The sequence below is a fragment of the Variovorax sp. GW821-FHT06D12 genome (assembly GCF_059419205.1).
Map to the genome: position 1 here is coordinate 386,897 of NZ_JBWKRI010000006.1, position 53,981 is coordinate 440,877.

Consider the following 53,981-nt stretch of genomic DNA (forward strand, 5'->3'; position numbering starts at 1 on the left):
TCACCTTCCTGGGCACCTACGCGATCTACTTTCCCATGCACTACCTGGGTGTGCTGGGCATGCCGCGGCGCTACTACAACTTCGACGGCTACAAGTTCATCCCGCCGTCGGCCTTCAGCCTGAATGAATTCATCACCGTGGTGGCGCTGGTGGTCGGCGCGGCGCAGCTGCTCTTCATCGTCAACCTGGCCTGGAGCGCCTGGCGCGGCCGGCCGGCCGGCGCCAACCCGTGGCGCGCCGCCTCGCTCGAATGGCAGACGCCCGAGACGCCGCCCGGCCACGGCAACTGGGGGTCGCGGCTGCCCGTGGCCTACCGCTGGGCTTACGCCTACGGCGTGCCGGGCGCGGCGGAAGACTTCATCGCGCAGAACGCACCGCCGCAGGCCAGCGACGACAAGGACGACGTGCCGGTGAGCGGCGCGCGCGGAGCCCCGGCATGAACGCGGACGCCGCCCTGCGCCTGCGCGGCCTGCCCCGCGACGTGCGGCTGCGCGACGCGCACGCCAGCGCGGCGGGCATCGGCCTGTGGGTCTTCATGGGCGTGGTCACCGCGCTGTTCTCCCTGTTCACCGTGGCCTACGTGATGCGCATGAGCAGTGGCGACGCGGTCGCGCTCGCGCTGCCGTGGCAGCTGTGGCTCAGCTCGGCGCTGCTGGCGGCGGGCAGCGTGGCGCTGGAAGCCGCTTCGCGCCGCGTGGACCCGGCGCGCATGCGCCGCGTGGACCCGGCGCGCATGCGCCGCCTGCTGTTGGCCGGCGGCCTGTGCGCCGTGGGCTTCCTCGGCGTGCAGCTGTGGGCCTGGGCCGCGATGGCGCACGCGCAGGTGCTGCCGGCCGGCAACCCGTCGGGCAGCTTCTTCTACCTGCTGACCGCCATGCACGGGCTGCACCTGGCGGGCGGGCTGGTCGGGTGGGCGATGGCGGCGCGCGTCGCGTGGGCCGATCCCGCCCGCGCCGGATGGCGCATCGCGCTGTGCGCGCGCTACTGGCACTTCATGCTGGCCGTGTGGCTGGCGCTGTTCGCGCTGCTGGGGTGGGTGACGCCGGAGGTGGCGCGCGTCCTTTGCGGCACGGCGTGAGGAGGTTTCGCATGAACTCCAGCACTGCAGCAACCCTCACCGGCTCCGCCGTCGCCATGAGCGGCTGGCGTGGGCTGGTGGCCGACTGGTCGTCCGACCGCCAGGCCTTCCACGTCTCGTGGGGCAAGGCCATGATGTGGATCTTCCTGCTGAGCGACATCTTCATCTTCAGCTGCTTCCTCACGGGCTACATGACGGTGCGCGTCTCGACCACCGTGGCCTGGCCGAATCCGAGCGAGGTGTTCGCGCTGCACGTGGGTGGGGCCGACGTGCCGCTCTTGCTGATCGCGATCATGACTTTCGTGCTCATCAGCAGCAGCGGCACGATGGCGATGGCGGTCAACTTCGCCTACCGCGGCGACCGCGTGAACGCCGCCACGCTGATGCTCGTGACCGCCACCTTCGGCGAGCTCTTCGTGGGCATGCAGGCCTTCGAGTGGTCCAAGCTGATCCTCGAGGAGGGCGTGCGGCCCTGGGGCAACCCGATGGGCGCGGCGCAGTTCGGCGCGGCCTTCTTCATGATCACGGGCTTCCACGGGCTGCACGTGTCGGCCGGCGTGGTGCTGCTGTTCGCGGTGGCCTTCAAGCTCATTCGCGGCGACTACGACAAGGCCGGCAACTACCAGGTGGTCGAGATCGTGGGCCTGTACTGGCACTTCGTCGACCTGGTGTGGGTCTTCATCTTCGCGCTGTTCTATCTCTGGTGAGGACCATCATCATGAACACCACCCACGCCACCCACGCCACCACCGGCCAGCAGCACCCGATCGGCCTGTACCTGAAGATCTGGGGGCTCCTGTTCGTGCTCAGCGCGATGTCGTACATGGTCGACTACTTCCATGTGCAGAGCTACCTGCGCTGGGGCCTGATCATCGTCTTCATGCTGCTCAAGGCCGGGCTCATCGTCGCGGTCTTCATGCACATGGCGTGGGAGCGGATGGCGCTGGTCTACGCGATCCTGCTGCCGCCGCTGTGCCTTTTGGTGCTGGTCGGGCTGATGGCGGCGGAGGCCGACCACACCTTCCTCGCGCGGCTGGCGTTCTTCCGCTGACGGCCCGGCTCAGCGCCGCACCACGAAGCGCGTGATCACCGGCGGCGATTCGCCCAGGTGGAAGGCCAGCCGGCGTTCGCGCAGCGCCATGTCGGCGGCGGTGGCGCGGTTGAAGCGGCGCAGGTGGTCGGTCCACGACTCGTCCACGATCTGCTCCACGTAGCGCTCGGGCTGCGCGATGTCGTGCAGCAGCTCCCAGCCGATGGCGCCCTGGCCCAGGCGCGCGCGCCGGGTCTGCTGCATCACGAGGTGGAAGGCCGCGGCGCGCGACGGGTCGATGAGGTACTCGACCGTGATCACCACGCGGCCGTCTTCCTGCGGCGCCTCGGCCGGCGGGCCGGTGGCCCAACCGGCTTGGGCGGGGCGCACGTCGTCCTCGCCGCTCACGTCGGTCACCCAGCGCATGGCCGCCAGCATCAGCAGCGTGCCGCTCACGGCGGCGATGGCCAGGCTCAGCTTGAGCGACGTGACGGTGGCCACCTGGCCCCACAGCGCCGCGCCGATCGCGCTCGCGCCCATGATCGCCATCTGGTAGGTCGACATGCCGCGCGCGCGCACCCAGTCGGGCAGCGCCAGCTGGGCCGACACCGACAGCGAGTTGGCCACCGTGATCCACGCCATGCCGCCGAAGAACATCGCCGGCACCGCGACCCAGGCGTTGGGCGCCACGGCCATCACGGCCGTGGCGGCCGACTGCAGCATGGCGCCACGCAGCACCAGCTGGTCGCGCCCGAGCGCCTGGCGCAGCCGCGGCAGGAACAGCACCGCGATGATCGCGCCCGTGCCCATGGCGGCCAGCAGCAGCGTGAAGGTGCCGGCACCGCCGCCCTGGAGGTTGCGTGCCAGCAGCGGCAGCAGCGCCAGCAGCGCCGTCGAGTGGAAGAAGAAGAGCGACACGCGCGTGAGCACCGCCCGCATGCGCTGCGACTGGCGCACGAACTGCACGCCCACGCGCATCGCGCTGATGAGCTTCTCGCGCCCCAGCGGGTTGGGCGTGTGCTCGCGGCGCCAGCGCAGCACCACGAAGCCCGAGGCCACCGACAGCACCGCGTTGAGCGCGAACACCCACACGCTGCCCGCGCTCGCGATCAGCATGCCGGCCGTGAGCGGGCCGACGATGCGCGAGGCGTTCATGGCGATGCCGTTCAGGCCCAGGGCCGCCGGCAGCTGTTGGCGCGGCACGAGCTCGGGCACGATGGCCGAGAACACCGGCCAGCGCAGCGCCAGCCCGATGCCGTTGGCGAAGGTGAGCGCCAGCAGCAGCGGCGCGGTCATCACGTCGAGCGCGATGGCGGCGCACAGCACCACGGCGGTGCCGGCCAGCCAGAACTGCGTGGCCACCAGCCAGCGCCGGCGATCGAGGATGTCGGCCAGCGCGCCGCTCGGAAGACCGAGCAGGAACACCGGCAGGGTGGAGGCCGACTGCACCAGCGCGACCCAGATCGGCGAGGTGGTCAGCGAGGTCATCATCCACGCCGCCGCCACGTCGTTCATCCACATGCAGATGTTGGCGATGAGCCAGGTGCTCCACAGCATGCGGAACACGGGGAGCTTCAGGGGCTCGAGCGCCGCGAGGTTCGAGGGCTGCGGCCGGGCCGGCGGGAGGGGTGTCTCTTCGGGGGATATGGGCGGCATGTCGCGCTATTGTGGCGCGACGTGGCGCGCCTAGCCCCGGTCGCTGCGCGCGAGACGGTGTTCCAGCCGGCGCAGCAAGGTCGTGAGGACGAGCGTCATCACCCAGTACACCACCGAGATCGCCAGGTACGGCTCCCAGTAGCGCGCATAGGCGCCGGCCACGGTGCGCGCGGCGTAGGCCAGCTCGGCCAGGCCGATGGCCGACACCAGCGAGGTGTCCTTGAGCAGCGCGATCGCGTTGTTGCCCAGCGGCGGCAGCATGCGGCGAAAGGCCTGCGGCAGCACCACGTAGCGCATCACCTGCGCCGGGCTCAGGCCCAGCGAGCGGCCGGCGTCGAACTGCCCGCGCGAGATCGACTGGATGCCGGCGCGGAACACTTCGGAGATGTAGGCCGCCGAGTTCAGCGTGAGCGCGACCACGCCGGAGATGAGGGCGCCGTGCTCCTGCTTGAGCGTGCGCGCCAGCTCGCCGTCGATCAGGATGCCCGTGCTCGGGTGGATGAACACCGGCATCACCGCGAAGTGGATGAGCAGGATCTGCACGAACAGCGGCGTGCCCCGGAAGAAGCTCACGTACACCGTGGCCGGCCAGCGCAGCAGCAGGCGCGTGACCCAGGTCCATGGTGCGTGGCGCGCCTGCGCCAGCCGCGCCAGCGCCAGGCACAGGCCCCAGCTGGCGCCCAGCAGCACGCAGACCACGGTCATGCGCAGCGTCATCCAGGCGCCCTGCCAGAACAGGTCCTTGTATTCCACGAGGATGTCCCAGCGGAACCATCCGAAAAGCAGCACTGGTTGTTCCATGCTTGCGTCCTCAACTCTCTGTCTATCTGTCGGTCAGCGGAAAAACGAAACGGCCGCGTGAGGGCGGCCGTGTTCAGGAAAATGCCGTGCGGCTCAGCGCACGTTGGGGTCCTTGTTGAACCATTTCTTGTAGATCGTCACGTAGCTGCCGTCGGCGCGGATGGCCGCCAGGCCGGCCGACAGCTTGTCGAGCAGCGCCTTGTCGCCCTTCTTCACGACGATGCCGAAGCCTTCTTCGGGGAAGGACTTGTCGTCCAGCGTCTTCAGCTCGGGGTGCTGCGCCACGCGGTAGGCGATCACGCCGTTGTCGCCCATGGCGGCATCGACGCCGCCGCCGGCCAGCTCGGAAATGATGAGCGGCGTGCTCTCGAAGCGGCGGATGTTGGGGCTGGTCTTGCCGAACTCGCGCGAGGCGATGTCGTCGGCGGTGGAGGCGCTGACCACGGCGATCTTCTTGCCCGTGAGGTCCTTCAGCGAGGCCACGGTGCTGTTCTTCGGCAGCGCGATGAGCTGGCGGGCCGCGAAGTACGGCGGCGTGAAGTCGTAGCTCTGCTTGCGCTTCTCGTTGATGGTGACGCCCGAGATCACCAGGTCGACGTCGCCGTTGTTCAGCGCGCCGAAGATGCCGGTGAAGGGCGTGTTGACGATCTTGATCTTCAGGCCCTGCTGCTTGGCGATGGCGTTGATGATGTCGATGTCGAAGCCGACGATCTGCTTGTCCTTGTTCTCGAAGGCAAACGGCGCGTAGGTGGCGCTGGAGGCCACGGTGAGTTCGCGGTTCTGGGCCTGGGCACCGAAGGCGAGCGTGGCGGCAGCGAGGCCGAGGGCCAGGGCGCGGCGTAGAGAGTTCATTCGGGGTCCTTGTGTCTTTGCCGCCCGGCGGGAAGCGGTGGGCGAGCATTTTAGGCGGTCGCTATCGGGACCCCCTTGCCGCCTACCGGGCGAACAGGAGGTAGAGCGCGACGGCCACCACGGCCACGACAGCGATCACCTTGCCGGCGCGGGGCGAGCCGGAGGCGCCAGTGGAACTCCACGTCACGCTGTGGGTGCGCACGGTCTTCGTGCGCCCGCCGCTGCTGCGTTCCGTGCGGGCGAGCGCATCGGCCACGACCTGCCGGCCCTCCGGCGAGACCGCGGACATCGGCGTGGCAAGCATCTGCAGCTGCGCGGGCGTCAGCACGCCGGTGCGCACGGCCCAGGCCAGCGTGGCGGCCGGCGAGGCGGGCGCCGCCCACTCGGGGTCCTGTGCGGGCAGCAGGCTGAGGGCCTGTGCGTGCTGCGCAGGATCGATCAACTGCAGCGCCTGCAGTTGATCGAGGGCGCTCTCGGTCACGCCGTCTTCCAGGCGGTTCGCCATGAGGCTGATCTCGAGCAGCACCCAGGCCGGCGCCTGGCCGCTGACCATGGCCACCGCATTCGCCACGGTGCGGTGCGCCTCGTCTTGCGCGCCGGGGGCGGCGCGGGCGCGCAGGCCGGGCAGCGACTCCGGCGCGACGATGCCCTTGGCGGCCGCCCAGCCCAGCGCTTCGCTCGGGGTGCGCAGCGGCGTGTCCGGCAGGTCGGGGTGCGCGAGCGCCTGCGCGTGTTCGGCGTCGGTCAGCAGGCCCAGGGTGTGCAGGTGCGACAGGGCCCGTGGGCCAGCTTCTTCAGAATTCATGGGCCCCAGTGTCCCAGAGGTCTCGCGAAGGGCCGCGCCGCCGGCCCGGCGCTCCAAGCGTGTGCGTTACTTCTCGGTGCGCGTCCAAATTTGGGCATCGACTCGATACACAACGCATCAATTAGTTAACACATATAACAATAAGGAACTATTAAAAGCAATTGCTCAGGGAAGAAGGTATGCCATTGGTTTTGGGCGTCATGGGGCTCCCTCAGGTCGAGGTCGAGCTCCTGCGGATCATCGTTCGCCTCAGCTCCAATCTCCGGTCGTTGTGGACGGTCAGCGAGTCGCAACCGTGCGACCTGTTGCTGGTGGACGGCGATGCGCCGGCCGCCGAGCGGCAGACGCCGGCCGCGCGCTTCGTGGTGCCGATGGTGGCGCGCGGCGAGGCCGTGGCCGCCGCGCCCGCGCGCCGCACGCTGGCGCGTCCCATCTACGCGGAAGAGCTGGTCGCGCTGCTCAACCAGGTCGCGCCCAGCGGGGCCTCGGGCGACGCGGCGCGCGCCATGGTGCGCTCGATCCGCGCGCGCGCCTCGCTGATCCGCTGGCCCTCGCAGGTGACCCTGCAGCGCCATCCGATCTACGTGCGGCTGGCGGCCGCCCTGTCCAAGAGCGCGCAATCGGCCGAAAGCCTGAGCGTGCTGGGCCGCATCGACGTGCAGGAGTGCAGCACCTTCCTCGGCCTGCTGGAGGAAGAAGGCGCGCTGACCTGGTCGGAGGAAGCCCGCGCGCCGCGCCCCTCGGGGGTCGGTGCCGGCGGCGAGGCCGCGCAGCACAAGCGGGGCCTGCTCTCGCGCATCCGCCGACGCCTCGGGCTGGCCTGAACAGGGCGCCGGCATGAGGGACTTCAAGCTCGTCTTCACGGGCCCGATGGGCGTGGGCAAGACCACGGCCATCGCGGCCATCAGCGAAACCGCACCGATCGCCACCGAGGTCGCCAACGCCGACACCTCGGTCGCCAAGGCCACCACCACGGTGGGGCTCGACTTCGGCCAGGTGACGCTGGACAACGGCGACCGGCTGCGCCTGTACGGCACGCCGGGCCAGAGCCGCTTCGACTTCATGTGGAAGATCCTGGTGCGCGACGCGCTGGGCCTGGCGATCCTGCTGGACAACAGCCGCCCCGACCCGATGGCCGACCTGGCCCAGTACCTGGACGGCTTCGCCGGCGCGCTCGAGCGCATGCCCTGCGCCGTGGGCGTGAGCCGCCTGCCCTCGCACCCCACCCCCACGCTGGACGACTACGCGCAGGCGCTGGCGGCGCGCGGGCTGGTGCTGCCGCTGCTGGCGGTCGACCCGCGTCGCAAGGACGACGTGGTCGCGCTGATCGAGACGCTGCTGATGCAGATCGAAGTGCTCGACGAGGAGGCCGCGCCATGAAGATTCCCCACGCCCTGAAGCTGCGCGCCGCGGTCGAGGCCCGCCGCGTGCTCGACGAAGTGAGCGGCGTCGCCTCGGTGGTGGTGGCCACGCCCGACGGCTTCGAGATCGCCAGCGTCGCGCGGCGCGACGTCGAGCCCGCGCGCATCGCCGCCATGGCCAGCTCGATCGCCGCCATCGGCGCCGTGGTGTCGCAGGAGGCGCGCCTGGGCCGCTGCACCTGCATCACGGTCGCGACCGACAACGGCTTTGCGCTCGTCAGCCCGGTGCACAGCGGCGAGACCTCGCTGGTGGTGAACGTCATCGCCGACGCCGACGCGGTGCTCGCGCAGGCGATGTACCGCACGGCGGCCTGCGTGCGGGCGCTCGAGGCGCCGCAGTTCTAGACCGCATCCAACACGAATTCACGGGCGGGGACGGATTGGCATGCGACGTCCCCACCCTCTTTTTTCAGTCGCATGAATTTCACTCACAGGACTTACTGACATGGCCTCGATCCAGACCAGCCTCGACACCCTCCTGACCGCCGACGGCGCCCTGTGCGCTGCCGTGGTCGACTCCGCCAGCGGCATGATGCTGGGCGCCGCCGGCTCCGGCGTGGACCTTGAAGTGGCCGCCGCCGGCAACACCGAAGTGATGCGCGCCAAGCTCAAGACGATGCGCGCGCTGGGCCTGAGCGACACCATCGAAGACATCCTCATCACGCTGGGCAAGCAGTACCACCTGCTGCGCCCGATGGCGCAGAAGGAAGGCGTGTTCATCTATTTCGTGCTCGACAAGGCGAAGTCGAACCTGGCGCTGGCCCGCCGCAAGCTGCAGGACGTCGAGAAGGACATCACCTTCTAACCAGATAGAAGGTGCACCGCCCTCGGGCGGATGGTCGGGCCGGCTCCCTCGCGGGAGGCGGCCCTTTTCTTTTTGGAGGGGCGGTTACTTCGCCAGGTGCCCCAGCGGCAGCGCGCTGTTGGCCTTCACCTCGCCCAGCGAGAAGCTGGTGTGCAGGTCTTTCACGTTCGGCAGGTTCATGAGGTTCTGCCGCGCGAAGGCCGAGAAGCCGTTCAGGTCCTGCGCCACCACCTGCAGCTCGAAGGTGCCGGTGCCGCTGATGTAGTGGCAGGCCACCACCTCGGGCATCTTGCGGATCGCGTCTTCCAGCTTGCGCGTGGCCTCGTGGGTGACGCGCTCGGTGTCCACGCGCACGAAGGCCAGCACGCCCAGCCCGATCTTGTGGCGGTCGATCTCGGCGCGGTAGCCCTTGATGAAGCCGGCGTCTTCCAGCGCGCGCACGCGGCGCCAGCAGGGCGCCGCCGACAGGCCAACGCGCTGCGCCAACTCGGCGTTCGTGAGGCGGCCATCGGTCTGCAGTTCTTGCAGGATAGCGAGGTCGAACTTGTCAATGCTTTCCATGGGGGTGGATGTTAAGCAAGATTCTTTCTGAAAGTCGTTTTTTCGAAGCAAAAAACGCAAACACCTGTCGCAGACCCCGGCATACACTTTGCGTCACCATGGGCTTGCGCCCTACCGGGCACAGACCCACACCCCTCAGCCAGGCCCACAAAGCCCTGCCAATACGGAGACAGAGAACATGAACGCCCCGCTGCCCGAGCACATTCGCCGCGCGCTAGAAACCGTCACGCTCGACGACAAATACAGCCTCGATTACGGGCGCGCCTTCATGAGCGGGGTGCAGGCCCTGGTCAAGCTGCCGATGCTGCAACGCCTGCGCGACAAGCAGGTCGGCAAGAACACCGCCGGCTTCATCAGCGGCTACCGCGGCTCCCCGCTCGGCGGCTACGACCAGGCGCTGTGGAAGGCCAGCAAGTTCCTCAAGGAACAGAACATCGTCTTCCAGCCCGGCGTGAACGAAGAGCTCGCGGCCACGGCGCTGTGGGGCACGCAGCAGCTGGGCTTTTCGCCCCAGGGCACCAACAAGTTCGACGGCGTCTTCGGCATCTGGTACGGCAAGGGCCCGGGCGTGGACCGCTGCTCCGACGTCTTCAAGCACGCCAACATGGCCGGCACCACCGCCTGGGGCGGCGTGATCGCGGTGGCCGGCGACGACCACATCTCCAAGAGCAGCACGGCCGCGCACCAGAGCGACCACATCTTCAAGGCCTGCGGCACGCCGGTGTTCTTCCCGGCCAACGTGCAGGAAATCCTCGACCTGGGCATCCACGCCTTCGCGCTGAGCCGCTTCTCGGGCGTGTGGTCGGGCATGAAGACGATCCAGGAGATCGTCGAGTCCAGCGCCACGGCCATGATCGACCCCGAGCGCGTCGACATCGTCATTCCCACCGACTTCGAGATGCCGCCCGGCGGCCTGCACATCCGCTGGCCCGACCATGCGCTGGAGCAGGAAGCCCGGCTCATGCACTACAAGTGGTACGCCGCGCTGGCCTACATCCGCGCCAACCGCCTGAACCACAACGTGATCGAAGGCCCGAACGACCGCTTCGGCATCATGGCCAGCGGCAAGGCCTACAACGACACGCGCCAGGCGCTCATCGACCTGGGCCTGGACGACGCGGCCTGCCGCCAGCTGGGCATCCGCCTGCACAAGGTGGGCGTGGTGTGGCCGCTGGAGGCGCAGCTCACGCGCGAATTCGCCACCGGCCTGCAGGAAATCCTGGTGGTCGAGGAGAAGCGCCAGGTCATCGAATACCAGCTCAAGGAAGAGCTCTACAACTGGCGCTCCGACGTGCGCCCCAACGTGGTCGGCAAGTTCGACGAAGGCGCCAGCTCCACGGACGACGGCTACTCCGGCGGCGAATGGTCGATGCCCAACCCGACCTCGCACACGCTGCTGCGCGCCAACGCCGACCTGAACCCGGCCCTCATCGCCAAGGCCATCGCCGCGCGCCTGAAGAAGACGGGCCTGCTGGCCGCCGCTGGCGCCGACATGGCCGCGCGCATCGACGCGCAGCTGGCCATCCTGGAGGCCAAGGAGCGCGCGATGGTGGTGCAGCAGGCCTCCACCAGCGTGGCCGACGCCACGCGCCAGCCCTGGTTCTGCTCGGGCTGCCCGCACAACACCAGCACCGTCGTGCCCGAAGGCTCGCGCGCGATGGGCGGCATCGGCTGCCACTTCATGGCGACCTGGATGGACCGCTCCACCATCGGCTTCACGCAGATGGGCGGCGAGGGCGTGCCATGGGTCGGCCAGCAGCCCTTCACGACCGACCAGCACATCTTCGCGAACCTGGGCGACGGTACGTACTTCCACAGCGGCCTGCTGGCGATTCGCCAGAGCATCGCGGCGGGCGTGAACATCACCTACAAGATCCTCTACAACGACGCGGTCGCCATGACCGGCGGCCAGACCGTGGGCGAGCGCCCCGAGGGCCATTCGGTGCTGCAGATTGCAGAAAGCCTGCATGCCGAGGGCACGAAGAAGGTCGTCATCGTCACCGACGAGCCCGAGAAGTACGAGGGCGTGAACATTCCGGGCGACCACGTGCAGGTGAAGCACCGCGACCTGCTGGACGACATCCAGCGCGAGTTCCGCGCCATCGCCGGCACCACGGCCATCATCTACGACCAGACCTGCGCCACCGAGAAGCGCCGCCGCCGCAAGCGCGGCACGGCCGTCGATCCGGCCAAGCGTGTGGTCATCAACGAGCTGGTCTGCGAAGGCTGCGGCGACTGCAGCGTGCAGAGCAACTGCCTCTCGGTGGAGCCGCTGGAAACCGAATTCGGCCGCAAGCGCACCATCAACCAGAGCAGCTGCAACAAGGACATGAGCTGCCTGAAGGGCTTCTGCCCGAGCTTCGTGACCGTCGAGGGCGGTCAGCTCAAGAAGAAGGGCAAGAACAAGGCGGCCACGCCGGCCGAGTTCGGCCTGCTGGCCGAGCCCGCCATTCCATCGCTCGCGGGCGGCAAGGTCTGGGGCGTGGTGGTGGCCGGCGTCGGCGGCACCGGCGTGATCACCATCGGCCAGTTGCTGGGCATGGCTGCGCACATCGAGGCCAAGGGCATCGTCACGCAGGACGCGGCGGGCCTGGCGCAAAAGGGCGGCGCCACCTGGAGCCACGTGCTCATCGGCGACACGCAGGACGACATCCGCACCACCCGCGTGGGCACCGCGGCGGCCGACCTGATCCTGGCCTGCGACCCGCTGGTGACGATCAACGCCGAGACCATGGCGCGCATGCGCGAAGGGCGCACGCACGTGGCGCTCAACAGCCACAGCGCGCCCACGGCCGCCTTCGTGCGCAACGCCAACTGGCAGAACCCCGAAGACGCCTGCGCTGCTGAAATTGCGCGCGCCGTGGGCATCGACGGCCTGGGCACCTTCGACGCCGATGCCGCCGCCACCGCGCTGATGGGCGACACCATCTACGTCAACCCGATGATCCTGGGCTACGCCTGGCAAAAGGGCTGGGTGCCGCTGGCGCACGAGTCGCTGATGCGCGCCATCGAGCTGAACGCCGTGGCCATCGAGAACAACAAGACCGCCTTCGAGTGGGGCCGCCAGGCCGCCGTGCGCCCGGACGAGCTGCAAAAGCGCGTGCGCCCGGGCCAGGTCATCGAGTTCAAGAAGCGCGAGACGGTCGAGGCGCTCGTCGCTCGCCGCGCCGAGTTCCTGACCGGCTACCAGAACGCCGCCTACGCCGAGGAATACAAGGCTTTCGTCGGCCGCGTGCAGCAGGTCGAGTCGGCCGTCGGCAAGAGCACGGGCCTGGCCGAAACGGTGGCGCGCTACCTGTTCAAGCTCATGGCCTACAAGGACGAGTACGAAGTCGCCCGCCTGCACACCGACCGCACCTTCCTGGACCGCGTCGAGGGCATGTTCGAGGGCGACTACAAGCTCAACTACCACCTGGCGCCGCCGCTCATGGCCAAGAAGAACACCAAGGGCCAGCTGCAGAAGCAGAAGTTCGGCCCCTGGATGCTCACGGGCTTCCGCTTCCTGGCGAAGCTCAAGGGCCTGCGCGGCACGGCGCTCGATGTCTTCGGCCGCACCGAAGAGCGCAAGACCGAGCGCGCCCTCATCGGCGAGTACCGCGCCAGCATCGAGGAAGTGCTCAAGGGCCTGCGCGCCGACAACCACGCGCTGGCGCTGGAGATCGCGAGCCTGCCCGAGCAGATCCGCGGCTACGGCCACGTCAAGGAGCGCAACCTCGCGGCGGCCCGCACCCGCTGGACCGAGCTGATGGGCAAGTGGCGCAACCCCCAGGCGCAGCGCGCAGCGGCCTGATCCGCCAGGCCCGTTTCCCCTGACAAAGAGCGCCCCTGCGGCGCTCTTTGCTATTTAAACCATAGCTGAAAGCCCTCGGGGGTGCGCCGGATAAGGGCGCGAAACGGCCATCCGCGCCGAATACAATGCCCGACTGCGCGCGGCCTCCCCCGCCGAGCCTTTGACTTGCGGCCCGCATCCCTCGTGGGCGCGGAACCGCGGGCCCGGCCCGCGCATCTGAAGTCTTTTTCTTCTCTCTTCCCTCTGCTGGAGACTCTCTTGTTCATTTCCTCTGCTTTCGCTCAAACCGCGCCCGCAGCCGCCGGTGGTGGCGACATGTTGTCTTCGCTGGGCAGCATGCTGCCGCTGGTGTTGATGTTCGTGGTGCTGTATTTCGTCATGATCCGCCCGCAAATGAAGCGCCAGAAAGAGGCCCGCGCCATGATCGAAGCCCTGGCCAAGGGTGACGAAGTCGCCACGGCCGGCGGCGTGCTCGGCAAGATCACCTCGCTGAACGACCAGTACCTCGGCCTGGAAATCGCCAACGGCGTCGAGATCAAGATCCAGCGCAGCGCGGTGGTCCAGGTGCTGCCCAAGGGCGCCGTCAAGCAATAAAAGCGTGAGCTGAACCTTGCGCTTCAGGGCGCAGGGCCCCAAGTCACGCCGTGTTCCATTTCTGAAACGCTTGTGAAAAGCGCCTTCTCATGAACCGTTACCCGGTCTGGAAGTACACGATCATCGTGATCGTGCTGCTCGTGGGGCTCATCTACGCCCTGCCCAATTTCTTCGGCGAGGCACCCGCGGTGCAGGTGTCCGCGGCCAAGACGACCGTCAAGGTCGATGCCGCCACCCAGACCCGGGTCGAGGAGGCGCTGAAGGCGGCCGGCCTGACGCCCGACCTGGTGACGCTGGACGCCGGCTCGCTGCGCGCCCGCTTCACCACCACCGACGACCAGCTCAAGGCGCGCGACGTCGTGCAGCGCGCCCTGGTGCCCGACGCCAGCGACCCGCCCTACACGGTGGCGCTGAACCTGCTGTCGCGTTCGCCCAAGTGGCTCACGTCGCTGCATGCGTTCCCGATGTACCTGGGCCTGGACCTGCGCGGCGGCGTCGACTTCCTGCTGCAGGTCGACATGAAGGGCGCCATCGACAAGAAGGCCGAATCGTTCGCGAGCGACCTGCGCACCACCTTCCGCGACAAGAGCATCCGCGGCACCCAGGTCAGCCGCAACGGCCAGACCGTCGAGGTGACCTTCCGCGACGCGGCCTCGCTGGAGACCGCCAAGCGCCTGATCGTGGACCAGTTCCCCGACCTCAGCACCACCGACACGCAGGACGGCACCAACTGGCGCCTGACCGCCACCATCAAGCCCGAGGCGGCCCGCCGCCTGCAGGACGCCGCGCTCAAGCAGAACATCACGACCCTGCACAACCGGATCAACGAACTCGGCGTGGCCGAGCCGGTGATCCAGCAGCAGGGCCTGGACCGCATCGTCGTGCAGCTGCCCGGCGTGCAGGACACGGCCAAGGCCAAGGAAATCCTGGGCCGCACCGCCACGCTCGAAATGCGCATGGTCGACGAAAGCGCCGAAGGCCGCGCGGCCGAGCTGAGCGGCGCGCCCGTGCCCTTCGGCTCCGAGAAATTCCTCGACCGCGGTGGCCGCCCGGTGATCGTGAAGAAGCAGGTGCTCGTCACCGGCGAGAACCTCACCGACGCCCAGCCCGGCTTCGACCAGCAGAGCAACCAGCCCAAGGTCGACCTGACCATGGACGCCAAGGGCGGTCGCATCATGCGCGACGTCAGCCGCGAGAACTACAAGAAGCGCATGGCCATGTTGATCTTCGAGAAGGGCAAGGGCGAAGTGCTCACGGCCCCGTCGATCAACGGCGAACTGGGCAACCGCTTCCAGGTCTCGGGCTCGATGACGGTGGCCGAAGCGAGCGACCTCGCGCTGCTGCTGCGCGCCGGCTCGCTGGCCGCGCCCATGGAGATCATCCAGGAGCGCACGATCGGCCCGACGCTCGGCGCCGACAACATCGAAAAAGGCTTCAAGAGCGTGATGTACGGCTTCCTGGCCATCATGGTCTTCATGTGTGCCTACTACGCGCTGTTCGGCCTGTTCTCGTCGATCGCGCTGGCCGTGAACCTGATGCTGCTGGTCGCCATCCTGTCGATGCTGCAGGCCACGCTCACGCTGCCCGGCATCGCGGCCATGGCGCTGGCCATCGGCGTGGCCATCGACTCCAACGTGCTGATCAACGAGCGCGTGCGCGAAGAGCTGCGCAACGGGGCCTCGCCGCAGGCCGCCATCCACGCGGGCTACGACCGCGCCTGGGGCACGATTCTCGACTCCAACGTGACCACGCTGATTGCCGGTATTGCGCTGCTGGCCTTCGGCTCGGGCCCGGTGCGCGGCTTCGCGGTGGTGCACTGCATCGGCATCGTCACCTCGATGTTCTCCGCCGTGTTCTTCTCGCGTGGCCTCGTGAACTTCTGGTACGGCCAGAAGAAGAAGCTCAAGTCTGTGTCGATCGGCACCGTCTGGCGGCCCAAGACCGACGGCACGGCCGTGGTCGACACCAAGTAACGGCCGAGGACCATCGCCATGGAATTCTTCCGCATCCACAAGACCATCCCGTTCATGCGCCATGCCCTGGTGCTGAACATCATCTCCTTCGCAACCTTTGCGCTGGCGCTGTTCTTCCTGTTCCACCGCGGGCTGCACCTGTCGGTGGAGTTCACCGGCGGCACGGTGATGGAAGTGGCCTACGAGCAATCGGCCGACATCGGCAAGGTGCGCGAGGCCGTCACCAAGCTCGGCTATCCCGAAGTGCAGGTGCAGAACTACGGCACCTCGCGCGACGTGCAGATCCGCCTGCCCACCCAGAAGGGCATGAGCTCCGACCAGCAGAGCGCGCAGGTCATGCAGGCGCTGAAGTCGGTCGACCCGTCGGCCACGCAGCGCGGCATCGAGGTCGTCGGCCCGCAGGTCGGCGACGAGCTGACCTCCAACGGCATCAAGGCGCTGGCCATGGTGGTGATCGGCATCATGATCTACCTGGCGTTCCGTTTCGAATGGAAGTTCGCGCTGTCCACCGTGCTGGCCAACCTGCACGACGTGGTGATCATCCTGGGCTTCTTCGCCTTCTTCCAGTGGGAGTTCTCGCTGGCGGTGCTGGCGGCCGTGCTCGCGGTGCTGGGCTACTCGGTGAACGAGTCGGTCGTGATCTTCGACCGCGTGCGCGAGAACTTCCGTCGTTACCGCAAGATGACGACCACCGAAGTCATCGACAACGCGATCACCTCGACCATCAGCCGCACGATCATCACCCACGGCTCCACGCAGCTCGTGGTGCTGTCGATGTTCTTCTTCGGCGGCCCCACGCTGCATTACTTTGCGCTGGCGCTGACCATCGGCATCTGCTTCGGCATCTACTCGTCGTGCTTCGTGGCCGCCGCGATCGCGATGTGGCTGGGCGTGAAGCGCGAGGACCTGATCAAGGGTCCGCCGGTCAAGCGCGACGGCGATTCGGGCGGCGACGACCCGAACGCCGGCGCCGTCGTCTGAGGGATACTTCGGCGCCAGCTTCGCGTCACCCGCACTTGTGCGGTGGCGCATCCCGATGCAAGCTCGGGGCTGTCGCCGATGAACCGTTCTCTCCGGCCTTTCCGATCCATCAATGAGCACTGCGCGGTCCGCTTCTTCCCTGCAGCTCGCACGCGAGGCGCGTGAGCGTTTCGTGGCGGCCACGGAAGGTGCGATCGCTCCGCTGGCTCAGGCCATTCGCGACCGGCTGACCGCGGTGGCCTCCGATGTCGGCAGCGCGCGCACCATGCAGGAAAGCCGCGACGACCTCGTGGCGTTCCAGGGCCATGCCTCGCAGTGGGTGTCGCTGGCGCAGACCGGCTGGCGCAAGGCGCTGGGCACGGGCCCGGCGGGCGGCACCTCGTCGGCCCCCGCGGCGCTGCGGCTGGAGCTCATCGGCGACGAGGTGGTCGAGAGCAACATCCTCGCCTCGCGCCTGGCACAGACCATCCACGACAAGGCCAGTTTCGAACTCAGCGACCTGCGCCTGCGCATCCAGCACCTCGAAGGCACGCACGAGCTCGATGCCCGGGACGTGCTCAAGCCCGAAACGCTGGCCAAGCTGCTGGTGGAACAGTGGCTGGCCGCCGGCCTGAGCCGCGAGGCCTGGGGTCGCGTGCAGGGCACGGTGCAGCAGGCGCTGGCGGACGTGGTCGTGAAGGCCTACGAAAGCGCCAACGCCTTCCTGATCGCGCAGGGCGTGATGCCCGAAATCGACCTCAAGAGCTTCGTGCGCCGCACGGGCGATTCGGGCGGCGGCCCGTCGTCCATGGGCATGCCGGTGTCGTCGAGCATGCCGATGGGGCAGGGCGCGCCGGCAGGTGCGGCCGTGCCGCACGGCCAGCAACAGCCATCGCAGCAGCAGCGTCCAGGCTTCGCTTTCCAGGCCTCGCATGCGGCGTCCGTGCCGTCGTCGGGGCCGGCTTCCAGCTCGATGATGGGCAGCTCGCCGCTCGCCTTCGCGCGGCAGCGCGCGCAGACCGCGCTGCTGAGCCTCAAGCGCTTTGTCGCCGCGCGCATCGGCGGCGAGGCCGGCGCCTCGCAACCGGGCGGAGGCACGACCGGCACCGGCGGCGGCGTGGCCGCGCCCCGCGTGTTTTCACGCACCTTTGCCGGCGCCATCGCCGATGCCGAGGTCGCCTACCGCATGGCGGCCACGCAGTACATCGACGGCGGCGGCGAGCAGGCCACGCTGATCCAGCAGACCGCCGTCGACCTGCGCCGGCGCACCGCCGAGCTCAAGAAGCGCGCGCCCACCACGGCCGACAAGGCCACGGTCGAGATCGTGGCGCTGATGTTCCAGGCCATCCTCGCGGAAGAACGCATTCCGTTCTCCGCCCGCGTGTGGTTCGCGCGGCTGCAGATGCCCGTGCTGCGCGTGGCCATCGCCGAGCCCGAGTTCTTCGGCACCCTGCAGCACCCCGCGCGCATGCTGATCGACCGCATGGGCTCCTGTGTGATGGGCTTCGACGCCGCCGCCATCACCGGCAGCGCGCTCGAGAACGAGATCAAGCGCGTGGTGCAGGTGATCGAGCAGTACCCCGAGACCGGCCAGCGCGTATTCAAGCTGGTGTTCGACGAGTTCGTCGCTTTCCTCAGCCGCTACCTCACGCAGAGCGACGCCACGCAGCGCGTCATGAGCGTGGCGCAGCAGGTCGAGCAGAAGGAGACGATGGCGATCCAGTACACCATCGAGTTGCGCAAGATGCTCAACGACATGCCGGTGCGCGACGAGATCCGCGAGTTCCTGTTCAAGGTCTGGGCCGAGGTGCTGGCCATCGCCGCGCTGCGCTACGGCGCACAGGGCGAGCACACCGTGATGCTCAAGCGCGTGGCCTCCGAGCTGGTCTGGGCCGCCAGCGCCAAGCCCAACCGCGCCGACCGCGCCCGCGTGATCCAGGACCTGCCGCAGCTGCTGCAGCGACTGCGCCAGGGCATGGACCTGCTGGGCATCGTCGGCGAGCCGCAGGAAGGCCACATCAAGACCATCGGCGCCACGCTCACCGACGCCTTCATGTCGAAGACCGAGGCCATTCCGCAGGCCAAGATCGAAGCCATGGCCGAGCGGCTGGCGCACCTGGAAGACTTCGTGACCGACGACGGCAGCGCCTCCAGCCTGCCGCTGGACGCGCAGAGCATCGAGCTGCTGCTCGGCGTGGACGCGACCGCCATCGAGGTCATTTCCGACACCGCCGGCGTCAAGGTCGCAGAAGACATGCTCGCGTGGACCCACGAGCTGCAGGTCGGCAACTGGTTCATGCTGGACCACAACGACCGCGTGACGCAGGTCCAGTTCGTCTGGCGCAGCGACCGCAAGCAGCTGCACCTGTTCGCCTCGGCCGACGGCCGCAGCTTCCTCATCCAGGCAGGACGGCTGGCGATGTACCTGCAGGCCGGCCTGCTGGTGCCGGCCGAGGAAGAAACGCTCACCGCGCGCGCCACGCGAGAGGCGCTGGCGAAGCTCGATGCGAATCCCGAGCGGCTGCTGAACTAGTCAGCCGCGCGGCGGTTCTCGTCTGTGGGGAAGTGCGCGCAGCTTGGAGGCGAGCTCAGTGTGCCGTACGGCCTTCGCGGCTCTCGCAGAGCTCATCGAGCACGAGGGCATCGGGCTCGATGCCGGTGCTCCAGTGCACCATCAGCACGATGATCTTGAGTTCGTCCAATGCCACCGGGTCACCCGGTGCGGCCATCGCGCGCTCGACGACGATCTCGCGCAGGCCGCAGGGCAGCACGTTCGACAGTTCGAGAAAGCGGATGAAGCCGAGGCACTCGGCGCCGAGGTGTTCCTGCTCCGACGGCGAGTACACGCGCATCGACTGGCTCGACTGGGGCAGCGCCGCATCGGGCGCGCCGCCCAGCGTGACGCGGGCAGTGGTGATGGCGTTGTCGTCATCGCCTTCACTGGCCTGGTGTTCAAACTGCAGGCCTTGCGTGGCAAGGCTCAGGCCGTCGAGCCACTGCAGGGCGTCGCGAATTTCTTCCGCCTCGAAGCCGTGCGCACTGAGCTTGCGGCCCAGCTGTTCGGGTTCGGGGCAGGCATCGCCGCGCCAGTAGTTTTCATACACAAACACGAGCACTTCGAACATGGGCCCAATATAGCCGAGGAATCTGTCGTGTGTCCCCAGGCTTTCGTGCACTTCGTGCGTCAGCCGACGGCTGCTCTTTGAAACAGGCCGCCGGGCAAACGCGAGACATGCCCGTCGAGTTCAAGCTCGAGCATCTTCGCCTGCAGCTGGGCCGCGCTCCAGCCGGTGCGTGCGCTCAGCGCATCGAGGCTCACCGGGTCGAAGCCGAGGGCATCGAGCAGCGGATGCTCCGGGGCCGGCGAAGGCGTGTCGGTGGAAGGCGTGCGAGCGGGCGCCGCCAGCGGCGGCAGTTCTTCGAGGATGTCGTTCACCGACTCGACCAGCTTCGCGCCTTGGCGGATCAGCGCGTGGCAGCCGCGCGATTGCGGCGAGTGGATCGAGCCCGGGATCGCGAACACTTCCTTGCCCTGCTCTGACGTGAGGCGCGCGGTGATGAGCGAGCCCGATGCCAGCGCCGCCTCGACCACCAGCGTGCCGCGCGCCAGGCCCGCGATGAGGCGGTTGCGCTTGGGAAAGTTCTGTGTGAGCGGCGGCGTGCCAAGCGGCAGCTCGCTCACGATCAGCCCCTGGAGCGTGATGCGGTGCGCCAGGTCGCGGTGCCGCGCGGGGTACACGCGGTCCAGGCCGGTGCCGACCACCGCCACCGTGGCGAGCACCGGTGCGTCGCCGGCCGCGTCGAGCGCGCCCAGGTGCGCCGCGCCGTCGATGCCGAGCGCCAGCCCCGAGACCACGGGCAGGCCCGCTTCGCCCAGCGCCCGTGCGAAGGCGCGCGCATGGCTGGCGCCCTGCGGCGTCGGGTTGCGGCTACCGACCACGGCAAGGCTGCGGCCGAGTTGCGTGAGGTCGAAGGCGGCGGCGCCGAGCACGTAGAGCATCAGCGGCGGGTCGACCATTTCGAGCAGCGAGCCCGGGTAGCCGGCGTCGCCGAGCGTCACGACGCGGCGCGTGATAGCGCCGCCGGTGGGGTCGTCCGCGGGGTGCAGCCATTGCCAGGTCTGGTCGACCTGCGCCTGCAGGCCGGAGGGCGGCTGCTTCAGCGCGGCGGCCTGGGCGGTGCTGACGACTTCGCCCAGCGTCGCCTCCGCCTGCGCGAAGATCGCGTCAGGCAGCCCGAAGGCCGCGAGCAGGCGGCGTGCGGCGCCGTCGCCGACGCCTGGGGTCAGTGAAAGTCGCAGCCAGCCTGCGAGTTCTGCGCGTTCCAAACGAGTGTGCGAGAAAGAAGCCTCAGGCGCGTGTCAGGGATTGACGAGGAAGTCGCCGGCGCGGGGAGTGTCGTTGATTTCGAGCACGAGTGCGTACGAGACTTTCTCGAAGGTGCGGAACACCATCAGCAGGCCGATGCGTTCGTTCGGCAGCTTGATGGTTTCCTTGCGGGCGCCGGTGCGGTCGAGGATGGTCTCGCCGTTCTTCAAAATGGCCAGCACGTGGCCGTTGTCGACGCCGTCGCGTGTGCCCTTGTTGATGGCCACGACCTGGTTCTGCGCGGCGTACTGCACGGCATTGCCGTAGACCGACACGATGCGGCCGTCCACCTGGGTGGAGGGCGCGCGCGGTGCGTAGCTCAGCAGCTGGCGTGGCGGCTCGGGCAGCAGGCGGTCGCCGGCGCGCATTTCCTCGCGCGACGCAATGATGTCGATGCTGGCCGGCACGACGGTGATGACGTCCTTGTCGCCGGTCGTCTCGATGGTGGTCGATTCGCCGCGCTGCAGCTGCGCCTTGCCCAGGTACTGCGCCTCGTAGCCGAGGATTTCGCCGGTGCCGGGGTCTTTCAGCGGCGTGGCGCTGCGGAAGATGCGGTAGTGCTGCACCGGGCCCGGCTTCTCGACCAGCGGCGATTCGGCGTTGCCGCGGGCATAGGCGCGGTCGCCGCGCGACAGCAGCACGCGGCTGTCGTTGCCGGCCACGATGCGCGGCGCGGCGTCCAGCGTGTTGGCGTCGACCACGATGGGTTCGCTGAGGAAGGGCTCGATCAGGCTCGGGTTGAGCGTGGGCAGGGCCATGCCGGCGAGCGAGTCGAAGCGCGTGCGCGGCGACAGCTTGATGGTGCCGCCGTCGCCGCCAGAGACGCCGCGGCGCGTGGTCAGGCGGGCGCGGCCGCCGCTCTTGTCCAGGTACAGCACCTGCCCCGGGTAGATGCGGTGCGGGTCCTGGATCTCGTTGATGTTCATGCCCCACAGCTCCGGCCAGCGCCAGGGGCGCAGCAGGTACAGGCGCGAGATGGCCCAGAGCGTGTCGCCGGGCTTGACGGTGTACTCGTCGGGCGCCTTCGGCGACAGCTCGCTCAACGGCACGCCGGCCTGGGCGGTCTGCTGGGCGGTGGCGCGCTGCTGGGGCGTGACGGGGTAGGTCGTCTGCGCCCAGGCCGCCGTGGCGCCGCAACTGCCGGCCACCGCCAGGGCGGCCGTCCAGAAGGCAAAGAAGGTCGGGCGCTGGTGTTCGGTGGAGCTGGGCTGTGTCATGTCTGGATGGGTGAGCGCACGAAGTATCGTGGCGCATACGAATCTCACAATTTGCTACGAATTCTGCGCCCGAAGCCCTTGCAAGGGCAACGTTTTCGCGCCAATGCGCCGCGACGCGTCGCGGAATTGGCGAAAATAGCCACAACTTCCCCCCGATTTCATGGCCAAACGAATCATTCTGAGTTACCCCGACAAGCGCCTGCACACGGTGGCCAAGCCGGTGCAGGGCGTGGACGCGCGCATCAAGACGCTGGTTGCCGACATGCTGGAAACCATGTACGACGCGAGCGGCATCGGCTTGGCCGCGACCCAGATCGACGTGCACGAGCGCGTGGTCGTGATCGACGTCTCCGAAGAGCGCAACGAGCCGATCGTGCTCATCAACCCCGAAATCACCTGGGCCAGCGACGAAAAGGTGCTGAATGAAGAGGGCTGCCTCTCGGTGCCCGGCATCTACGACGGCGTGATGCGCTCCACCTCGGTGAAGGTCCAGGCGCTCGACGCCGACGGCAACACCCACACCATCGAGGCCGACGGCCTGCTGGCCGTGTGCATCCAGCACGAGCTGGACCACCTCATGGGCAAGGTGTTCGTCGAATACCTGTCGCCGCTCAAGCGCAATCGCATCAAGAGCAAGCTCCTCAAGCAGCAGCGCGAGGACATGAAAGAAGCACGGGCATGAACCGTCGGGCTGCGTGGTCCTTGCTGGCCGCCGCGGGACTGCTGTTCCTGGCGGGCTGCGTCAGCGAACCCACGCGCATCCAGCCCGGCACCTCCGCCGCCGAGACCCTGCAGCGCCTGGGCGCGCCCACCGGCCGCTACCCGCTCAACGGCGGCGGCGAGCGCCTGCAGTATTCGCGCATGCCGGCCGGCTTCGAGGTGGTCGACATCGACCTCGACGCGTCCGGCAAGGTCGTCTCGGTGACCCAGGTGCTCACCGAGGCGCGCTTCGACCACGACATCCAGGTCGACCGCTGGCGCCAGAACGAGGTGCTGGCCTTCTACGGCAAGCCCTACGAAATCAGCCGCGTCAGCTCCTTCGACGGCACCGTCTGGACCTGGCGCTACAAGGCCATCAACGAGCGCCGCATGCTCTATATCTACATCGACCCCACCGGCGTGGTGCGCCGGTACCACACGGGGGATGACCTCGAATTCGAACGGATCCGGGATTGAGCGCGTTGAAAGTCGTTTTTGCGGGCACGCCCGAGTTCGCGCGCGTCGCCCTGGAGGCCATTGCCGCCGCCGGCCATGACATCGTCGGCGTGATGAGCCAGCCCGACCGGCCCGCCGGCCGCGGCATGAAGCTGCAGGCCTCGCCCGTCAAGCAGTGCGCCGTGACCCACAACTGGCCCGTGGCGCAGCCGCGCAGCCTGCGGCTGGACGGCAAGTACCCCGACGAGGCCACCGCCGCGCGCGACACGCTGCTGGCGTGGCAGCCCGACGTGATGGTGGTCGCGGCCTACGGGCTGATCCTGCCGCAGTGGGTGCTCGACCTGCCGGCGCACGGCTGCCTCAACATCCACGCCAGCCTGCTGCCGCGCTGGCGCGGCGCGGCGCCGATCCACCGCGCCATCGAGGCCGGCGACGCACAGACCGGCATCACCATCATGCAGATGGACGCGGGCCTGGACACCGGCGACATGCTGCTGCGCGAGGCGCTCGACATCGCGCCCGGCGAGAACACCGCCCGCCTGCACGACCGCCTGGCCGCGCTCGGCGGGCGCATGGTGGTCGAAGCGCTGGCGCAGATCGGGCAACTCACCCGCACGCCGCAGCCCACCGAAGGCATCACCTACGCCCACAAGGTCGAGAAGCACGAAGCGCTGATCGACTGGACGCAGCCGGCCGCCGCCATCGTGCGCCGCGTGCTGGCCTTCGATCCGTTCCCCGGCGCCAACAGCCCGCTCGGCGGCGAGACCGTCAAGCTCTGGGCCGCGCACGTGGCGCCCGGCCCTGCAGGCGCCGCGCCCGGCACCGTCGTCTCGGCCGACGCTACCGGTGTCGCCGTGGCGGCCGCCGATGCGACCGTGGTGCTCACCGAACTGCAACGCCCGGGCGGCAAGCGCCTGCCCGCGGCCGATTTCCTGCGCGGCTTCGACCTGAAGGCCGGCCAGGTCTTCGGCTGATGTTCCTCTCGCCCACGCTGCGCCGCCAGCCCGAGTTCCGCGCCGGCATGCGCGACATGGCCTCGGCCGCGCTCGGCATCGGCGCCTGGGGCCTGATGACCGGCGTGGCCATGGTCAAGTCGGACATGAGCGTGCTCGAGGCCGTGGCGATGACCCTGTTCGTCTACGCCGGCAGCTCGCAGCTGGCCGCCATCCCGCTGCTGGCCGCGGGCGCGCCGGCCTGGGTGATTTTGGCGACGGGCTTCTGTGTCAACCTGCGCTTCGTGGTGTTCAGCCTGCACCTGCGGCCCTACCTCATGCACATGCCGCGCTGGCGCCGCCTGCTGCACGGCTACCTGACGGCCGACCTGAGCTACGCGCTCTTCACGAAGCAGTACACAGCCCCGCCGACCACGCCCGCCGAGCGGCTGTCGCAAGAGGCCTACCTCACCGGCAACTACTTCGTGACCTGGTGCGCGTGGATGGGGATGAGCCTGCTGGGCATCGCGCTGGCCAACTTCATTCCGCAGACCTGGGGCCTGGGCTTTGCCGGCGTGCTGAGCCTGGTGGCCATCGTCTGCTCGATGGCGACGACGCGGCTGCGCGTGCTGGCCGCGCTCATCGCGGGCGCCACGGCGGTCGCGGCCTACGCGCTGCCGCTCAAGCTCAACATCGTGGTCGCGATCGGCGTGGCGGTGCTGCTGTGCTTCTGGCTCGAAAAGCAGTTCGGGCTCGACCCCGACGCGGAGGACGACAAGTGAGCGGCGGCGGCACCGACTGGTGGTCCCTGGCCGTGATCGCGGGCCTCGCCGGCGTCACCGTGCTCACGCGCTGCTTCTTCTTCATCCTCGACCGGCCCTGGGGCCTGCCCGAGTGGGCGCACCGCGCGCTGCACTACGCGCCGGCCGCCGCGCTGGCCGGCGTGATCGCGCCCGAGATCGTGATGACGCAGGGCCACCTGATCACCACGCTGCACGACGCCCGCCTCTACGCGGCGGTCGTCGGCGGCGCCTACTACTTCTGGCGGCGCGGCGTGCTCGGCACGATGCTGGCCGGCATGGCGGTCTACCTGCCCCTGCACCTCGGCCTGGGCTGGTGATCGGCTCAGACTAGTCGAGCTTCACGCCGGCGGTCTTGATGATGTTGCCCCAGCGCTCGCTCTCCGCGCGCGAGAGCTTGTAGAAGTCCTGCGGCGTGCCAGGCAGCGCCTCGAAACCGAACTCCGCAAACAGCTTCACCACCTTCGGTGCCTTCATCGCCTTGTGCAGCTCGGTGTTGATGCGCGCCACGGCCTCGGGCGGCATGCCGGCCGGGCCGATCAGGCCGTGGAAGGCGTAGGCGTTGACGTCGCTGAAGCCGGCCTCGACGAAGGTCGGCACCTCGGGCAACGCGCTGGCGCGCTGCGGCAGCGCGATGGCCAGCACGCGCACCTTGCCCGACTTGATGATCGGCAGGCCCGAGGCCAGGTCGAGCATCATCGTCGGCACCTGGCCGCCCATCACGTCGGTCATGGCGGGCGCGGCGCCCTTGTACGGCACGTGGGTGATCGTGAGGCCCGCCTTCTGCTTGAACAGCTCCATCGCCATGTGGTGCGGCGAGCCGTTGCCGGGCGAGGCGTAGCTCACCTTGTCGGGGTTGGCCTTCACGTAGCGCACGAACTCGGCCACGTTCTTCGCGGGAAAGTCGGGGTGCACCACCAGCGCCACCGGGAAGCGCCCGATGGTGCCGATGTAGGTGAAGTCGGTCGCCGGCTTGTAGGGCAGCTTGGCGAACATGTGCTCGTTGAACAGCAGCGCCGCGTTCTCGGCCTGCATGATCGTGTAGCCGTCGGGCTTGGCCTGCATCATCACCGACACGCCGATGTTGGTCGACGCGCCGGGGCGGTTGTCGATGATCAGCGGCTGGCCGAGCGACGGCTGCATGGCCTCGGCGAGCGAGCGCGCGAGGTTGTCGGTGCCGCCGCCGGCCACGTAGGGCACGATCCATTTCACGGGCTGGCTGGGGTAGGCCGCAGGCTGTGCCGACGCGAAGGGCGCGGCGGCGAGCGCGAGGGTCGCGGCCAGCAGGGGAAGAAGGCGTTTCATCGTTTTTGTCTCCGTTGCTTTGTTGAAAATCGGTGAGGGGGCGGCTCAGGTGCCGCGCAGGACCTGCCAGAGTTCGCGGTCGCGCTCGGCGGTCCACACGACCGGGTGCTCGATGCCGCGCAGCTCGTCGTAGGCGCGCGAGACGTCGAAGGGCAGCACGTGCTGGAACACCGGCCAGCCGCCGAAGCGCGGCGTCATGGCCGCCTCGGCGCGCGCGAAGCAGCCCTTGAGCGTCTCGCCCGCGGCGATGCCCGCGCGCACGCTGTCGAGCAGCGTCGAGAGAAAGTCCTTCGTGAGCCCGATCGCCTCGGCGCAGGCGGCTTCGCCCTGCAGCACTGCGCCGCGCCCGGGCACCAGCACGCGCGGCTTGAGCGCGCGCACCGCGTCGAGCGTGCCGGCCCAGTCGCCGATGTAGGCGTCGCCCGCGTACACGCCGCAGTGGTTTTCGACCACGTCGCCCGCAAACAGGACGCCGCTGTCGGGCAGCCAGGCCACGGTGTCGCCGCTCGAATGGCCGCGGCCCAGCGCCATGAGCCGCAACTCGCGGCCGTCGCCCAGCGGCAGCGTCATCTCGCGTTCGAAGACCGTGGTGGGGAAGGTCAGGCCCGGAATCTCTTCCACGCCCGCGAACAGGCGCGGGAAGCGGCCGACTTCCGATTCGAAGTCGGCCTGGCCGCGCGTGCGGATCCAGTCGAGCGTGCCGTTGCTGGCGACGATCTCCTGCACCTCGTCGAAGGCGCTCGCGCCCATCACGCGCACCGCGTGGTAGTGGGTGAGCACGATGGTGCGGATCGGCTTGTCGGTCACGCTGCGGATCGCCGCGAGGAAGTCGCGCGCCATGCGCGGCGTGGGGCGCGTGTCGATCAGCACCACCTGCTCTTCGCCGACGACGAAGCCGCAGTTGGGATCGAAGTCGCTGATGTAGCCGTAGGCGCCCGGGGCGAGTTCCTGCAGCCGGGGCTTCTGCTCGCGGGTGTCGGAGGCGGAAGCGAAAGAGACGGTGGCGGTCATGGGATGGGTGTCGTGGTCGTGGAGGTGTCTTCTTCGGCCTCGGCCGCCGCGTCGATGCACGCGAGCAGCACGGCCTGGTCGGCGCACTGGTTGGCCAGCAGCAGCACGAGGCGGGCGTTGAGGTCGGCGCTCTGCGCCTCGGCGCGGCCTTCGTGCGCGGCCAGCAGGGCGGCGTAGAAGCCGTCTGGGTCGGGGATGCGGGGCTCGGTGATCATGAGGACGAAGCGGTGAGTGCGAGCGCCGTGCGGACGGCGGCGGCGATCGTGTCGGAGGTGGCTTGCGCAAGGAGCGCAGCGCGGTAAGCATCGGGGCGCACGAGCACGAAGCCACCCACGCTGGGGTCGATGCCGAGGTGGCGTGCCAGCGTCTCATCGGCTTGCAAGGTCGGCAGGCCGCTGTCGCCGCCCACGGCCAGCAGGCGCAGCGGCAATCCAGCCGTGGCATCGCGCGCGGCCTGGGCCTGCGCGCGCGTCGGCGCGAACCACAGGCCCAGGCACTGCGTGCCCTCGGCCAGCAGCTGCATCAGCGTGGTCTCGCGCCCGTCGGCCCAGCGCAGTGGCAGGTTCTGCACCGTGCGCCCGCCTTCGGGCAGCAGCGGCGCGGCGGGGTAGTCGTTGGCGACCGACATGCGGCCCGTGTTGACCAGCGCACGCGCGAAGGTGTGGCGCTTGGCCAGCGCCACCACAGCGCGGCGCAGCGTGTGCTCGGCCGGCGAGCGCGGCGCGAGGAAGCGCGCGGAACGGCTCGTGACCGTCAGGTTCTCCTGCGCGGCCGGGCGGCGCTCGGCGTCGTAGCTGTCGAGCAGCGCGTCGCCGACCTGCCCCTGCGCGACCAACGCGAGCTTCCAGCCGAGGTTGGCCGCGTCCTGGATGCCGGTGTTGCCGCCGCGCGCGCCGAAGGGGCTCACCACGTGCGCGGCGTCGCCGATGAAGCACACGCGGCCGTGGCGGAAGCGCTCGAGCAGGTGGTCGCGGTAGCCGTACGGGCCGATCCACACGAACTCGAACGCCACGTCGGGCCCGAGCTGTTCGCGCAGCCGCGCACCGGCCACCTCGGGGCGGCTGATCTCGGCCGGGTCGCAGTCCTCGGGCATCTGGTAGTCGATGCGCCACACGCCGTCGGCCATCAGGTGCTGCCACACGCCGCGGCCTTCATTGAAGGGCGCATCGACCCAGGTCCAGCGCTCGGTGGGCAGCGGCTTCTCGAAGCGCACGTCGCTGATGCACCAGCGGTCGGTGCTGCGCGAGGCATGCGATGCCACGCCGAGCTGCGTGCGGATCGGGCTGTTCGCGCCCGTCGCGTCGATCAGGTGATCGGCCTCGATCGTGTAGCTGCCGGCGGGCGTCTCGATGTCGATGCGCACACCGTCGGCCAGCGGCTCGACGCGCGTCACGCGGCTCTTCCAGCGCAGGTCGGTCACGCCGAGTTCGAGAATGCGATCGACCAGGAACCACTCGATGTAGAACTGCTGCAGGTTGATGAAGGGCGGCTGCGTCGAGACGCTGCTGGCCTGCAGGTTGAAGTTGTAGACCTCTTCGTCGCCCGAGAAGGTGCGCCCGAACGACCAGGTGACGCCCTTGGCCGCGATGCGTTCATAGATGCCCAGGCGCTCGAAGATCTCCAGGCTCTTTTGCGCATAGCAGATGCCGCGCGACGAGGCGCCGCGCACGCCCACGGTGTCATCCTCGTCGAGCAGCACGGCGCGCACGCCGCGTTGCGCGAGGTCGCAGGCCAGCGTGAGGCCCGAGGGGCCGGCGCCGACGATCACGACCGGGTGGCGCACCACCTGCGCGCTGCCGAGTTCGGGCGGCGGCGTGAAGGGCCAGACCGGCAGCTCGTAGGCCGGTGCGAATGCAAAGTTTTCCATGGCTCTTCTACAGCGCGTGCGCGAACTCGGCGATGGCATCGGCCGCATGCGGAATCAGCTCGGGCTGGCCCGCCAGGTAGTGGTTGCCACCCACGATGTCGACGTTGCGGATGCGCGCGCCGCCCGCGGCCATCCAGGCGTCGCGCGTGCTCGGGAAGGTCGACTGGTCGCCGGTGTAGGTCAGCAGCAGCTTCGGCACCGTGGTGCGCGCGAGGTTGGTGGGCCCATCGGCCTGCGAGCGCGACGACCACTGCGAGAGGAAGGCGGTCAGCGAGGTGGTGCGGCCCATCGCGTTGGCCGCATAGTTCACCTGCCGCGCATCGCCCCACACGCTGCCGGGCAGGCGCGCGTTCGCATCGAGCGACAGGTCGACGCAGCGCGGATCGGCGTGCGTGCGGTAGACGACGAAGGTCTGGTCGCGCGGCGCGCCGGGGGTGCCGCGCAGCAGCGCGAGGCGCTCGAGGCACCACTGCTCGATGCGGTCCAGCCGTGCCTTCTGCGCCGCGCTGAAGCGCGCGAGAAAGTCTGCCTCGTAGGGCACGCGGTGGCGCGGGTCGTACATGTCGAGCGCGGGGTCGACCGAGAGCGGGTCGTGCTCGTCGGTGACCGAGGGGTCGATCCAGTCGCGCATGAGCCGCGTGCGGCCCAGGTGCGCGGCGCACAGCGCGAGGCCGTCCACGGGCGGCAGGTCGCTGGGGTGCAGATGGGTCGGGTCGCCGTCGGGCAGGTGCGTGGCCGTGAGCTGCTCGGCCTGCGCCTGGTAGAAGGCCGCGAGCGCCGCGCCGCCGGAGTTGCCGACCAGGAACACCTTCTCGTAGCCGGCCGCGCGCAGGTACTGCACGCCGGCGCCCAGGTCTTGAATCGCACGCTCCATCAGCAACACCGTGTCGTTGCCGACGAAGCGCGAGTTCAGGCCCATGCAGCAGATGCCGCGCTCGGCCAGCGGGCCGATGAGGTAGTGGCCCATGAAGTTGCTGGTCGGGTGCATCACGATGGCCGCGATCTTTTTCGGCCCCGGCGGCGCGCGGAAGGCGCCGTAGATGCGCGGGCGCAGCAGCTGCAGGCCCGACTGGCTGTCCATGGCCGCGCCGGGCTTCACGTCGATGACGGCGAGTTGCAACTCAGACATGCGAGGCGCCTTTCGCTGCGCGAAGCGCCGCCTTGCGCGCGGTCCACGCGTCGAGGTCGGCATGGGCATGGCGCGCGTGCGCGTCCATCTCGGCCTGCGGCACGGTCGGCGTGGTGAGTTCCACGCGGATGCCGTTCGGGTCGAAGAAGTAGATCGACTCGATGATGTGGTGGTCGGTCACGCCCAGCACCTCGATGCCCGCGCCTTCGAGCCGCGCCTTGGCGGCCAGCAGGTCGGCCACCGAGTCGACGCGCAGCGCAATGTGGTTCACCCACGAAGGCGTGTTGGGCGACGGCAGCGCGGCGGTGTCGTCGCCCAGGTCGAAGAAGGCGATGTACGCGCCGTCGCGCATCTGGAAAAAGATGTGCACGTAGGGGCAGTACTCGCCCGTGCTCGGCACGTGGTCGTTCTTGATGACGTGGGCCAGCGGCAGGCCCAGCAGGTCTTCGTAGAAGTGGCGGGTTTCCTCGCTGTCGCGGCAGCGCCAGGCGAAATGGTGCAGCCCGCGAATGGGGGGCGCGGACGTGGGGGCGGTCGTCGTCGGCATGCGTGTCTCCGTTGAGGCCGCGATTGGGCAATGCGGCGTCTTATGATGCAATCGAAATTAATTCATCGATTGATGAAATAACCATATATATGAACCTCACCCTGCGCCAGCTGCGCGCCTTCGCCGCCGTGGCCGAAACCGGCAGCTTCACCACCGCCGCCGGGCAGCTGCACCTCACGCAGTCGGCGCTCAGCGTGCTGGTGCGCGAGCTCGAACGCGAGATGGGCGTGCAGCTGCTCGACCGCAACACGCGGCGCGTGCAGCTGTCGGAGGCGGGGCGTGAGTTCCTGCCGTCGGTGCACCGGCTGCTCGGCGACCTCACGAGCGCGGTCGCGGGCGTGACCGATTTGCGTGACAAGAAGAAAGGGCTGTTGCGGCTCGCAGCGCCGCAGCTCATGGCCTGCACGCTGATGCCGCGCGTGATCGCCGCCTACCGCGAGGCCTACCCCGACGTGGACGTGCGCCTGGCCGACACGCTGCCCGAGCACCTGCTGCTGGGCGTGGCGGCCGGCGACGTCGAGCTGGCCGTGGGCCAGGACGTGGCGGTGGACGCCGCCGCCATCGAGCGCCGCACGCTCTTCCGCGACCGCCACTGGCTGATCTGCCCGCCCGGCCACGCCTTTGCCAAGCGCCGCAAGGTGCGCTGGCACGAGTTGGGGCCCTACACCTTCATCGCGCCCACGCGCGACTTCCGCCAGCGCGTGCTGCCCGAGCTGGGGGCCGAGGAGCGCGCCTTCCTGATGCGGCCGGGCACGCAGGAGGTGTCGTACATGACGACCGCGCTGGGCATGGTGGCCTCGGGCCTGGGGCTGACCGTGTGTCCGACCTACTCGGCGTCGCTGGTGCGCGCGCACGGGCTGCAGATGGTGCGGCTCGAGTCGCCCGACTTCCACCGCGAGGTCTGCGTGTACAGCGCGGCGCGGCGCTCGCTGTCGCCCGCGGCGGCGAGCTTCGTCGGCATCCTGGAGCAGTTCGCGACCGCGCAGCCGAAGGCCTGAAAAAGCATCACCGCCCCGCAAGAGACGCGCAGGGGCGCCGGAGGGCGAAAACTACAATGCGGGCAGTCCCGTCTTTCACCATCCTCAGACCCATGAACGTCATTCGATTCACCGACCTCTGTGCGCAAGGCAAGGCCGCCGGCCAGCGCGTCTTCATCCGTGCCGACCTCAACGTGCCGCAGGACGACGCCGGCCGCATCACCGAAGACACGCGCATCCGCGCTTCCGTGCCCTGCATCCAGCTGGCGCTCGACGCCGGCGCGGCCGTGATGGTCACCTCGCACCTGGGCCGCCCGACCGAAGGCGAGTTCAAGCCCGAAGACTCGCTGGCGCCCGTCGCCCAGCGCCTGGGCGAGCTGCTCGGCCGTGAAGTGCCGCTGGTGGCCAACTGGGTCGACGGCGTCGACGTCAAGCCCGGCCAGGTCGTGCTGCTCGAGAACTGCCGCGTCAACAAGGGCGAGAAGAAGAACGACGAAGCGCTGGCCCGCAAGCTGGCCGCGCTGACCGATATCTACGTGAACGACGCCTTCGGCACCGCCCACCGCGCCGAAGCCACCACCTACGGCATCGCCCAGTTCGCCAAGGTGGCCGCGGCCGGCCCGCTGCTGGCGGCCGAGATCGACGCCATCACCAAGGCGCTGGCCCAGCCCAAGCGCCCGCTGGTCGCCATCGTGGCGGGCTCGAAGGTCAGCACCAAGCTCACCATCCTCAAGAGCCTGTCGGCCAACGTCGACCAGCTGATCGTCGGTGGTGGCATCGCCAACACCTTCATGCTGGCCGCGGGCCTTTCGATCGGCAAGTCGCTGGCCGAGCCCGACCTGGTCGACCAGGCCAAGGCCGTGATCGACGCCATGCGCGCGCGCGGCGCCGACGTGCCGATTCCGGTCGACGTGGTCACGGCCAAGACCTTCGCGGCCGATGCGCCCGCCACCGTCAAGGCCGCCACCGACGTGGCCGAGGACGACCTGATCCTGGACATCGGCCCGAAGACCTCGGCCATCCTGGCCGCGCAGCTGCGCGAAGCCGGCACCATCGTCTGGAACGGCCCCGTGGGCGTGTTCGAGTTCGACGCCTTCGCGGGCGGCACAAAGGCCATCGCGCAAGCCATTGCCGAGAGCAGCGCCTTCTCGATCGCCGGCGGCGGCGACACCCTGGCGGCCATCGCCAAGTACGGCATCGAAAAGCAGGTCGGTTACATCTCGACCGGCGGCGGTGCCTTCCTCGAGGTGCTGGAGGGCAAGACCCTGCCGGCCTTCGAGATCCTGGCCAAGCGCGCGGCGGGCTGATTCCGGCGGCGGTCCGGCCACGGGAGGGAAATCCCCCGTGGCGACTGACTTCCGTTCGACACACAAAGTGTATACAGTAGCGAATACAAAACGGAGACCCCCTTCATGAGCTCGGACCGCATCCCCCGCCACGCCACCAAGATCGTCGCCACCCTCGGCCCCGCCTCCAGCACGCCGGAATTGCTGGAACAGATGATCCTGGCCAAGGTCAGCGTGGTGCGGCTGAACTTCAGCCACGGCACGGCGCAGGACCACATCGACCGCGCCACCATGGTGCGTGAGGCGGCCCGCAAGGCCGGCCGCGAAGTGGCCATCATGGCCGACCTGCAGGGTCCCAAGATCCGCGTCGGCAAGTTCGCGCAGGGCAAGATCTGGCTGGAGCCGGGCGCCAAGTTCGTGCTCGACGCCTCGCGCACCGAGCTGGGCGACGTCGACGCTGTGGGCCTGGACTACAAGGACCTGCCGCGCGACGTGAAGCCCGGCGACAAGCTGCTGCTGAACGACGGCCTGATCGTGCTCACGGTCGACGGCGTCAAGGGCGAGGCGGTGCACACCACCGTCAAGCTGGGCGGCGAGCTGTCGAACAACAAGGGCATCAACAAGCAGGGCGGCGGCCTCACGGCGCCCGCGTTGACGGCCAAGGACATGGAAGACATCAAGACCGCGATGAGCTTCCAGGCCGACTACGTGGCCGTGAGCTTCCCCAAGAACGCCACCGACATGGAAATGGCGCGCCAGCTGTGCAACGTGGCGGCCGCCGAGTACGGCCACAAGCCCGGCATGATCGCCAAGATCGAGCGCGCCGAGGCCATTCCGAAGCTGGAAGAAATCCTGCGCGCCAGCGACGGCATCATGGTCGCCCGCGGCGACCTCGCCGTTGAAGTCGGCAACGCCGCCGTGCCGGCGCTGCAGAAAAAGATGATCCGCATGGCGCGCGACATGGACAAGGTGGTCATCACCGCGACCCAGATGATGGAGTCGATGATCACCAACCCCGTGCCCACCCGCGCCGAGGTGAGCGACGTGGCCAACGCCGTGCTCGACGGCACCGACGCCGTGATGCTCTCCGCCGAAACCGCCTCGGGCCGCTACCCGCTCGAGACCGTCCAGGAAATGAGCCGCATCTGCGAAGCCGCCGAGGCCGCCGAAGACAAGACGCTCGACGCCGACTTCAGCGGCAAGACCTACAGCCGCATCGACCAGTCGATCGCCATGGGCGCGCTGTTCACGGCGCACCACCTGGGCGCCAAGGCCATCGTGGCGCTGACCGAGTCGGGCTCGACCATCCTGTGGATGAGCCGCCACCGCGCGCACATCCCCATGTACGCCCTGACCTCGCGCCTGGCCACGCAGCGCAAGCTGGCGCTGTACCGCAACGTGCGCCCGCTGCTCATGGATTCGGAAAGCGACCGCGACACCGCGCTGCGCCAGGCCGAGAGCCACCTGAAGAAGCGCGGCATCGTGCAAAGCGGCGACGTGTACGCCATCACCTGCGGCGAGCCGATGGGCGCGCCCGGCGGCACCAACATGCTCAAGATTTGCCGCGCGAGCTGAGTTCGTTCGCAGCAAAGCAAAGGCCGGCACATGCCGGCCTTTTTCATGCCGCCGTCTGGTTCAGCCGTTGCGGAACAGGAAGCTGTAGGCGTTCAGCGCGGGCACACCGCCCAGGTGCGCATACAGCACCTTCGAGCCCGCCGGGAATTCGCCCAGCCGCACTTTCTCGATCATCCCGTGCATCGACTTGCCCTCGTACACCGGGTCGGTCAGCATGCCCTCGAAGCGCGCGCTCAAACGGATCGCCTCCAGCGTGCCCTCGTTCGGCAGCCCGTACTCGGGCCCGCCGAAGCGTCGGTCGAGCACCACGTCCTTCTCGGTGATGTCGCGGCCCAGCTCGACCAGCTCGGCCGTGTTCTTCGCGATGCGCAGGATCTGCTCGTAGGTCTGCTGGGGCTTGGCCGAGGCGTCGATGCCGATCACGCGGTCGGCCCGGCCGTCGGCCGCGAAGCCCACCACCATGCCGGCCTGCGTGCTGCCCGTGACCGAGCAGACCACGATGTAGTCGAACTTGAAGCCGAGCTCGGCCTCTTGCTGGCGCACTTCCTCGGCAAAGCCCACGAAGCCCAGGCCGCCGCGCGGGTGCTCCGAGCAGCCCGCCGGGATCGGGAAGGGCTTGCCGCCGGCCGCGCGCACGTCGGCCATCGCCTGTTCCCAGCTCTGGCGGATGCCGATGTCGAAGCCCGCCGCGTCCAGCCGCACGTCGGCACCGAGGATGCGCGACATCTCGATGTTGCCGACCCGGTCGTACACCGCGTCGGAGTAGTTGACCCAGTTCTCCTGCACCAGCACGCACTTCAGGCCCAGGTGCGCGGCCGCTGCGGCCACCTGCCGCGTCTGGTTCGACTGGATGCCGCCGATCGACACCAGCGTGTCGTAGCCGCCTTCGAGCGCCTCGGGAATCAGGTACTCCAGCTTGCGCGTCTTGTTGCCGCCGAAGGCCAGGCCGCTGTTGCAGTCCTCGCGCTTGGCGTAGAGATCGACCTTGCCGCCCAGGTGGGCGCTCAGGCGCTTCAGCGGCTGGATCGGCGTGGGGCCGAAGGTCAGGGCGTGGCGGGGGAATTTCTTCAGGTTCATCGACGCAGCTCCAAAAGCGGTGAGGGGTTGAAGCTGTCAATCGTAGGAAGAAGGCTTTGCAATGTGCTTGCGAAATTGGCTGGCTTCGTCGCTCAAAAGAAGGCAGGATCGCCATACAGAAGGCTTTTCATCCGGAAAGGAAGCCATGAGCACAACAAAGTTGCGCGCCCCGACGGAGCTCGACCGCACCGACCGCGCCATCCTGCGCGCCCTGCAGCGCGACGCCTCGGTGTCCAACGTGGCGCTGGCTGCCAAGGTGAACCTCAGCGCGCCGGCCTGCCTGCGGCGGGTCGAGCGGCTCCGGGCCGCGGGCTTCATCAAGGGCGTGGTCGCCCTGCTGGACCCCGACGCACTCGAGGTCGGCATGCTCGTGATGATCGGCGTGGTGCTCGACCGCTCCACGCCCGACTCTTTTGCCGATTTCGAGAAGGCGGCGCAGAAGGTGTCGGGCTGCCTCGAATGCCACGTCGTCACGGGCGAATTCGACTACTTCATGCTCGTGCGCACCCGCGACAACGACAGCTTCAACCGCCTGCATGCCGAGCAGTTGCTGTACCTGCCGGGTGTGCGGCAGATCCGGACCTTCGTGGTGCTCAAGCAGGTGCTGTCGACCACGCAGTTGCCGATCTGAAAAAGTTGAAAAAGAGCTGCGCGCCAGTACCCGTGGCGCCCGGGGTGGCGTCGGCCCTGTCCCACAAGGGGGCTCGGTAGAATCGGGGTAGTTTTCTCCCGACTTTCCGCCTTCTCTTTTTCCCGTCTTTTTCTATTCCCACGAGGTATTTCCCATGGCACTCGTCTCGATGCGCGAACTGCTGGACCACGCCGCCGCCAACGGCTACGGCATTCCGGCCTTCAACGTCAACAACCTCGAACAGGTCCAGGCCGTCATGGAGGCCGCCAAGGAAACCGGCGCGCCCGTCATCCTGCAGGCCAGCGCCGGCGCCCGCAAATACGCGGGTGAAGCCTTCATCAAGCACCTGATCCAGGCCGCCATCGAGCAGTACCCGAACATCCCGCTGGTGATGCACCAGGACCACGGCCAGAGCCCGGCCATCTGCCAGGGCGCGATCGACCTGGGCTTCTCGTCCGTGATGATGGACGGCTCGTTGCACGAAGACGGCAAGACGCCCGCTTCGTTCGACTACAACGTCGACGTGACCCGCAAGGTGGTCGAGCTGGCCCACAAGGTCGGCGTCACCGTCGAAGGCGAGCTGGGCTGCCTGGGCTCGCTCGAAACCGGCATGGCCGGTGAAGAAGACGGCATCGGCGCCGAAGGCGTGCTCGACCACGCCTCGCTGCTCACCGACCCCGAGGAAGCCGCCCAGTTCGTGAAGGCCACGCAGCTGGACGCACTGGCCATTGCCATCGGCACCAGCCACGGCGCCTACAAGTTCACGCGCAAGCCCACGGGCGACATCCTGTCGATCCAGCGCGTGAAGGAAATCCACGCCCGCCTGCCCAACACCCACCTGGTGATGCACGGCTCGTCGTCGGTGCCCCAAGACCTGCTGGAAATCATCCGTAAGTACGGCGGCAACATGAAGGAAACCTACGGCGTGCCCGTCGAGGAAATCCAGGAAGCCATCAAGTACGGCGTGCGCAAGATCAACATCGACACCGACATCCGCCTGGCGATGACCGGCGCCGTGCGCAAGTTCCTGGCCGAGAACCCCGAGAAGTTCGACGCCCGCGAGTGGCTCAAGCCCGCACGCGAAGCCGCCAAGCAGATCTGCAAGCAGCGCTACATCGAGTTCGGCTGCGAAGGCCAGGGCGCCAAGATCAAGGGCGACACGCTGCAGGTCGTTGCCGCCAAGTACGCCAAGGGCGACCTGGCGCAGCAAGTCATCTAACGAAGACAGACTGCGCGCCGCAGGCCACCGCTCGCGGTGGCTTTTTTCTGCGCGCACAATCCGCTTTTCCCGTCACCGTTTCCCAGCCGAGCATCCGTCCATGACCACCGTTCACACCTCTTCCATCCAGAGCCTGCCCCTGCTTGCGCGCGGCAAGGTGCGCGACAACTACGCCGTCGGCGAAGACCGCATCCTGATGGTCGCGAGCGACCGGCTCAGCGCCTTCGACGTGATCATGGGCGAGCCCATCCCGGGCAAGGGCGAGATCCTCACCAAGATGGCGCTGTGGTGGTTCGACCGCCTGGGCGCGCTGTGCCCCAACCACCTGACGGGCGAGGCGCCCGAGAGCGTGGTGCAACCCGACGAGGTGGCGCAGGTCACGGGCCGCTCGATGCTGGTCAAGCGCCTGCGTCCGATCCCGGTCGAGGCCGTGGTGCGCGGCTACCTGGCTGGCAGCGGCTGGAAGGAATACCAGGACAACCGCGCGGTCTGCGGCGTGCCGCTGCCCGAGGGCCTGACCAACGCGAGCAAGCTGCCGCGCCCGATCTTCACGCCCGCCGCCAAGGCCGCGGCCGGCGAGCACGACGAGAACATCAGCTACGAGCGCGTGGTCGAGGTCGTCGGCCCCAAGCTGGCGCAGCAGATCCGCGAGGTCAGCATCGCCATCTACGAGGCGGCGGCCCAGATCGCGCTCGCCAAGGGGATGATCATTGCCGACACCAAGTTCGAGTTCGGCCTGGACGAGAACGACACGCTGGTGCTGATGGACGAGGTGCTCACGCCCGACAGCTCGCGCTACTGGCCGGTCGAGGGCTACGAGGCCGCGCTGGCCGCCGGCACCAACCCGCCGAGCTACGACAAGCAGTTCGTGCGCGACTGGCTCGAGGCCACCAAGATCAACGGCAAGCCCTGGGACAAGACGCCCCCGGCGCCGCGCCTGCCGGCCGAAGTCATCGAGAAGACGGCCGCCAAGTACCGCGAGGCGCTGGACCGCCTCACCCACGGCTGATCTGATTTTTCGTCTTTAACGCGTCGTGCCGCTGCTCAGCAGCGCGACCGTGCGGCCGCTGCCATCGAGCAGCGCGAGCCGCCCCGGCGCCAGCCGGTAGCTGGCCGTGTTCTGCAGCGCCGACAGGAACTGCGCCTCGTTGGCGCCGCGCACCGGGTCCGCGCAGGCCATGCGCGTCGCGGCCATCTGGCCGAGCTTGAGCGACACGCCCGCGCGCGTGAACGATCCCGTGACGCGGTTGCAGCCGCCTGAACCACTGACCCGTCCGCTGTTGCGATCGAACTGCAGCTGCGCATCGCCGCCCGGCGCGATGGGCTCGTCGCCCAGCTGCACCAGGCGCCACACCGGCCCTTCGATCGGCTCGTCGAGGCTGATGCCGCTGCCGCAACCGGTCAGGGCGGTCAGCAGCAGCGCGGCCGAGGCAATGGCGGGGAGCGCGGTACGGCGGGCGAAGGAACGCATGGCCAATTTTCCTTTTCAATCTGCAACAAGTTAAAACCGGCGCCATCGTATGCGACGCCGTGGCCGGTGCGAAGACAGGCCCGATGGCGCATCCGGGCTTCTTCAGGCCCCGAGGGCCGCCAGGGCCACGCCACCCGCGAGGCGCGCCTCGACGCAGCGGCGCACGCTGGCCGGCGTGCCGTCCTGCGCCAGCAGCGCGGGCCACTCGGCCTGGGCCTGGCGCACCGTGTCGCGCGCGATGGCCATCAAGCGCGCCGGTCGCAGCAGCCCGGCCGCGCGCAGCAGCGCCTCCAGCGCCGGCCCGTCGAAGGCGCGCAGCGTGGCATCGATGGCGCGGTTGACGCCGTAATCGCGCGCCGGCACGTCCTCGAAGAAGGCGGCCACGCAGACCGGGTCGTACAGCGGCGCGAGCACCGGCGCCACGCCGTCGGGGTAGCGCAGCGCCCAGTTCTTCAGGTGCGCGTCGCTGTTGCCCAGCAGGATGAAGGCCACGAGGCGGCGCACGCATTCGCGCACGTCGGCCACCGGGTTCGGCGACAGGCGGTCGAGCACGCGCAGCATGGCGGGCCAGTCGGTGGCCAGGCCGCGGCCGTACTTCTGGCGCGGCTCGTACTGGAGCACCTGCGCGAACTCTTCCATGTGGATGCGCCCGCCCTCGGGCGTGCGGTCGAAGCGGCGCACCGCCAGGATCTGCGCGAAGGGCACCTGCTCGGGCAAGTCGGCGTCGGCGCGGTCGATCACGTGGGCCTGCGCGCAGTCGAGGCCGAGCGCGCCGCACAGGCGGTAGCCGGTGTATTCGTTGGCGACCAGGTCGGGGTGGCGCGTGCTCGGCAGCTTGAGGATGAACGAGCCCGCCGCGCCGTGGCGCTTGACCACGTAGCGGCGCCCGTCCTGCACCGCCGAGAACTTGGTCACCACGCCGGGGATGGCGGCGGCGTCTTCCACCGGCATCTCGACGAAGCCGGGTTCGAGCACGTCGAGCCCCAGCGCCGTGTGCCAGTGGCGCACGGTGTCGGGAATGCCCTCGGACGTGGGCACCGGTTCGACCTCGAGCGCGCCCATCAGGTCGTGGCCGGCGGCGGCCAGCAGCTCGAACTCGTCGTCGGCCGCGCAGCCACGCTGCTGCGCCAGGCGCTCGCGGTTGTGGCCCTCGGGCAGCAGGTTCTGGAAATAGCTGGGCCAGCGGCCGTCGCTGCGCGACACGCGGGTGTCGCGCGCCGAAGCGAGGATGGCGCGCGTGGCGGCCTCGTCGGCACCGCGGTACGCGAGGGACAGCGTGGGGCGGCCCGGGTCGGCGATGTAGGCCTCGTCGAAGGACACGCGCAGGATGTCGCCGTACTGCGAGAGGTACCCGATGGCGCGCCGCCCGCCTCCGGGCAGGTGCAGGTGCATCCGCAGGTAGCGGATGCCCGTGTTGAAGGCGGCGCGCGTGCTCACCGCCTCACCGGTCCTCGTCGGCCAGGCTCTGCGCGATGGACGGCGGTGCGCCCACGCCCGCCGGCTGGCCGAGCAGGCGCCCGCCCGAGCGCACGAAGTCTTCGAGCTGCGGGCGCAGGCTGGCGGGCACGGGCATCAGCTCGAGCCCCAGCACGCGCGCCATTTCGAGCAGCGTCGACAGGCGCGGATCGATCTGCCCGCTTTCGATGCGCTGCACCGTCATGCGCGACAGCCCGGCGCGCGTGGCCAGCGCTTCCTGGCTCAGGCCGCCGGCCTTGCGGGCTTTTTCGAGTTCTTCGGTCAGTTGGAGCATTGCAATGCGCTTTTATCGGAAATTGAGTAGCAATGTTATCTATATGGGGCGGTGGCGGCAATAAAAAAGCGACCCACAGGTCGCTTTCTTGTTCAATTGCGCACTGAAAGGCGCAATGCGTCGTTCAGCCGTTCAGCTCAACACCACGCTGCTCAGGCGGCGACGGTAAGTGGCCACCACCGGATCGTCCGGCGGAATCTGCCCGTCGGCGACCTTCACCTTCGGCGGCTCGATCACGTCGAGGATCGCGATGTAGGTCTTGCGCGCGAGGTCTTCGCTCCAGGTCTTGTCGCGCATGAGGATGTCGAGCAGCTCGTCCATCGCGTCGGTCCAGCGCTGCGCGGCCATCAGCAGGCGGGCGCGGTTGAAGCGGGCGTCGAAGTCACGCTTGTTGGCCGCGATCTTGTCGTCGAAGTCGCCCAGCGTCGGCGCCGAGCCGGTGACGGGTGCGGCGAAATCGATGGCGTCCATCCAGCGCTGCAGCGAATCGAAGCGGCGCACCAGCGTGGTCTTGGCGATCACCGGGGCAAAGGCGACCTTGGCGTCGTCGATGCGGCCTTCCTGCAGCAGCAGCTTGATGTAGTCGAAGCGCGCGTCGTCGTTGGCCGGGTCGGTGGCCACCGCGTGCTGCAGCTTCTCGAGCGCGCCCAGGGTGTCGCCCTCGGCCAGCGCGTCCTGCGCGGCGGCGCCTTCCGAAGCCGCCTCGGCCTCATCCGCGCCCGGCACGTGCTTGTCGAGGAACTCGCGGATCTTCTCGGCCGGAATGGCGCCCACGAAGCCGTCCACCGGCTGGCCGTCCTTGAACATCACGCAGAACGGGATGCTGCGCACGCCGAACATTTCGGACAGCTGCGAGGAAATCTGCGGCACCTTGTCGGCGTCCAGCTTGGCCAGCGTGAAGCGGCCGGCGTACTCGGTTTCGAGCTTTTCGAGCACCGGGCCGAGCTGTTTGCAGGGGCCACACCATTCGGCCCAGATGTCCAGCAGCACCGGCGTGGCGACCGAGCCTTCGATCAGCTCGGCCTGGAAATTTTCGAGAGTGATGTCGATCATCGGGAACAGCTGGGGGTGAAACGTAAAATTGAAACCATGAACGAAACCATTCAGGTCGGTGTAGTGATGGGCTCGAACTCCGATTGGGAGACGATGCGCCACGCGGTCGAGATTCTCCAGCAATTCGGAATCAGCCACGAAGCGAAGGTGGTCTCGGCCCACCGGATGCCCGATGCGCTGTTCGCGTACGCCGAAAGCGCCGCCGGGCGCGGGCTCACGGCGATCATCGCCGGGGCGGGCGGCGCGGCCCACCTGCCGGGCATGCTGGCCTCCAAAACCACGGTGCCGGTGCTCGGCGTGCCGGTGGCCAGCCGCCACCTGCAGGGCGTCGATTCCCTCTACAGCATCGTGCAGATGCCCAAGGGCGTGCCCGTGGCCACCTTTGCCATCGGCACCGCCGGCGCGGCCAACGCGGCGCTGTTCGCGGTGGCCATGCTGGCGGTGAACAACCCGGCGCTGCGCGCCAAGCTCGACGCCTTCCGCACGGCCCAGACCGCCGCTGCCGAGGCCATGGTGCTGCCGCCGCCCGAAGCGGGCGCGGCGGTGTCGCCCTTCTCGCCGCAAGGCGGGGGTGCGCTGTGAGCACCGGCCATTCGGGCGACCTGCCCATCCTCCCGGGCGCCACGCTCGGCGTGCTCGGCGGCGGCCAGCTCGGGCGCATGTTCGCGCACGCGGCCCAGCGCATGGGCTACTTCACCGCGGTGCTCGACCCCGACGCCGACAGCCCCGCCGGCCGCGTGAGCCACCACCACATCCACACCGACTACGCCGACGTCGACGGCCTGGCCCGCCTGGCCGGCCTGGCCGACGCGGTGACGACCGAGTTCGAGAACGTGCCCGCGCCCTCGCTGGAGCACCTGGCGGTAGCACGGCCGGTGTCGCCCGCCGCCTCGGCGATCGCCATCGCGCAGGACCGCATCGCCGAGAAGGCGCACTTCACGCGCTGCGGCGTGCCTTGCGCGCCCTACGCCGTCATCGAGACGGCGGAGCAACTGGCCGCCGTTGATGACCAGCTGCTGCCCGGCATCCTCAAGACCGCCCGCCTGGGCTACGACGGCAAGGGCCAGCAGCGCGTGAAGACGCGCGCCGAGCTGGTCGAGGCCTGGCAAGCCGCTGGCTGCGTGCCCTGCGTGCTCGAGAAGATGCTGCCGCTCGAGTTCGAGTGCTCGGTGATCCTGGCGCGTGGCCGCGACGGCCAGATCGTGCATTTCCCGCCGCAGCGCAACCTGCACCGTGACGGCATCCTCGCCGTGACCGAGGTGCACCCGCAGAACATGCCCAAGACCGTGGCGCAGGGCGCGGTCAATTCCGCCAAGAGCATCGCCAGCGGCCTGGACTACGTGGGCGTGCTGTGCGTCGAGTTCTTCGCGCTGGCCGACGGCTCGCTGGTGGTCAACGAAATGGCGCCGCGTCCGCACAACAGCGGCCACTACACGATGGAAGCCTGCGACGTGTCGCAGTTCGAGCTGCAGGTGCGCACCCTCGCCGGCCTGCCGCTGACCGCGCCGCGCCAGCACAGCCCCGCCGTCATGCTCAACCTGCTGGGCGACCTGTGGTTCCCGGGCGGCGAGGGCGACGGCGCCAAGCCGGTCGCGCCGCGCTGGAGCGAGGTGCTCGCCCTGCCCGGCACCCACCTGCACCTGTACGGCAAGCTGGCACCGCGCCGCGGCCGCAAGATGGGCCACCTGACCCTCACCGGCGCCACGCTCGAGAGCGTGCGCGCCAATGCCTCGCAGGCCGCGCTGCTGCTGGGCCTGCCGGCGCTCGCATGATCCTCGACGGCCACGCTCCCGACGCCATCGCCGAGGCCGCGCGCGTGCTGCGCGCCGGCGGGCTGGTCGCCTTCCCGACCGAGACCGTCTACGGCCTGGGCGCCGACGCCAGCAGCGACACCGCCGTCGCCGGCATCTTCGCGGCCAAGGGCCGGCCGGCCGACCATCCGCTGATCGTCCACGTGGCGGCGGGCGCCAAGGGCGCGCAGGCGCTGTCGCGCTTCGCCCAGCCGCTGCCGCCTTTCGCGCAGAAGCTCGTGCAGGCCTTCTGGCCCGGCCCGCTCACGCTGATCGTCACGCGCCAGCCCGGCGTGGGCACGGCGGCGGCCGGCGGGCAGGACACCATCGGCCTGCGCTGCCCCGCGCACCCGATGGCGCAGGCGCTGCTCGAAGCCTGCGCCGAGCAGGGCGTGCCCGGCCTGGCGGGGCCCAGCGCCAACCGCTTCGGCCGCGTCAGCCCGACCACGGCGCAGCACGTGCACGACGAGTTCGGCGATGCGCTGCTGGTGATCGACGGCGGCGCCTGCGAAGTGGGCATCGAATCGACCATCGTCGACTGCAGCCGCGGCGCGCCCGTGCTGCTGCGCCCGGGCCTCATCACGCGCGACCAGATCGAGGCCGCCGTCGGCGAGCCGCTGCGCGACCGCGAGGTGCTCGACACGCCCGACCCGCGCGCCTCGGGCACGCTGGAGGCGCACTACGCGCCCGACGCCAAGGTGCGGCTGATGGACCCCAAGGCCATCCAGACCGGCCTCGATGTGCTCGGTGCCAACGCCGCGCACATCGCCGTGTGGACGCGCAGCAACGTGCGCAGCCGCTCGCAGCGCGTGCTGCTGCGGCGCATGCCCGACGACGCGGCAGCCACCGCGCAGCAGCTGTTCGCGGTGCTGCGCGAATTCGACGCGCAGGGCGTGAAGCTGATCTGGGTCGAGACGCCGCCCGACACGCCCGAGTGGGAAGGTGTGAAAGACCGCTTGCAGCGCGCTGCAGCGGCCTGATCAACGCCTGATCGGCTGCTTGGCCGCGGGGCTCAGCCCCCGGCCGCCAGCACCCCCTGGAAGAACCCGCGCGCTGCCGCCAGGCAGAAGGGCGGCGCCAGCGTGCCGTGGTACGCGGCCGTCACGGCGCGCGCCTTGTCGGTGGCGCTGCCCGGCGTGCTCTGTGCCAGCAGGTCCTTGGCCTGTGCAAAGCCTGCGCGTGCCGCCGAATAGCTGTCGGTGGTGCCGCGGTCTTCCAGGTCGACCACCGCGAGCGCGGCGGCCGGCATGCCCTTGGCGCGGAAGTAGCCGGCCGTGGCGCGCGTGCTCAGGAAGTTCACGGTCGGGTCGTTCGCGCCGCTGCACAGCAGCATCGGCTTGGTCGGCACCCAGTTGCGCAGGTCGTTGGCGATGGCCGCCTTGCGGAAGCCCGTGGCGGGCTTGCAGTCCAGCGGCGAGGCCGAGCCGAGCGACGCGGCCGTGGCCGGCAGCGCGTTGCCGGGGCAGGGGGCCGACTGGATGTCGGTGGCCGCCTGCGTGAGGAAGCTCTGCTTGATGAGGTTGTTGGCGCCGTAGAAGATCGCCAGCTCGGGGCTCACCGGGCCCGGCTTGCCGTCGGCCGGGAACAGCGCCAGCTGCGGCAGCTTGCCGCTGGAGAACAGCGTGCCCGGCGTGAGGGTGGGCAGCAGGGTGTCGATGCCGGTGGCGTACTGCGCCTCGTAGACGTCGCTGGTGCTGTTGTAGACGTTGCCGAACTGCTGCTGCCAGCTGGTCGACAGCAGCGGCACGAACAGCGTGGCGCCCAGCGCCGGCCAGCCCAGGTAGGTGTAGTCGGTCAGGAGGCTGATGGCCGAGGGCGCGGCCAGCGGGGCCGAGGCCGTCACGGTCTTGCCGGTGGCCTGCATCTCGCGGTGCGCGGCCATCGCCACGTAGCCGCCCTGCGAATAGCCGGTGATGAACAGCGAGCCGGCGTCGTTCGCGCCGATGTCCGAGAAGGTCTTGCGCGCCGCGGTGAGCGCATCGACCATGTCCTTGCCCTGCTGCTCGCCGTTGAGGTAGGGGTGGTAGGGCAGCGTCGACTTGTCGTAGCCCGCGTAGTTGGGCGCCACCACGATGTAGCCCTGCGCCGCGAACATGGCGGCCACCATCAGCCCTTCGCCGGCGGCCGGCTGGGTGGTGTCGGTCCACTTGGCGAGGTTGTAGTTGCGCGCCGGCGTGGTGCCGTGCGCGTACAGCACCACGGGGCGCGCGCCGCTGCAGGCGACGTCGGAACCCGAGGGCACCATGATCGCGGCGGTGGCGTTGGTGGCTTCGTTCTTGCCGCCGACGGTGCGGTACTCGAGGTAGCGCATGTCGACGCCGCACTTGGGCGCGCCGGTGACCTGCAGCAGCGCCTTGCCCTGGTCGGAGGCCTGCAGGCTGGCCCTGAACTGGTCGGCTGTGAGCTTGGTGCCCTGCTCGGGCGGGCTGGTGACGACCGAGCCGCGCCCGGTGTCGCTGCCGCCGCCCGGCGGCGGAAAGCCGATGCCGACGCCGCCCCCACCGCCGCCCCCGCCACAGGCGGCGAGCAGCAACGTGGCGCCGGCGAGCGTCGCCGCGGCGGTGACCCGGCGGGCCGGGAAGGACGAGGGCTGTGAATGCCGTGGGTGCTGCAAGGTCAAGACGCGTCTCCTGGATAGGTATCGAAAACGAACGAGCGTCCGATTCTGGGCAGCGCCATGGCCGCGCGCAAGCAGCGTTTGCGAGCAGAACCTATTCAGTAGCGGGGCGGCTCGGGCCCCGTCCGAGTCACTGGTCCTGCGCGGTCCAGTCGATCAGTGCGTCGAAGGCGGCGCGCGCGGCGCCGGCGTTCTCGCCGTTGGCAATGGCCACCAGCACGTAGCGCCGGCCGCTCGCGCCGTGCACGTAGCCGGCCACGCCCGAGGCGTCGCGCAGCGTGCCGGTCTTCAGGTGCGCCGCGCCGCCCGAGCGCAGCGTGCGCCGCTTCAGCGTGCCGTCCACGCCCATCGCGGGCAGCGAGGCCACCAGTTCGGGCATCACGGGCGAGCGCCACGCCACCTGCAGCATCTTGCCGAGCGCGGCGGCGCTGATGCGCTCGTCGCGCGACAGGCCCGAGCCGTTCTCGAACACCGGCGACGCCTCGCCGGTGCCGATGCGCTCGCGCCACCACTGGCCCAGCGCGCTGCGCGAAGCCTCGAAGGTGCCGCGCTGCTTCTGCGTGAGGCCCAGCGTGAGGAACACCTGCTGCGCCATCACGTTGTTGCTGTACTTGTTGATGTCGCGCACCACCTCGGCCAGCGGCGGCGACTCGAAGTCGAAGGCCGGCTTCAGGCCCGCGGGCACGCGGCCCTCGCGCATCTGGCCGCCCACGCGCCCGCCCATCTCGGCCCACATGCCGCCGATGGCGCGCAGGCTGTAGGTGCGCGGGTCGGCGTAGGCCACGGCCCAGCTCTTCTCGCCGCAGCCCGTGGGAAAGCCGCCGTTGAAGCGGATGCGGTTCACGTCGCTGAAGTCAGGCTTGAGCGCGCCGCGCCAGTCGCCGCATTCGCCGGGCGCCAGCGGCACCGTGGGCGGCATCGCCACGCTGGCCAGCGGGGGCTCGTAGCTCACGCGCGCGAACTGGCCGGCGCGGTCGGGCGCGAAGGTCATGTTGACCGACTTGAAGTTCACCAGCAGCGCATCGGGCGAGGCGTTGTAGGGGCGCAGCGGCTCGCCGTCGAAGGCGGCCGGGTCGTTCTCGACCGTGGTCTCGAAGGCGCTGCGGTCGATCACGATGTCGCCGCTCACGGTGGTGATGCCCAGGCCCTGCACGTGGCGCAGCAGCAGCCACACGCGCTCCAGCACCAGCTTGGGATCGCCCTGGCCCTTGATGTAGAGGTTGCCGTTGAGCACGCCGTTGGCCACCGAGCCCTCGACGTAGACCGGCGTGTTCCAGCTGTAGGCCGGGCCGAGCAGGTCGAGCGCCGCGTAGGTGGTCACCAGCTTCATGATCGAGGCCGGGTTCACCGGCACCTGCGAACGCCAGGCCAGGCGCGGCGCGCGGCCCGCGTCGGCATCGGCCACCAGCAGGGTCACGGCCTCGCGCGAGACCTTGGCGCGCGCGAGGGCGGCATCGACGGAGGGCGGAAGCGCTTGCTGGGCGAGGGCGCCGGCCGGGGCCAGCAGGGCGAGGGTCAGCGCGAAGGTCTGCGCACGGCGGGGGGCAAAAGGCATCCGCCGATTATCCCGGCGCGAAAACATGCAGCTTCGCGTGGTACAGCAGCATGATCGTCTTGGCGTCGGCGATGCGGCCATCGGCCACCATGGCCAGCGCCTCGTCGATGCCCAGTTCGAGCACCTCGATGTCCTCGCCCTCCTCCGCCAGCCCGCCGCCCGCGCCGACGCGCATCGAGGCCTCGTAGGGCGCGACGAAGAAGTGCAGCTTCTCGGTCACCGAGCCCGGGCTCATGAAGCTCTCGAACACCTTCTGCACGGTGCCGAGCCGGTAGCCCAGCTCTTCTTCCACCTCGGCGCGGATGCGTTCCTCGGGCGCGGCGTTGTCCAGCAGGCCCGCGGCCGCCTCGATCAGCAGGTCGTCGTGGCCGTTGACGAAAGCCGGGTAGCGGAACTGCCGCGTGAGCAGCACGGTGCGCTGGCCCAGGTGGTAGGGCAGCAGCGTGGCGCCGTTGCCGCGGTCGTAGGTCTCGCGGTGCATGCGCTGCCACTCGCCGTCGTTGCGCCGCCAGTCGAAGGCGGTGGTGCGCAGCGTGTACCAGTTGTCGGACAGGAGGGTGACTTCGTGCACCCGGACGCGGTCGTGAATGGTCATGGCGGCGAGCATAGAACCGAGTTCGTGCAATATCAAGAAGATTCGTGCAATAACGTGCAAACCCGTTACCATCGGCCCATGCTCACCCGACCGCGCAAGCAACACATCCTCTCGGTCCTGCGACGCGACGGCCAGGTCGTCGCCAAGGCGCTCAGCGAAGAGCTGGCCCTGTCCGAAGACACCATCCGCCGCGACCTGCGCGAGCTCGCGGCCGAAGGGCTGCTGCAGCGCGTGCACGGCGGCGCGCTGCCGGTCGCGGCGGCCGAGGCCGACTTCAGCGGGCGCCAGCAGCTCGCGCCCGACGAAAAAGTGGCCATCGGCCGCGCCGCCGCGCGCCTCGTGAAGCCGGGGCAGGTGGTGTTCATCGACGGCGGCACCACGGCCGTGCAGCTGGCGCGCCACCTGCCGCTCGCGCTGCAGGCCACGGTGGTCACGCACAGCCCGTCGGTGGCGGTCGAGCTGGCGGCGCACGCCGGCATCGAGGTGGTGCTGATCGGCGGGCGCCTCTTCCGGCATTCGATGGTGGCGGTCGGCGCGGCGGCCATGGCGGCCATTTCACGCATCCATGCCGACACGTACTTCATGGGCGCCACCGGCGTGCACGCCGAGGCGGGCCTGACCACGGGCGACGCGGAAGAGGCCGAGATCAAGCGCGCGCTGATGGCCGCTGCGGCCGAGACCGTCGTGCTGGCCTCGTCCGAAAAGCTCGGGGCCGCGTCGGCGTGGGTGGTCAGCCCGCTGGCGGACGCGACGCAGCTGCTGGTGGCGCCGCAGGCCCCCGAGCAGGCGCTGGCGCCGCTGCGCGCGGCCGGGCTGGCGATCCTGCGCGCCGACGAGGCCGGCTGATTCGCCCCGCCCCTGCGCGGCCGGGGCCTGCCCTCGATAATGGCGGGATGCCCGCCGCGCCCCCGCAGACCTCCCCGCCCCTCCTGTCTCCCCGCATGCTCGGCATCGGCGCGGCCGTGGTCACCGTCGTGGTCTGGACCGCCTTCATCCTCATCGCGCGCGCCTCGGCCGCGCGCTCGCTCACGCCCTTCGACCTGGCCTTTGCGCGCGTCTGCGGCGCCAGCCTCGTGCTGGTGCCCTGGGGCGCGTGGCTGGCGACGAAGCACCGCGGCGCGGTGTCCTCGTTCTTCGGCCTGTCGCCGCTGTCGCTGCGCGTGACCGCCACCGCCGGCATCTTCGGCGGCGTGGCCTACGCGCTCATCGCCTACAGCGGCTTCTTCTTCGCACCGGCCGGCCATGCGGCCGTGCTGATGCCCGGCAGCCTGCCGCTGTGGACCACGCTGCTGGCCGCGCTGGTGCTGCGCGACCGCATCACGCCCACGCGCGCCATCGGCCTGGCGATGATCGTTGCGGGCGACCTCGTGGTCGGCGGGCGCAGCCTGCTGCACGCCTTCGAGGGCGGCGAGGTCTGGAAGGGCGACCTGATGTTCATGGGCGCCGCCTTCTGCTGGGCCTGCTACAGCGTGGTGGCGCGCCGTCATGGGCTGGACGCCGTGCGCGCCACCATCGCCATCACCGTGTTCGCGCTCATGACCTATGTGCCGGTCTACACCTTGCTGGTGGCTTCGGGCACGGTCGTGAGCCACATCGGCAGCGCGCCGTGGGGCGAGGTCGCGTTCCAGATGGCCTTCCAGGGCGTCGGCTCGGTGGTGATCTCCGGCATCACTTTCACCAAGATGATCCAGCACTTCGGTCCCGTGCGCACCACCATGATCACGGCGCTGGTGCCGGGCCTGTCGGCCTTCGGCGCGGTGCTGTGGCTGGGCGAGCCGATGCACTGGAGCCTGGTTGCCGGGCTCGCGCTGGTGACGGCCGGCATCCTGTTCGGCGTGCGCAAGGCCGCGGCCGTGCGCGCCGCCGCGCCGGCGCCGGTCTGCCCGACGCCGTGCCCGGTGGGAATGGGGCGTCCGAATGTCTGACAAGCTCCTGGCCTTCGACACGAGCACCGAGCACCTGTCGGTCGCGGTGCGCCACGGCGACCGCGTGCTGGCGCACAGCGGCGTGGGCGGCGCGCAGGCGTCGAGCACGCTGCTGCCGTTGATCCGCGAGCTGCTCGCCGACGCGGGGCTCGCGCTCGCCGAGCTCGATGCCATCGTCTTCGGGCGCGGCCCGGGCTCCTTCACCGGCCTGCGCACCGCCTGCTCGGTGGCGCAGGGCCTGGCCTTCGGCGCCAAGGTGCCGCTGCTGCCGGTCGACACCCTGCTGGCCGTGGCCGACGAGGCGCGCCATGCCTTCGGCGCGCAGCGCGTGGTGGCCGTGCTCGACGCGCGCATGGACCAGCTCTACGCCGCGCACTACGACTTCGCCTCCGCCGGCCCGTTCGGCGGCGACCCCGAGCCGCTGCTGCTCGCCCCCGAGGCGCTCGAGGTGCCGGCCGGCTGGGCGCTCGCCGGCAATGCCTTCACCGCCTACGGCCCGCGCCTGGCGGCCGCCACGGCCCGCCACGAGGTGCTGCCCACGGCCGCCGCCATGCTGCGGCTGGCACCCGCGCTGCTCGCGGCCGGGCGCACCGTGCCCGCCGCGCAGGCCTGGCCGCTCTATGTTCGCGATAAAGTGGCGCAAACCACCGAGGAACGCGCCGCCATCAAGGCGGCGGCCGCTGCCGTTCCGCCGAACCCCGCATGAGCGCTGTCCTCCAGTCCGTCGAAGCCCGTCTTGAACCGCTCACCGTCGAGCGGATCGATGCCGTGTGCGCGGTCGAGCAGACGGCCTACACGCACCCCTGGACGCGCGCCAACTTCACCGATTCGATGGCCGTGGGCTACCACTGCCAGTGCCTGCTGGCGCCCGGCGTGGCGCCGGGTGTCGAGTCCCCCTGCACCAGCCTGGGCGAAACGCTGATCGGCTACTTCGTCGCCATGAAGGGCGTGGACGAGGTGCACCTGCTCAACATCACCGTGGCGCCGGCCTTCCAGCGCCAGGGCTGGGCGCCGCTCATGCTCGAAGCGCTGGCCGGCTGGTCGCGCGGCGAGGGCGCGCTGTGGCTGTGGCTCGAGGTGCGCGAAAGCAACCGGCGCGCGCTCGACATCTACCTGCGGCAAGGCTTTCGCAGCGTCGGCGTGCGCAAGGGCTACTACCCGGCGTTCGACGGCAAGCGTGAAGACGCGGTCGTCATGAGCATGCGCCTCAACGAAACAGGCTCCGCCTGGGGAGCTTTGCGATGACGGACACCGCAGTCCACACCCTGCGCCTGGACGCGCGCCAGCGCGCCATGCTCGACGAGATGGGCGTGAAGGTCTGGTGGCCCGTGCCGCCGGAACCCGAGATCGAAGTCGAAGCCGAGCCGGAGGCTCCCGTGGCCGCTGATTCCGGCATGCCCGACATGCCCGAAGGCCCGCCGCTGGAGCTCGACGATCGCGACCAGTCTTACGACGCGCCGCCCCCGCCGCGCCCGGCACCCGCACCCGTCGCCCGCCCCGTGGCCGCTCCGGCGCCGCGTCCCGTCGCAGCGCCGCCCGTGGCGCAAGGCGCCGCCGTGCTGGTCGAAGCGCCCTGCCGCCTGTACGCCGACAAGGCCGACGCCACGGCGCCGGTGCAGGGCGGCTGGCTGGTCGTGGCCGACATGCCGCCCGAGGCCGACGGCCGCCACGGCGAACCCTTCGCGGGCGATGCCGGCCGCCTGCTCGACAACATGCTGCGCGCGCTGAAACTGCACGACGGCCGCACGCCCGTGCACCTGATGCGCACGCACCGCGGCGTGGCCGCCGGCCAGCCCGGCAGTCCGCAGCCGATCGATGCCGCCTTCGACGCCCACGCGGCGGCGCTGGCGCCCAGCGTCGTGCTGGCGATGGGCCCGCTGGCCGCGCAGAGCCTGATGCAAAGCCGCGATCCGCTGGGCAAGCTGCGCGGTCGTGCGGTCCCGCTGGCGTCGGCGAACGGCGTGCCCGTCGTGGCGACGTACCACCCCGCCTACCTGCTGCGCAACCCGGCCGACAAGGCCCGCGCCTGGGCCGACCTGTGCCTGGCGGCAGAGCAGGCCACCCCTACGGCCTGAGAGCGGCGGGCGGGGTCCGTAAAATCGGGCCCCATGACTTTCCTCGACAAGCTGGCCGCTGCACAGCAAACCAACGGTTCGTTGCTCTGCGTGGGCCTCGACCCGGAGCCAGCCAAATTCCCGGGGGCGTACAAGGGCGACGCCAGCCGCATCTATGACTTCTGCGCGCGCATCGTCGACGCGACGGCCGACCTGGTCATCGCCTTCAAGCCCCAGATCGCCTACTTCGCGGCCCACCGCGCCGAAGACCAGCTCGAACGCCTGATGGAGCACATGCGCCGCAACGCGCCCCATGTGCCCACCATTCTGGACGCCAAGCGCGGCGACATCGGCTCCACCGCCGAGCAGTACGCGCTCGAAGCCTTCGAGCGCTACGGCGCCGACGCCGTGACCCTGTCGCCCTTCATGGGCTTCGACTCGGTCGCGCCCTACCTCCAGTACGAAGGCAAGGGCGCCTTCCTGCTGTGCCGCACCAGCAACCCTGGCGGTTCCGACCTGCAGGGCCAGCGTCTGGCCAGCGTCGAGGGCCAGCCCTTCCTGTACGAGCACGTCGCCCGCCTGGCGCAGGGCCCGTGGAACCTCAACGGCCAGCTCGGCCTCGTGGTGGGCGCGACCTACCCGGCCGAGATCGAGCGCGTGCGTGAACTCGCACCGACGGTGCCGCTGCTGATCCCGGGCGTCGGTGCCCAGGGCGGCGACGCGGTCGCCACCGTGCGCGCCGGCTGGCGCGCCGACGCACCCATCATCGTGAACTCGTCGCGGGCGATCATCTACGCCTCGTCGGGCGAAGACTTCGCCGATGCGGCGAAGAACGCCGCGCGCACCACGCGCGACGCATTGGAAGCAGCGAAGCCCTGACGGGCCTTCAGTTTCTGCGCAGGCGGGTGAAGAGCTCGAATTCCCAGTTGCGCATGCCAAGGAGCAGGGTGTAGCCCTCGCGGTCCTTGGCCGACAGCTTCTGGTCGGTCTGGTGCTGCTGCGCAAAGTCTTGCGCCACGCGCTGCAGCCGCTCCATGAAGGCGGGCGCCAGCGACCGGCTGATCGAGCCGTGCACCAGCAGCAGGCCCTCGGCTGGGCCGTCGAAGCCGCCCTTGTAGTAGTCGAGCACCACGTTCTCGCGGAAGAACTCCATCACCGGGCCGTGCGGGCGCCAGCGGAAGGTCTTGGCGAGCTTCAGGCGGTACCGGTTGAGCGGGCGCAGCTCGATGATGCCGATGCGGTCCAGCTGCGCCAGGCAGCCGATGCACTCGGCCTCGGTGATCCGGTACGACGCCACGATCTGCTCCAGCGTCCACTGGCTCAGCACGCTGATCGCCACCAGCAGCAGCTTCTTGTCCTTGACCACGGCCTTTTCCTGCTCGTGGGTCAGCTCCTTCAGCAGCGGCTGGGCGTCGGCCACGCGCCGCGCCAGCTCGGCGAAATCGATCTTCAGGGCGCGGCAGATCGCATCGACGCGCGACAGCGGCATGTCGCTCTTGGCCAGCATGCGCTTGACGCTGGACTCCGCCATGTCCAGCGACCGGGCCAGGTCGGCATACGTCATGCGGGCGCTTTTGAGTTCGTTCTTGAGGGCCTGGACCAGGTCGACGGTGGTGCTCATGAAGGGAGGGTACGGGTTGAAGGTATAGAAAAAGGATACCGAAGGGAGTGAAATAGTGCCTCGTATCGATTCTCGATGCCTGGGGGAGGGCTGGCAACTAGATTCCACCCGCCAGCCACCACCCCACCG

The 53,981-nt window shown here is 69.5% G+C and carries 56 protein-coding genes (1 of these 56 cut by a window edge); 33 read left to right on the forward strand and 23 right to left on the reverse strand.

Annotated features, from left to right (window positions below):
* The 4 genes in view from ctaD to AC07SQ_RS20770 are tightly spaced (at most 11 nt apart) and all read left to right on the forward strand, a layout consistent with a single transcriptional unit that may run on beyond the window.
* Window positions 1–440: the end of a cytochrome c oxidase subunit I gene (ctaD, locus tag AC07SQ_RS20755; protein WP_495272702.1), read on the forward strand. 1,348 nt of this gene lie to the left of the window's left edge; only the last 440 of its 1,788 coding nucleotides appear in the window; the start codon falls outside the window, past its left edge; its stop codon occupies window positions 438–440.
* Window positions 437–1,078 carry a cytochrome c oxidase subunit 3 family protein gene (locus AC07SQ_RS20760; protein WP_495272703.1) on the forward strand — a complete coding sequence of 214 codons (642 nt, stop codon included), beginning with the start codon at window positions 437–439 and terminating at the stop codon, window positions 1,076–1,078. Before ctaD ends, AC07SQ_RS20760 begins: the two co-directional genes overlap by 4 nt.
* Before the next feature lie 11 nt (window positions 1,079–1,089).
* On the forward strand, window positions 1,090–1,785 hold the full coding sequence (locus AC07SQ_RS20765; protein WP_495272704.1) for a heme-copper oxidase subunit III family protein: 696 nt from the start codon (window positions 1,090–1,092) through the stop codon (window positions 1,783–1,785).
* An 11-nt stretch (window positions 1,786–1,796) separates the two neighbouring features.
* Window positions 1,797–2,129: a cytochrome C oxidase subunit IV family protein gene (locus AC07SQ_RS20770; RefSeq protein WP_495272705.1), complete on the forward strand. Its 333-nt coding sequence runs from the start codon at window positions 1,797–1,799 to the stop codon at window positions 2,127–2,129.
* A 9-nt stretch (window positions 2,130–2,138) separates the two neighbouring features.
* Here AC07SQ_RS20770 and AC07SQ_RS20775 read toward each other — a convergent pair whose 3' ends face one another.
* The 4 genes from AC07SQ_RS20775 to AC07SQ_RS20790 form a co-directional block, all read right to left on the reverse strand.
* On the reverse strand, window positions 2,139–3,764 hold the full coding sequence (locus AC07SQ_RS20775; protein ID WP_095950483.1) for an MFS transporter: 1,626 nt from the start codon (window positions 3,762–3,764) through the stop codon (window positions 2,139–2,141).
* Window positions 3,765–3,794: 30 nt separating this feature from the next.
* Window positions 3,795–4,565: an amino acid ABC transporter permease gene (locus AC07SQ_RS20780; RefSeq protein ID WP_070063241.1), complete on the reverse strand. Its 771-nt coding sequence runs from the start codon at window positions 4,563–4,565 to the stop codon at window positions 3,795–3,797.
* A gap of 93 nt (window positions 4,566–4,658) precedes the next feature.
* A complete protein-coding gene (locus AC07SQ_RS20785; protein WP_062479619.1) occupies window positions 4,659–5,417 on the reverse strand; it encodes a basic amino acid ABC transporter substrate-binding protein in 759 nt (252 codons plus the stop codon).
* Between the two features lie 82 nt (window positions 5,418–5,499).
* Window positions 5,500–6,222, reverse strand: a complete 723-nt coding sequence (locus tag AC07SQ_RS20790) for a hypothetical protein (RefSeq protein WP_495272706.1) — start codon at window positions 6,220–6,222, stop codon at window positions 5,500–5,502.
* Between the two features lie 200 nt (window positions 6,223–6,422).
* Here AC07SQ_RS20790 and AC07SQ_RS20795 point away from each other — a divergent pair, with 200 nt between their 5' ends.
* The 4 genes from AC07SQ_RS20795 (at window position 6,423) to AC07SQ_RS20810 (ending at window position 8,448) form a co-directional block, all read left to right on the forward strand.
* On the forward strand, window positions 6,423–7,046 hold the full coding sequence (locus tag AC07SQ_RS20795) for a hypothetical protein (protein WP_095950486.1): 624 nt from the start codon (window positions 6,423–6,425) through the stop codon (window positions 7,044–7,046).
* Between the two features lie 13 nt (window positions 7,047–7,059).
* Window positions 7,060–7,602: a GTP-binding protein gene (locus AC07SQ_RS20800; RefSeq protein WP_070063237.1), complete on the forward strand. Its 543-nt coding sequence runs from the start codon at window positions 7,060–7,062 to the stop codon at window positions 7,600–7,602.
* Entirely contained in the window at window positions 7,599–7,988 is a 390-nt protein-coding gene (locus tag AC07SQ_RS20805) for a roadblock/LC7 domain-containing protein (RefSeq protein ID WP_095950487.1), read from the forward strand. Before AC07SQ_RS20800 ends, AC07SQ_RS20805 begins: the two co-directional genes overlap by 4 nt.
* A 100-nt stretch (window positions 7,989–8,088) precedes the next feature.
* Window positions 8,089–8,448, forward strand: a complete 360-nt coding sequence (locus AC07SQ_RS20810; RefSeq protein ID WP_062478225.1) for a hypothetical protein — start codon at window positions 8,089–8,091, stop codon at window positions 8,446–8,448.
* A gap of 84 nt (window positions 8,449–8,532) precedes the next feature.
* Here the strand turns inward: AC07SQ_RS20810 and AC07SQ_RS20815 are convergent, their stop codons facing one another.
* Window positions 8,533–9,009, reverse strand: a complete 477-nt coding sequence (locus AC07SQ_RS20815; protein WP_062478228.1) for an Lrp/AsnC family transcriptional regulator — start codon at window positions 9,007–9,009, stop codon at window positions 8,533–8,535.
* 178 nt (window positions 9,010–9,187) lie between these two features.
* Between AC07SQ_RS20815 and AC07SQ_RS20820 the strand changes: the two genes are divergently transcribed.
* The 5 genes from AC07SQ_RS20820 to AC07SQ_RS20840 all read left to right on the forward strand — a co-directional run bounded on the left by AC07SQ_RS20820 (window position 9,188) and on the right by AC07SQ_RS20840 (window position 18,859).
* Entirely contained in the window at window positions 9,188–12,799 is a 3,612-nt protein-coding gene (locus tag AC07SQ_RS20820; protein ID WP_495272707.1) for an indolepyruvate ferredoxin oxidoreductase family protein, read from the forward strand.
* A gap of 258 nt (window positions 12,800–13,057) precedes the next feature.
* A complete protein-coding gene (gene yajC / locus AC07SQ_RS20825) occupies window positions 13,058–13,393 on the forward strand; it encodes a preprotein translocase subunit YajC (protein WP_062478234.1) in 336 nt (111 codons plus the stop codon).
* A gap of 89 nt (window positions 13,394–13,482) precedes the next feature.
* Window positions 13,483–15,366 carry a protein translocase subunit SecD gene (gene secD, locus AC07SQ_RS20830; RefSeq protein ID WP_062478237.1) on the forward strand — a complete coding sequence of 628 codons (1,884 nt, stop codon included), beginning with the start codon at window positions 13,483–13,485 and terminating at the stop codon, window positions 15,364–15,366.
* Between the two features lie 18 nt (window positions 15,367–15,384).
* A complete protein-coding gene (secF, locus tag AC07SQ_RS20835) occupies window positions 15,385–16,347 on the forward strand; it encodes a protein translocase subunit SecF (protein ID WP_062478240.1) in 963 nt (320 codons plus the stop codon).
* Window positions 16,348–16,459: 112 nt separating this feature from the next.
* Window positions 16,460–18,859, forward strand: coding sequence for a DUF1631 family protein (locus AC07SQ_RS20840; RefSeq protein WP_495272708.1), 2,400 nt, complete (start codon window positions 16,460–16,462; stop codon window positions 18,857–18,859).
* Between the two features lie 55 nt (window positions 18,860–18,914).
* On the opposite strand, the gene AC07SQ_RS20845 is transcribed toward AC07SQ_RS20840, so the two are convergent.
* Genes AC07SQ_RS20845 through AC07SQ_RS20855 form a run of 3 tightly spaced genes read right to left on the reverse strand, consistent with a single transcriptional unit; the run spans window position 18,915 to window position 21,910 of the window.
* On the reverse strand, window positions 18,915–19,451 hold the full coding sequence (locus tag AC07SQ_RS20845) for a Smg family protein (protein ID WP_062478246.1): 537 nt from the start codon (window positions 19,449–19,451) through the stop codon (window positions 18,915–18,917).
* Between the two features lie 59 nt (window positions 19,452–19,510).
* A complete protein-coding gene (dprA, locus tag AC07SQ_RS20850; RefSeq protein ID WP_495272709.1) occupies window positions 19,511–20,653 on the reverse strand; it encodes a DNA-processing protein DprA in 1,143 nt (380 codons plus the stop codon).
* Window positions 20,654–20,686: 33 nt separating this feature from the next.
* The gene (locus AC07SQ_RS20855) at window positions 20,687–21,910 is read right to left on the reverse strand and encodes a LysM peptidoglycan-binding domain-containing protein (RefSeq protein WP_070063232.1); all 1,224 of its coding nucleotides are present in this window, start codon (window positions 21,908–21,910) and stop codon (window positions 20,687–20,689) included.
* 160 nt (window positions 21,911–22,070) lie between these two features.
* Here AC07SQ_RS20855 and def point away from each other — a divergent pair, with 160 nt between their 5' ends.
* From def to AC07SQ_RS20880, 5 genes are read left to right on the forward strand one after another with little or no spacing between them, the layout of a single operon-like run.
* Window positions 22,071–22,592: a peptide deformylase gene (gene def / locus AC07SQ_RS20860; RefSeq protein WP_070063231.1), complete on the forward strand. Its 522-nt coding sequence runs from the start codon at window positions 22,071–22,073 to the stop codon at window positions 22,590–22,592.
* A complete protein-coding gene (locus tag AC07SQ_RS20865) occupies window positions 22,589–23,086 on the forward strand; it encodes a hypothetical protein (RefSeq protein ID WP_495272710.1) in 498 nt (165 codons plus the stop codon). Before def ends, AC07SQ_RS20865 begins: the two co-directional genes overlap by 4 nt.
* Window positions 23,083–24,039, forward strand: a complete 957-nt coding sequence (fmt, locus tag AC07SQ_RS20870; protein ID WP_495272711.1) for a methionyl-tRNA formyltransferase — start codon at window positions 23,083–23,085, stop codon at window positions 24,037–24,039. The genes AC07SQ_RS20865 and fmt overlap by 4 nt, the downstream gene beginning before the upstream one ends.
* Entirely contained in the window at window positions 24,039–24,779 is a 741-nt protein-coding gene (locus AC07SQ_RS20875) for an AzlC family ABC transporter permease (RefSeq protein WP_492730304.1), read from the forward strand. Before fmt ends, AC07SQ_RS20875 begins: the two co-directional genes overlap by 1 nt.
* The gene (locus AC07SQ_RS20880; protein WP_095747259.1) at window positions 24,776–25,117 is read left to right on the forward strand and encodes an AzlD domain-containing protein; all 342 of its coding nucleotides are present in this window, start codon (window positions 24,776–24,778) and stop codon (window positions 25,115–25,117) included. Before AC07SQ_RS20875 ends, AC07SQ_RS20880 begins: the two co-directional genes overlap by 4 nt.
* A 10-nt stretch (window positions 25,118–25,127) precedes the next feature.
* On the opposite strand, the gene AC07SQ_RS20885 is transcribed toward AC07SQ_RS20880, so the two are convergent.
* Genes AC07SQ_RS20885 through AC07SQ_RS20910 form a run of 6 tightly spaced genes read right to left on the reverse strand, consistent with a single transcriptional unit; the run spans window position 25,128 to window position 30,656 of the window.
* Window positions 25,128–26,102: a Bug family tripartite tricarboxylate transporter substrate binding protein gene (locus tag AC07SQ_RS20885; protein WP_495272712.1), complete on the reverse strand. Its 975-nt coding sequence runs from the start codon at window positions 26,100–26,102 to the stop codon at window positions 25,128–25,130.
* 45 nt (window positions 26,103–26,147) lie between these two features.
* Window positions 26,148–27,113 (reverse strand): MBL fold metallo-hydrolase, encoded by a 966-nt coding sequence (locus AC07SQ_RS20890; protein WP_495272713.1) that lies wholly within the window; start codon window positions 27,111–27,113, stop codon window positions 26,148–26,150.
* A complete protein-coding gene (locus AC07SQ_RS20895; protein ID WP_495272714.1) occupies window positions 27,110–27,328 on the reverse strand; it encodes a DUF2783 domain-containing protein in 219 nt (72 codons plus the stop codon). Before AC07SQ_RS20895 ends, AC07SQ_RS20890 begins: the two co-directional genes overlap by 4 nt.
* Window positions 27,325–28,980 (reverse strand): FAD-dependent oxidoreductase, encoded by a 1,656-nt coding sequence (locus AC07SQ_RS20900; protein WP_495272715.1) that lies wholly within the window; start codon window positions 28,978–28,980, stop codon window positions 27,325–27,327. The genes AC07SQ_RS20895 and AC07SQ_RS20900 overlap by 4 nt, the downstream gene beginning before the upstream one ends.
* 7 nt (window positions 28,981–28,987) lie before the next feature.
* Window positions 28,988–30,109 (reverse strand): alpha/beta hydrolase family protein, encoded by a 1,122-nt coding sequence (locus AC07SQ_RS20905; protein ID WP_495272716.1) that lies wholly within the window; start codon window positions 30,107–30,109, stop codon window positions 28,988–28,990.
* Window positions 30,102–30,656, reverse strand: a complete 555-nt coding sequence (locus AC07SQ_RS20910; RefSeq protein WP_495272717.1) for a VOC family protein — start codon at window positions 30,654–30,656, stop codon at window positions 30,102–30,104. The genes AC07SQ_RS20905 and AC07SQ_RS20910 overlap by 8 nt, the downstream gene beginning before the upstream one ends.
* Window positions 30,657–30,745: 89 nt before the next feature.
* On the opposite strand from AC07SQ_RS20910, the gene AC07SQ_RS20915 reads away from it, so the two are divergent.
* The 3 genes from AC07SQ_RS20915 (at window position 30,746) to pyk (ending at window position 34,494) form a co-directional block, all read left to right on the forward strand.
* Window positions 30,746–31,654 (forward strand): LysR family transcriptional regulator, encoded by a 909-nt coding sequence (locus AC07SQ_RS20915; RefSeq protein ID WP_062478283.1) that lies wholly within the window; start codon window positions 30,746–30,748, stop codon window positions 31,652–31,654.
* 92 nt (window positions 31,655–31,746) lie between these two features.
* Window positions 31,747–32,940 (forward strand): phosphoglycerate kinase, encoded by a 1,194-nt coding sequence (locus AC07SQ_RS20920; RefSeq protein WP_447748182.1) that lies wholly within the window; start codon window positions 31,747–31,749, stop codon window positions 32,938–32,940.
* Window positions 32,941–33,045: 105 nt separating this feature from the next.
* On the forward strand, window positions 33,046–34,494 hold the full coding sequence (gene pyk / locus AC07SQ_RS20925; protein WP_062478290.1) for a pyruvate kinase: 1,449 nt from the start codon (window positions 33,046–33,048) through the stop codon (window positions 34,492–34,494).
* A gap of 60 nt (window positions 34,495–34,554) precedes the next feature.
* Here pyk and AC07SQ_RS20930 read toward each other — a convergent pair whose 3' ends face one another.
* Window positions 34,555–35,571, reverse strand: coding sequence for a 1-aminocyclopropane-1-carboxylate deaminase (locus tag AC07SQ_RS20930; RefSeq protein WP_495272718.1), 1,017 nt, complete (start codon window positions 35,569–35,571; stop codon window positions 34,555–34,557).
* A gap of 145 nt (window positions 35,572–35,716) precedes the next feature.
* Between AC07SQ_RS20930 and AC07SQ_RS20935 the strand changes: the two genes are divergently transcribed.
* The 3 genes from AC07SQ_RS20935 (at window position 35,717) to AC07SQ_RS20945 (ending at window position 38,430) form a co-directional block, all read left to right on the forward strand.
* Window positions 35,717–36,202: an Lrp/AsnC family transcriptional regulator gene (locus AC07SQ_RS20935; protein ID WP_070063218.1), complete on the forward strand. Its 486-nt coding sequence runs from the start codon at window positions 35,717–35,719 to the stop codon at window positions 36,200–36,202.
* Window positions 36,203–36,356: 154 nt separating this feature from the next.
* Window positions 36,357–37,421, forward strand: a complete 1,065-nt coding sequence (fba, locus tag AC07SQ_RS20940; RefSeq protein ID WP_062478296.1) for a class II fructose-bisphosphate aldolase — start codon at window positions 36,357–36,359, stop codon at window positions 37,419–37,421.
* Window positions 37,422–37,521: 100 nt separating this feature from the next.
* Window positions 37,522–38,430, forward strand: coding sequence for a phosphoribosylaminoimidazolesuccinocarboxamide synthase (locus AC07SQ_RS20945; protein WP_062478299.1), 909 nt, complete (start codon window positions 37,522–37,524; stop codon window positions 38,428–38,430).
* A 15-nt stretch (window positions 38,431–38,445) separates the two neighbouring features.
* Here AC07SQ_RS20945 and AC07SQ_RS20950 read toward each other — a convergent pair whose 3' ends face one another.
* The 4 genes from AC07SQ_RS20950 to AC07SQ_RS20965 form a co-directional block, all read right to left on the reverse strand.
* Window positions 38,446–38,892 (reverse strand): META domain-containing protein, encoded by a 447-nt coding sequence (locus tag AC07SQ_RS20950; RefSeq protein WP_070063217.1) that lies wholly within the window; start codon window positions 38,890–38,892, stop codon window positions 38,446–38,448.
* A 102-nt stretch (window positions 38,893–38,994) separates the two neighbouring features.
* The gene (locus AC07SQ_RS20955) at window positions 38,995–40,284 is read right to left on the reverse strand and encodes a type II toxin-antitoxin system HipA family toxin (RefSeq protein ID WP_369632831.1); all 1,290 of its coding nucleotides are present in this window, start codon (window positions 40,282–40,284) and stop codon (window positions 38,995–38,997) included.
* A 49-nt stretch (window positions 40,285–40,333) separates the two neighbouring features.
* Entirely contained in the window at window positions 40,334–40,642 is a 309-nt protein-coding gene (locus AC07SQ_RS20960) for a helix-turn-helix domain-containing protein (protein ID WP_495272719.1), read from the reverse strand.
* Window positions 40,643–40,774: 132 nt separating this feature from the next.
* The gene (locus AC07SQ_RS20965) at window positions 40,775–41,695 is read right to left on the reverse strand and encodes a tetratricopeptide repeat protein (RefSeq protein ID WP_495272720.1); all 921 of its coding nucleotides are present in this window, start codon (window positions 41,693–41,695) and stop codon (window positions 40,775–40,777) included.
* Window positions 41,696–41,731: 36 nt separating this feature from the next.
* Here AC07SQ_RS20965 and purE point away from each other — a divergent pair, with 36 nt between their 5' ends.
* Genes purE through AC07SQ_RS20980 form a run of 3 tightly spaced genes read left to right on the forward strand, consistent with a single transcriptional unit; the run spans window position 41,732 to window position 44,465 of the window.
* Complete coding sequence (gene purE, locus AC07SQ_RS20970; RefSeq protein WP_095950504.1) at window positions 41,732–42,277, forward strand: 5-(carboxyamino)imidazole ribonucleotide mutase; 546 nt, start codon at window positions 41,732–41,734, stop codon at window positions 42,275–42,277.
* The gene (locus AC07SQ_RS20975) at window positions 42,274–43,467 is read left to right on the forward strand and encodes a 5-(carboxyamino)imidazole ribonucleotide synthase (protein WP_062481925.1); all 1,194 of its coding nucleotides are present in this window, start codon (window positions 42,274–42,276) and stop codon (window positions 43,465–43,467) included. The genes purE and AC07SQ_RS20975 overlap by 4 nt, the downstream gene beginning before the upstream one ends.
* The gene (locus tag AC07SQ_RS20980; RefSeq protein WP_495272721.1) at window positions 43,464–44,465 is read left to right on the forward strand and encodes an L-threonylcarbamoyladenylate synthase; all 1,002 of its coding nucleotides are present in this window, start codon (window positions 43,464–43,466) and stop codon (window positions 44,463–44,465) included. The genes AC07SQ_RS20975 and AC07SQ_RS20980 overlap by 4 nt, the downstream gene beginning before the upstream one ends.
* 32 nt (window positions 44,466–44,497) lie before the next feature.
* On the opposite strand, the gene AC07SQ_RS20985 is transcribed toward AC07SQ_RS20980, so the two are convergent.
* The 3 genes from AC07SQ_RS20985 to AC07SQ_RS20995 form a co-directional block, all read right to left on the reverse strand.
* Window positions 44,498–46,099, reverse strand: a complete 1,602-nt coding sequence (locus AC07SQ_RS20985) for an alpha/beta hydrolase family protein (protein WP_495272742.1) — start codon at window positions 46,097–46,099, stop codon at window positions 44,498–44,500.
* Window positions 46,100–46,232: 133 nt separating this feature from the next.
* Window positions 46,233–47,657 (reverse strand): D-alanyl-D-alanine carboxypeptidase/D-alanyl-D-alanine endopeptidase, encoded by a 1,425-nt coding sequence (gene dacB, locus AC07SQ_RS20990; protein ID WP_495272722.1) that lies wholly within the window; start codon window positions 47,655–47,657, stop codon window positions 46,233–46,235.
* Window positions 47,658–47,664: 7 nt separating this feature from the next.
* Window positions 47,665–48,252 (reverse strand): NUDIX hydrolase, encoded by a 588-nt coding sequence (locus AC07SQ_RS20995; protein WP_139700716.1) that lies wholly within the window; start codon window positions 48,250–48,252, stop codon window positions 47,665–47,667.
* Window positions 48,253–48,330: 78 nt separating this feature from the next.
* Between AC07SQ_RS20995 and AC07SQ_RS21000 the strand changes: the two genes are divergently transcribed.
* From AC07SQ_RS21000 to pyrF, 6 genes are read left to right on the forward strand one after another with little or no spacing between them, the layout of a single operon-like run.
* Window positions 48,331–49,098, forward strand: a complete 768-nt coding sequence (locus AC07SQ_RS21000) for a DeoR/GlpR family DNA-binding transcription regulator (RefSeq protein WP_070063211.1) — start codon at window positions 48,331–48,333, stop codon at window positions 49,096–49,098.
* A 47-nt stretch (window positions 49,099–49,145) separates the two neighbouring features.
* Entirely contained in the window at window positions 49,146–50,177 is a 1,032-nt protein-coding gene (locus AC07SQ_RS21005; protein WP_495272723.1) for a DMT family transporter, read from the forward strand.
* The gene (gene tsaB, locus AC07SQ_RS21010) at window positions 50,170–50,883 is read left to right on the forward strand and encodes a tRNA (adenosine(37)-N6)-threonylcarbamoyltransferase complex dimerization subunit type 1 TsaB (RefSeq protein ID WP_495272724.1); all 714 of its coding nucleotides are present in this window, start codon (window positions 50,170–50,172) and stop codon (window positions 50,881–50,883) included. The genes AC07SQ_RS21005 and tsaB overlap by 8 nt, the downstream gene beginning before the upstream one ends.
* A complete protein-coding gene (gene rimI, locus AC07SQ_RS21015; RefSeq protein WP_062483095.1) occupies window positions 50,880–51,422 on the forward strand; it encodes a ribosomal protein S18-alanine N-acetyltransferase in 543 nt (180 codons plus the stop codon). The genes tsaB and rimI overlap by 4 nt, the downstream gene beginning before the upstream one ends.
* A complete protein-coding gene (locus AC07SQ_RS21020; RefSeq protein ID WP_495272725.1) occupies window positions 51,419–52,252 on the forward strand; it encodes a uracil-DNA glycosylase family protein in 834 nt (277 codons plus the stop codon). The genes rimI and AC07SQ_RS21020 overlap by 4 nt, the downstream gene beginning before the upstream one ends.
* A gap of 33 nt (window positions 52,253–52,285) precedes the next feature.
* Entirely contained in the window at window positions 52,286–53,110 is an 825-nt protein-coding gene (pyrF, locus tag AC07SQ_RS21025) for an orotidine-5'-phosphate decarboxylase (protein WP_062477481.1), read from the forward strand.
* A 7-nt stretch (window positions 53,111–53,117) separates the two neighbouring features.
* Here pyrF and AC07SQ_RS21030 read toward each other — a convergent pair whose 3' ends face one another.
* Window positions 53,118–53,852 (reverse strand): helix-turn-helix domain-containing protein, encoded by a 735-nt coding sequence (locus tag AC07SQ_RS21030; protein WP_070063207.1) that lies wholly within the window; start codon window positions 53,850–53,852, stop codon window positions 53,118–53,120.
* Window positions 53,853–53,981 lie beyond the last annotated feature (129 nt).

Excerpts from the sequence above, each read along its gene's own strand:
- AC07SQ_RS20760 (WP_495272703.1), top strand. The coding sequence starts at position 437 with ATGAACGCGGACGCCGCCCTGCGCCTGCGCGGCCTGCCCCGCGACGTG.
- AC07SQ_RS20765 (WP_495272704.1), top strand. The coding sequence starts at position 1,090 with ATGAACTCCAGCACTGCAGCAACCCTCACCGGCTCCGCCGTCGCCATG.
- AC07SQ_RS20770 (WP_495272705.1), top strand. The coding sequence starts at position 1,797 with ATGAACACCACCCACGCCACCCACGCCACCACCGGCCAGCAGCACCCG.
- AC07SQ_RS20775 (WP_095950483.1), bottom strand. The coding sequence starts at position 3,764 with ATGCCGCCCATATCCCCCGAAGAGACACCCCTCCCGCCGGCCCGGCCG.
- AC07SQ_RS20780 (WP_070063241.1), bottom strand. The coding sequence starts at position 4,565 with ATGGAACAACCAGTGCTGCTTTTCGGATGGTTCCGCTGGGACATCCTC.
- AC07SQ_RS20785 (WP_062479619.1), bottom strand. The coding sequence starts at position 5,417 with ATGAACTCTCTACGCCGCGCCCTGGCCCTCGGCCTCGCTGCCGCCACG.
- AC07SQ_RS20790 (WP_495272706.1), bottom strand. The coding sequence starts at position 6,222 with ATGAATTCTGAAGAAGCTGGCCCACGGGCCCTGTCGCACCTGCACACC.
- AC07SQ_RS20795 (WP_095950486.1), top strand. The coding sequence starts at position 6,423 with ATGGGGCTCCCTCAGGTCGAGGTCGAGCTCCTGCGGATCATCGTTCGC.
- AC07SQ_RS20800 (WP_070063237.1), top strand. The coding sequence starts at position 7,060 with ATGAGGGACTTCAAGCTCGTCTTCACGGGCCCGATGGGCGTGGGCAAG.
- AC07SQ_RS20805 (WP_095950487.1), top strand. The coding sequence starts at position 7,599 with ATGAAGATTCCCCACGCCCTGAAGCTGCGCGCCGCGGTCGAGGCCCGC.
- AC07SQ_RS20810 (WP_062478225.1), top strand. The coding sequence starts at position 8,089 with ATGGCCTCGATCCAGACCAGCCTCGACACCCTCCTGACCGCCGACGGC.
- AC07SQ_RS20815 (WP_062478228.1), bottom strand. The coding sequence starts at position 9,009 with ATGGAAAGCATTGACAAGTTCGACCTCGCTATCCTGCAAGAACTGCAG.
- AC07SQ_RS20820 (WP_495272707.1), top strand. The coding sequence starts at position 9,188 with ATGAACGCCCCGCTGCCCGAGCACATTCGCCGCGCGCTAGAAACCGTC.
- secD (WP_062478237.1), top strand. The coding sequence starts at position 13,483 with ATGAACCGTTACCCGGTCTGGAAGTACACGATCATCGTGATCGTGCTG.
- secF (WP_062478240.1), top strand. The coding sequence starts at position 15,385 with ATGGAATTCTTCCGCATCCACAAGACCATCCCGTTCATGCGCCATGCC.
- AC07SQ_RS20840 (WP_495272708.1), top strand. The coding sequence starts at position 16,460 with ATGAGCACTGCGCGGTCCGCTTCTTCCCTGCAGCTCGCACGCGAGGCG.
- AC07SQ_RS20845 (WP_062478246.1), bottom strand. The coding sequence starts at position 19,451 with ATGTTCGAAGTGCTCGTGTTTGTGTATGAAAACTACTGGCGCGGCGAT.
- AC07SQ_RS20855 (WP_070063232.1), bottom strand. The coding sequence starts at position 21,910 with ATGACACAGCCCAGCTCCACCGAACACCAGCGCCCGACCTTCTTTGCC.
- def (WP_070063231.1), top strand. The coding sequence starts at position 22,071 with ATGGCCAAACGAATCATTCTGAGTTACCCCGACAAGCGCCTGCACACG.
- AC07SQ_RS20865 (WP_495272710.1), top strand. The coding sequence starts at position 22,589 with ATGAACCGTCGGGCTGCGTGGTCCTTGCTGGCCGCCGCGGGACTGCTG.
- AC07SQ_RS20875 (WP_492730304.1), top strand. The coding sequence starts at position 24,039 with ATGTTCCTCTCGCCCACGCTGCGCCGCCAGCCCGAGTTCCGCGCCGGC.
- AC07SQ_RS20885 (WP_495272712.1), bottom strand. The coding sequence starts at position 26,102 with ATGAAACGCCTTCTTCCCCTGCTGGCCGCGACCCTCGCGCTCGCCGCC.
- AC07SQ_RS20890 (WP_495272713.1), bottom strand. The coding sequence starts at position 27,113 with ATGACCGCCACCGTCTCTTTCGCTTCCGCCTCCGACACCCGCGAGCAG.
- AC07SQ_RS20895 (WP_495272714.1), bottom strand. The coding sequence starts at position 27,328 with ATGATCACCGAGCCCCGCATCCCCGACCCAGACGGCTTCTACGCCGCC.
- AC07SQ_RS20900 (WP_495272715.1), bottom strand. The coding sequence starts at position 28,980 with ATGGAAAACTTTGCATTCGCACCGGCCTACGAGCTGCCGGTCTGGCCC.
- AC07SQ_RS20905 (WP_495272716.1), bottom strand. The coding sequence starts at position 30,109 with ATGTCTGAGTTGCAACTCGCCGTCATCGACGTGAAGCCCGGCGCGGCC.
- AC07SQ_RS20910 (WP_495272717.1), bottom strand. The coding sequence starts at position 30,656 with ATGCCGACGACGACCGCCCCCACGTCCGCGCCCCCCATTCGCGGGCTG.
- AC07SQ_RS20915 (WP_062478283.1), top strand. The coding sequence starts at position 30,746 with ATGAACCTCACCCTGCGCCAGCTGCGCGCCTTCGCCGCCGTGGCCGAA.
- AC07SQ_RS20920 (WP_447748182.1), top strand. The coding sequence starts at position 31,747 with ATGAACGTCATTCGATTCACCGACCTCTGTGCGCAAGGCAAGGCCGCC.
- pyk (WP_062478290.1), top strand. The coding sequence starts at position 33,046 with ATGAGCTCGGACCGCATCCCCCGCCACGCCACCAAGATCGTCGCCACC.
- AC07SQ_RS20930 (WP_495272718.1), bottom strand. The coding sequence starts at position 35,571 with ATGAACCTGAAGAAATTCCCCCGCCACGCCCTGACCTTCGGCCCCACG.
- AC07SQ_RS20935 (WP_070063218.1), top strand. The coding sequence starts at position 35,717 with ATGAGCACAACAAAGTTGCGCGCCCCGACGGAGCTCGACCGCACCGAC.
- fba (WP_062478296.1), top strand. The coding sequence starts at position 36,357 with ATGGCACTCGTCTCGATGCGCGAACTGCTGGACCACGCCGCCGCCAAC.
- AC07SQ_RS20945 (WP_062478299.1), top strand. The coding sequence starts at position 37,522 with ATGACCACCGTTCACACCTCTTCCATCCAGAGCCTGCCCCTGCTTGCG.
- AC07SQ_RS20950 (WP_070063217.1), bottom strand. The coding sequence starts at position 38,892 with ATGCGTTCCTTCGCCCGCCGTACCGCGCTCCCCGCCATTGCCTCGGCC.
- AC07SQ_RS20955 (WP_369632831.1), bottom strand. The coding sequence starts at position 40,284 with ATGCACCTGCACCTGCCCGGAGGCGGGCGGCGCGCCATCGGGTACCTC.
- AC07SQ_RS20960 (WP_495272719.1), bottom strand. The coding sequence starts at position 40,642 with ATGCTCCAACTGACCGAAGAACTCGAAAAAGCCCGCAAGGCCGGCGGC.
- AC07SQ_RS20965 (WP_495272720.1), bottom strand. The coding sequence starts at position 41,695 with ATGATCGACATCACTCTCGAAAATTTCCAGGCCGAGCTGATCGAAGGC.
- purE (WP_095950504.1), top strand. The coding sequence starts at position 41,732 with ATGAACGAAACCATTCAGGTCGGTGTAGTGATGGGCTCGAACTCCGAT.
- AC07SQ_RS20980 (WP_495272721.1), top strand. The coding sequence starts at position 43,464 with ATGATCCTCGACGGCCACGCTCCCGACGCCATCGCCGAGGCCGCGCGC.
- dacB (WP_495272722.1), bottom strand. The coding sequence starts at position 47,657 with ATGCCTTTTGCCCCCCGCCGTGCGCAGACCTTCGCGCTGACCCTCGCC.
- AC07SQ_RS20995 (WP_139700716.1), bottom strand. The coding sequence starts at position 48,252 with ATGACCATTCACGACCGCGTCCGGGTGCACGAAGTCACCCTCCTGTCC.
- AC07SQ_RS21000 (WP_070063211.1), top strand. The coding sequence starts at position 48,331 with ATGCTCACCCGACCGCGCAAGCAACACATCCTCTCGGTCCTGCGACGC.
- AC07SQ_RS21005 (WP_495272723.1), top strand. The coding sequence starts at position 49,146 with ATGCCCGCCGCGCCCCCGCAGACCTCCCCGCCCCTCCTGTCTCCCCGC.
- tsaB (WP_495272724.1), top strand. The coding sequence starts at position 50,170 with ATGTCTGACAAGCTCCTGGCCTTCGACACGAGCACCGAGCACCTGTCG.
- rimI (WP_062483095.1), top strand. The coding sequence starts at position 50,880 with ATGAGCGCTGTCCTCCAGTCCGTCGAAGCCCGTCTTGAACCGCTCACC.
- AC07SQ_RS21020 (WP_495272725.1), top strand. The coding sequence starts at position 51,419 with ATGACGGACACCGCAGTCCACACCCTGCGCCTGGACGCGCGCCAGCGC.
- pyrF (WP_062477481.1), top strand. The coding sequence starts at position 52,286 with ATGACTTTCCTCGACAAGCTGGCCGCTGCACAGCAAACCAACGGTTCG.
- AC07SQ_RS21030 (WP_070063207.1), bottom strand. The coding sequence starts at position 53,852 with ATGAGCACCACCGTCGACCTGGTCCAGGCCCTCAAGAACGAACTCAAA.